53 protein-coding genes (2 of these 53 only partly in view) are annotated in these 56,674 nt (G+C 62.3%); 22 read left to right on the forward strand and 31 right to left on the reverse strand.

All coding sequences use genetic code 11. From position 1 onward, the window contains the following. From murJ to mutS, 4 genes are all read right to left on the reverse strand, one after another. A protein-coding gene (murJ, locus tag GTW25_RS11295) for a murein biosynthesis integral membrane protein MurJ (protein ID WP_252912212.1) crosses the window boundary here: on the reverse strand, positions 1-786 show its beginning. 813 nt of this gene lie to the left of the window's left edge; the window shows 786 of its 1,599 coding nt (coding positions 1-786); the start codon lies at positions 784-786; its stop codon lies beyond the left edge, outside the window. 1 nt (position 787) lies between these two features. Further along, entirely contained in the window at positions 788-3,559 is a 2,772-nt protein-coding gene (locus GTW25_RS11300; protein WP_252912213.1) for a [protein-PII] uridylyltransferase, read from the reverse strand. Between the two features lie 71 nt (positions 3,560-3,630). Further along, the gene (locus tag GTW25_RS11305) at positions 3,631-4,200 is read right to left on the reverse strand and encodes a hypothetical protein (protein WP_252912214.1); all 570 of its coding nucleotides are present in this window, start codon (positions 4,198-4,200) and stop codon (positions 3,631-3,633) included. Next, on the reverse strand, positions 4,197-6,911 hold the full coding sequence (gene mutS / locus GTW25_RS11310; protein ID WP_372493137.1) for a DNA mismatch repair protein MutS: 2,715 nt from the start codon (positions 6,909-6,911) through the stop codon (positions 4,197-4,199). Before mutS ends, GTW25_RS11305 begins: the two co-directional genes overlap by 4 nt. Positions 6,912-7,045: 134 nt before the next feature. Between mutS and GTW25_RS11315 the strand changes: the two genes are divergently transcribed. Beyond that, complete coding sequence (locus tag GTW25_RS11315) at positions 7,046-9,325, forward strand: NADP-dependent malic enzyme (RefSeq protein WP_252912215.1); 2,280 nt, start codon at positions 7,046-7,048, stop codon at positions 9,323-9,325. A gap of 64 nt (positions 9,326-9,389) precedes the next feature. Beyond that, entirely contained in the window at positions 9,390-10,469 is a 1,080-nt protein-coding gene (locus tag GTW25_RS11320; RefSeq protein ID WP_252912216.1) for an endonuclease/exonuclease/phosphatase family protein, read from the forward strand. Here GTW25_RS11320 and olsB read toward each other — a convergent pair whose 3' ends face one another. The 6 genes from olsB to GTW25_RS11350 form a co-directional block, all read right to left on the reverse strand. After that, the gene (gene olsB, locus GTW25_RS11325) at positions 10,470-11,297 is read right to left on the reverse strand and encodes a l-ornithine N(alpha)-acyltransferase (protein ID WP_252912338.1); all 828 of its coding nucleotides are present in this window, start codon (positions 11,295-11,297) and stop codon (positions 10,470-10,472) included. Between the two features lie 131 nt (positions 11,298-11,428). Then, complete coding sequence (locus GTW25_RS11330) at positions 11,429-13,195, reverse strand: response regulator (protein WP_252912217.1); 1,767 nt, start codon at positions 13,193-13,195, stop codon at positions 11,429-11,431. 73 nt (positions 13,196-13,268) lie between these two features. After that, entirely contained in the window at positions 13,269-14,258 is a 990-nt protein-coding gene (gene acuI, locus GTW25_RS11335) for an acrylyl-CoA reductase (NADPH) (protein ID WP_252912218.1), read from the reverse strand. A 173-nt stretch (positions 14,259-14,431) separates the two neighbouring features. Next, positions 14,432-14,923: a signal peptidase II gene (gene lspA, locus GTW25_RS11340; RefSeq protein ID WP_252912339.1), complete on the reverse strand. Its 492-nt coding sequence runs from the start codon at positions 14,921-14,923 to the stop codon at positions 14,432-14,434. Between the two features lie 2 nt (positions 14,924-14,925). Then, entirely contained in the window at positions 14,926-15,774 is an 849-nt protein-coding gene (locus GTW25_RS11345; protein ID WP_252912219.1) for a TrmH family RNA methyltransferase, read from the reverse strand. Next, positions 15,771-16,781 (reverse strand): RsmD family RNA methyltransferase, encoded by a 1,011-nt coding sequence (locus GTW25_RS11350; RefSeq protein WP_372493138.1) that lies wholly within the window; start codon positions 16,779-16,781, stop codon positions 15,771-15,773. The genes GTW25_RS11345 and GTW25_RS11350 overlap by 4 nt, the downstream gene beginning before the upstream one ends. Before the next feature lie 114 nt (positions 16,782-16,895). On the opposite strand from GTW25_RS11350, the gene GTW25_RS11355 reads away from it, so the two are divergent. Next, a complete protein-coding gene (locus GTW25_RS11355; RefSeq protein WP_252912220.1) occupies positions 16,896-17,600 on the forward strand; it encodes an HAD family hydrolase in 705 nt (234 codons plus the stop codon). Then, positions 17,597-18,556 (forward strand): alpha/beta hydrolase, encoded by a 960-nt coding sequence (locus tag GTW25_RS11360; RefSeq protein ID WP_252912221.1) that lies wholly within the window; start codon positions 17,597-17,599, stop codon positions 18,554-18,556. Before GTW25_RS11355 ends, GTW25_RS11360 begins: the two co-directional genes overlap by 4 nt. Before the next feature lie 62 nt (positions 18,557-18,618). Here the strand turns inward: GTW25_RS11360 and lhpI are convergent, their stop codons facing one another. Genes lhpI through sppA form a run of 4 tightly spaced genes read right to left on the reverse strand, consistent with a single transcriptional unit; the run spans position 18,619 to position 21,246 of the window. Then, on the reverse strand, positions 18,619-19,575 hold the full coding sequence (lhpI, locus tag GTW25_RS11365) for a bifunctional Delta(1)-pyrroline-2-carboxylate/Delta(1)-piperideine-2-carboxylate reductase (protein WP_252912222.1): 957 nt from the start codon (positions 19,573-19,575) through the stop codon (positions 18,619-18,621). A 19-nt stretch (positions 19,576-19,594) separates the two neighbouring features. After that, positions 19,595-19,900: a DUF1049 domain-containing protein gene (locus GTW25_RS11370; RefSeq protein ID WP_252912223.1), complete on the reverse strand. Its 306-nt coding sequence runs from the start codon at positions 19,898-19,900 to the stop codon at positions 19,595-19,597. A 31-nt stretch (positions 19,901-19,931) separates the two neighbouring features. After that, entirely contained in the window at positions 19,932-20,222 is a 291-nt protein-coding gene (locus GTW25_RS11375; RefSeq protein WP_252912224.1) for an integration host factor subunit beta, read from the reverse strand. A gap of 55 nt (positions 20,223-20,277) precedes the next feature. Continuing rightward, positions 20,278-21,246, reverse strand: a complete 969-nt coding sequence (gene sppA, locus GTW25_RS11380; RefSeq protein WP_252912225.1) for a signal peptide peptidase SppA — start codon at positions 21,244-21,246, stop codon at positions 20,278-20,280. Positions 21,247-21,526: 280 nt separating this feature from the next. Between sppA and lptC the strand changes: the two genes are divergently transcribed. The 6 genes from lptC (at position 21,527) to ptsN (ending at position 26,429) form a co-directional block, all read left to right on the forward strand. After that, complete coding sequence (lptC, locus tag GTW25_RS11385) at positions 21,527-22,180, forward strand: LPS export ABC transporter periplasmic protein LptC (RefSeq protein WP_252912226.1); 654 nt, start codon at positions 21,527-21,529, stop codon at positions 22,178-22,180. Then, positions 22,177-22,737, forward strand: a complete 561-nt coding sequence (locus GTW25_RS11390) for an LptA/OstA family protein (RefSeq protein WP_252912227.1) — start codon at positions 22,177-22,179, stop codon at positions 22,735-22,737. Before lptC ends, GTW25_RS11390 begins: the two co-directional genes overlap by 4 nt. Before the next feature lie 6 nt (positions 22,738-22,743). Next, entirely contained in the window at positions 22,744-23,529 is a 786-nt protein-coding gene (gene lptB, locus GTW25_RS11395) for an LPS export ABC transporter ATP-binding protein (RefSeq protein WP_252912228.1), read from the forward strand. A 105-nt stretch (positions 23,530-23,634) separates the two neighbouring features. Next, positions 23,635-25,128 (forward strand): RNA polymerase factor sigma-54, encoded by a 1,494-nt coding sequence (rpoN, locus tag GTW25_RS11400; protein ID WP_252912341.1) that lies wholly within the window; start codon positions 23,635-23,637, stop codon positions 25,126-25,128. Positions 25,129-25,343: 215 nt separating this feature from the next. Further along, positions 25,344-25,925, forward strand: coding sequence for a ribosome hibernation-promoting factor, HPF/YfiA family (hpf, locus tag GTW25_RS11405; RefSeq protein WP_252912229.1), 582 nt, complete (start codon positions 25,344-25,346; stop codon positions 25,923-25,925). A gap of 42 nt (positions 25,926-25,967) precedes the next feature. After that, positions 25,968-26,429, forward strand: a complete 462-nt coding sequence (gene ptsN / locus GTW25_RS11410; protein WP_252912230.1) for a PTS IIA-like nitrogen regulatory protein PtsN — start codon at positions 25,968-25,970, stop codon at positions 26,427-26,429. Positions 26,430-26,481: 52 nt separating this feature from the next. On the opposite strand, the gene GTW25_RS11415 is transcribed toward ptsN, so the two are convergent. Both GTW25_RS11415 and GTW25_RS11420 read right to left on the reverse strand, forming a co-directional pair. Continuing rightward, the gene (locus GTW25_RS11415) at positions 26,482-26,739 is read right to left on the reverse strand and encodes a BQ00720 family protein (protein ID WP_252912231.1); all 258 of its coding nucleotides are present in this window, start codon (positions 26,737-26,739) and stop codon (positions 26,482-26,484) included. Positions 26,740-26,815: 76 nt separating this feature from the next. Next, positions 26,816-27,241, reverse strand: coding sequence for an Hsp20 family protein (locus GTW25_RS11420; RefSeq protein ID WP_252912232.1), 426 nt, complete (start codon positions 27,239-27,241; stop codon positions 26,816-26,818). A gap of 116 nt (positions 27,242-27,357) precedes the next feature. Between GTW25_RS11420 and GTW25_RS11425 the strand changes: the two genes are divergently transcribed. Further along, entirely contained in the window at positions 27,358-28,290 is a 933-nt protein-coding gene (locus GTW25_RS11425) for a nucleoside hydrolase (protein WP_252912233.1), read from the forward strand. Here GTW25_RS11425 and GTW25_RS11430 read toward each other — a convergent pair whose 3' ends face one another. Further along, a complete protein-coding gene (locus tag GTW25_RS11430; RefSeq protein ID WP_252912234.1) occupies positions 28,291-29,010 on the reverse strand; it encodes a sulfate transporter family protein in 720 nt (239 codons plus the stop codon). A gap of 135 nt (positions 29,011-29,145) precedes the next feature. Between GTW25_RS11430 and GTW25_RS11435 the strand changes: the two genes are divergently transcribed. Beyond that, positions 29,146-30,138 (forward strand): adenosine kinase, encoded by a 993-nt coding sequence (locus GTW25_RS11435; RefSeq protein ID WP_252912235.1) that lies wholly within the window; start codon positions 29,146-29,148, stop codon positions 30,136-30,138. A gap of 18 nt (positions 30,139-30,156) precedes the next feature. Here GTW25_RS11435 and GTW25_RS11440 read toward each other — a convergent pair whose 3' ends face one another. The 4 genes from GTW25_RS11440 to gyrB all read right to left on the reverse strand — a co-directional run bounded on the left by GTW25_RS11440 (position 30,157) and on the right by gyrB (position 35,122). Beyond that, positions 30,157-30,789, reverse strand: a complete 633-nt coding sequence (locus tag GTW25_RS11440) for a trimeric intracellular cation channel family protein (RefSeq protein ID WP_252912236.1) — start codon at positions 30,787-30,789, stop codon at positions 30,157-30,159. A 105-nt stretch (positions 30,790-30,894) separates the two neighbouring features. Continuing rightward, entirely contained in the window at positions 30,895-31,755 is an 861-nt protein-coding gene (locus GTW25_RS11445; protein WP_252912237.1) for a transglutaminase-like domain-containing protein, read from the reverse strand. Positions 31,756-31,888: 133 nt separating this feature from the next. Then, the gene (gene grpE / locus GTW25_RS11450; protein WP_252912238.1) at positions 31,889-32,536 is read right to left on the reverse strand and encodes a nucleotide exchange factor GrpE; all 648 of its coding nucleotides are present in this window, start codon (positions 32,534-32,536) and stop codon (positions 31,889-31,891) included. A gap of 111 nt (positions 32,537-32,647) precedes the next feature. Then, entirely contained in the window at positions 32,648-35,122 is a 2,475-nt protein-coding gene (gyrB, locus tag GTW25_RS11455; RefSeq protein WP_252912239.1) for a DNA topoisomerase (ATP-hydrolyzing) subunit B, read from the reverse strand. A 279-nt stretch (positions 35,123-35,401) separates the two neighbouring features. Between gyrB and GTW25_RS11460 the strand changes: the two genes are divergently transcribed. Further along, positions 35,402-37,294 carry a PAS domain-containing HWE histidine kinase family protein gene (locus tag GTW25_RS11460; protein WP_252912240.1) on the forward strand — a complete coding sequence of 631 codons (1,893 nt, stop codon included), beginning with the start codon at positions 35,402-35,404 and terminating at the stop codon, positions 37,292-37,294. Between the two features lie 9 nt (positions 37,295-37,303). Here the strand turns inward: GTW25_RS11460 and GTW25_RS11465 are convergent, their stop codons facing one another. Continuing rightward, positions 37,304-37,723 carry a response regulator gene (locus GTW25_RS11465; RefSeq protein WP_252912241.1) on the reverse strand — a complete coding sequence of 140 codons (420 nt, stop codon included), beginning with the start codon at positions 37,721-37,723 and terminating at the stop codon, positions 37,304-37,306. A 283-nt stretch (positions 37,724-38,006) separates the two neighbouring features. Between GTW25_RS11465 and GTW25_RS11470 the strand changes: the two genes are divergently transcribed. After that, positions 38,007-39,374 carry a cytochrome P450 gene (locus GTW25_RS11470; RefSeq protein ID WP_252912242.1) on the forward strand — a complete coding sequence of 456 codons (1,368 nt, stop codon included), beginning with the start codon at positions 38,007-38,009 and terminating at the stop codon, positions 39,372-39,374. 1 nt (position 39,375) lies between these two features. Here the strand turns inward: GTW25_RS11470 and GTW25_RS11475 are convergent, their stop codons facing one another. The 7 genes from GTW25_RS11475 to rph all read right to left on the reverse strand — a co-directional run bounded on the left by GTW25_RS11475 (position 39,376) and on the right by rph (position 44,835). Beyond that, on the reverse strand, positions 39,376-40,200 hold the full coding sequence (locus GTW25_RS11475; RefSeq protein ID WP_252912243.1) for a cyclase family protein: 825 nt from the start codon (positions 40,198-40,200) through the stop codon (positions 39,376-39,378). Positions 40,201-40,275: 75 nt separating this feature from the next. After that, entirely contained in the window at positions 40,276-40,638 is a 363-nt protein-coding gene (locus GTW25_RS11480) for a YraN family protein (protein ID WP_252912244.1), read from the reverse strand. Continuing rightward, complete coding sequence (gene rsmI / locus GTW25_RS11485; protein ID WP_252912245.1) at positions 40,631-41,524, reverse strand: 16S rRNA (cytidine(1402)-2'-O)-methyltransferase; 894 nt, start codon at positions 41,522-41,524, stop codon at positions 40,631-40,633. The genes GTW25_RS11480 and rsmI overlap by 8 nt, the downstream gene beginning before the upstream one ends. Before the next feature lie 162 nt (positions 41,525-41,686). Then, entirely contained in the window at positions 41,687-42,838 is a 1,152-nt protein-coding gene (gene hemW, locus GTW25_RS11490; protein ID WP_252912246.1) for a radical SAM family heme chaperone HemW, read from the reverse strand. Beyond that, entirely contained in the window at positions 42,835-43,482 is a 648-nt protein-coding gene (rdgB, locus tag GTW25_RS11495; protein ID WP_252912247.1) for an RdgB/HAM1 family non-canonical purine NTP pyrophosphatase, read from the reverse strand. The genes hemW and rdgB overlap by 4 nt, the downstream gene beginning before the upstream one ends. Continuing rightward, positions 43,482-43,895: a VOC family protein gene (locus tag GTW25_RS11500; protein ID WP_252912248.1), complete on the reverse strand. Its 414-nt coding sequence runs from the start codon at positions 43,893-43,895 to the stop codon at positions 43,482-43,484. Before GTW25_RS11500 ends, rdgB begins: the two co-directional genes overlap by 1 nt. Positions 43,896-44,118: 223 nt before the next feature. Beyond that, positions 44,119-44,835: a ribonuclease PH gene (rph, locus tag GTW25_RS11505; protein ID WP_252912249.1), complete on the reverse strand. Its 717-nt coding sequence runs from the start codon at positions 44,833-44,835 to the stop codon at positions 44,119-44,121. A 137-nt stretch (positions 44,836-44,972) separates the two neighbouring features. Here rph and hrcA point away from each other — a divergent pair, with 137 nt between their 5' ends. Next, positions 44,973-46,040 carry a heat-inducible transcriptional repressor HrcA gene (hrcA, locus tag GTW25_RS11510; RefSeq protein WP_252912250.1) on the forward strand — a complete coding sequence of 356 codons (1,068 nt, stop codon included), beginning with the start codon at positions 44,973-44,975 and terminating at the stop codon, positions 46,038-46,040. Between the two features lie 410 nt (positions 46,041-46,450). Then, on the forward strand, positions 46,451-47,560 hold the full coding sequence (locus GTW25_RS11515) for a glycosyltransferase (protein ID WP_252912251.1): 1,110 nt from the start codon (positions 46,451-46,453) through the stop codon (positions 47,558-47,560). A 62-nt stretch (positions 47,561-47,622) separates the two neighbouring features. Here the strand turns inward: GTW25_RS11515 and GTW25_RS11520 are convergent, their stop codons facing one another. Together GTW25_RS11520 and GTW25_RS11525 are read right to left on the reverse strand one after the other, a co-directional pair. Then, entirely contained in the window at positions 47,623-49,074 is a 1,452-nt protein-coding gene (locus tag GTW25_RS11520) for a phosphohexomutase domain-containing protein (RefSeq protein ID WP_252912252.1), read from the reverse strand. Then, positions 49,061-50,482, reverse strand: coding sequence for a mannose-1-phosphate guanylyltransferase/mannose-6-phosphate isomerase (locus GTW25_RS11525; RefSeq protein WP_252912342.1), 1,422 nt, complete (start codon positions 50,480-50,482; stop codon positions 49,061-49,063). The genes GTW25_RS11520 and GTW25_RS11525 overlap by 14 nt, the downstream gene beginning before the upstream one ends. A 273-nt stretch (positions 50,483-50,755) precedes the next feature. Between GTW25_RS11525 and gmd the strand changes: the two genes are divergently transcribed. From gmd to tssI, 6 genes are all read left to right on the forward strand, one after another. Next, entirely contained in the window at positions 50,756-51,850 is a 1,095-nt protein-coding gene (gene gmd, locus GTW25_RS11530; RefSeq protein WP_252912253.1) for a GDP-mannose 4,6-dehydratase, read from the forward strand. A gap of 4 nt (positions 51,851-51,854) precedes the next feature. Continuing rightward, positions 51,855-52,937, forward strand: coding sequence for a DegT/DnrJ/EryC1/StrS family aminotransferase (locus GTW25_RS11535; protein ID WP_252912254.1), 1,083 nt, complete (start codon positions 51,855-51,857; stop codon positions 52,935-52,937). A 32-nt stretch (positions 52,938-52,969) separates the two neighbouring features. Continuing rightward, entirely contained in the window at positions 52,970-53,752 is a 783-nt protein-coding gene (locus GTW25_RS11540; RefSeq protein WP_252912255.1) for an ABC transporter permease, read from the forward strand. Next, on the forward strand, positions 53,749-54,504 hold the full coding sequence (locus GTW25_RS11545; protein WP_252912343.1) for an ABC transporter ATP-binding protein: 756 nt from the start codon (positions 53,749-53,751) through the stop codon (positions 54,502-54,504). The genes GTW25_RS11540 and GTW25_RS11545 overlap by 4 nt, the downstream gene beginning before the upstream one ends. A gap of 226 nt (positions 54,505-54,730) precedes the next feature. Next, positions 54,731-55,378 carry a NeuD/PglB/VioB family sugar acetyltransferase gene (locus GTW25_RS11550; RefSeq protein ID WP_252912256.1) on the forward strand — a complete coding sequence of 216 codons (648 nt, stop codon included), beginning with the start codon at positions 54,731-54,733 and terminating at the stop codon, positions 55,376-55,378. Positions 55,379-55,788: 410 nt separating this feature from the next. Next, positions 55,789-56,674: the 5' portion of a type VI secretion system tip protein TssI/VgrG gene (gene tssI, locus GTW25_RS11555; RefSeq protein WP_308206253.1), read on the forward strand. Its footprint extends 623 nt past the window's final position; the window shows 886 of its 1,509 coding nt (coding positions 1-886); it begins with the start codon at positions 55,789-55,791; its stop codon lies off the right edge, out of view.

Consider the following 56,674-nt stretch of genomic DNA (forward strand, 5'->3'; position numbering starts at 1 on the left):
GGCCTCGGTCGACGCGATCGCGGTGCCGACCAGCGTGTTGATCTGCGTGATGCCGCCGGTAACAGCGGCGGGAAAAGCGAGCCACAGCATGCGCTTCACGTTCGGGGTCAGGCGTGGGCGGCGAAATCCGATCCGAACGCCCAGCCTGCGCACGGCCAGCCACAACAGCCCCAGTTGGGCAACGCCCGAGACCAGCACGCCCCACGCAAGGCCGTAGCCGACTTCACGACCGTCATGGCCTTGCCACCATGCATAGGCGAGAACGCCGATAAGCACGATGTTGAGGATGATCGGAGCGAGCGCGGCGGCGAAATAATGCCGCAGCGAATTCAGCATCCCCGCCATCATTGCGCTCAGCGACATGCAGATGAGGTAGGGGAACATGATGAGCGCCAGACCGACCGTCAGTTCGAACTTGTCCGGATCGCTGGCAAAGCCCGGAGCGACGATGGTCGCGACAAGCAACGGCATCGACAGTTGCATGAGGATCGTTAGCACGATCAGCGCCGAGAAGAGGACGCCGAAGACCTCTTCGGAAAAGCGCCTTGCGCCCTCGATGCCGCCGGCTTCGACCTCCTTGGCGTAGAGCGGCACGAAGGCGGCGTTGAAGGCGCCTTCCGCGAACAGCCTGCGAAATGTGTTGGGAAACTGGAAGGCGGCATAGAAGGCATCGGCGACCGGGCCGATGCCGAGCGCCGCCGCCATCAGCATCTCGCGGGTGAAACCCAGCACGCGGCTTGCCATCGTGCCCGAGCCGACCGTGGCGAATTTGCGGATAAGGCTCATGCTACTCTGCGGCCTGTTTGCCATGTTCGGCGCTGCCGCCCAGCGTTTCGATCAGGCGCGACTGGATATTTGCAAGCCGCGTCGGATTGTCGATCTTCTGACCCGTCAGGTCGGTCACGTAGAAGGTATCGATCACCTTTTCGCCGAAGGTGGTGATGTGGGCGGAGGCGATGTCGAGCGAAAGATCGGACAGCGCGCCGGTGATTTCGGACAAAAGGCCAGGCCGGTCGAGACACTTCACCTCGACGACGGAAAACCGGTTGGACAACGCATTGCGCACATTGGCGCGCGGCTCGACGCGAAAGACCTTTGCGCCACGTTTGGGCTTCGCCCGCTTTTCCAGGATCTGCGGCAGGCGGCTCTTGCCTGAAAGCACTTCCTCGATCAGCGCCCCCACCCGTCGCGCGCGGCGCAATTCATCCTCGTCACGGTCGAACTCGCGGTTGATCAGGATCGTATCCAGCGCGCGGCCGTCGGTGGTGGTGAAAATTTGCGCGTCGACGATGTTCGCACCTGCCGCCGCGCACGCGCCGGCGATGATCGACAACAGGCGCGGATGGTCCGGCGACAGAACCGTGATTTCGGTCACCGCCTCGAATTCATGCGTGCGCACATCGGTCGCAAGCTTGCGGCCGGCAATGTCTGTCTCACGCAGGAACGCGGCGTGGCGCAACTGGTCGGCGAGATCGACGATCAGCAGATAATTGTCGTAGTGGAGGCCCACATAGCGCCGCGCTTCCTCGGGCGACCAGTCCGTCAGCGCGCCCAGCAATTGTTCGCGGGCGATCTCTGCGCGCCTTGCGCGCGACAATTCGGAGAAGCCTCCGGTCAAAAGCAGTTCCGTCTCGTAATAGAGCGTGCGCAGAAGCTGGCCCTTCCAGCCATTCCACACGCCCGGTCCGACGCCACGTATGTCGCAGACGGTGAGGATGAGCAGCAGTTTCAGCCGGTCGACCGACTGCACCAGATCGCCGAAATCCTGGATCGTCTTGCGGTCGTTCAAATCACGCGTCTGCGCCGTCATCGACATGGCCAGATGGTTCTCGATCAGCCAGGCGATGGTTTCGGTATCGGCGGGTGAAAACCCCATATGCGGGCACAGACGCTTGGCTATCCGCGCGCCGGCCGTCGAATGATCCTCCGGCCGCCCCTTGGCGATATCGTGAAGCAGGATCGCGACATACAGCACCTCGCGCCGGTCTTTCAGCGCGGGCATCAGCGAATGCGACAACGGATGGCTCTCGGCACCGTCACCGTGTTCGATCTCGGACAGGACGCCGATGCAGCGGATAAGATGCTCGTCCACCGTATAATGGTGGTACATGTTGAACTGCATCATCGCCACGATCTTGCGGAATTCGGGGATGAGCCTGCCGAGAACGCCCGCTTCGTTCATGCGCCGCAAATTGAGCTCGGGATTGCGGCTCGACGTCAGGATGTCCAAGAAGAGGCGGTTCGCCTCCTTGTCGCGGCGCAGATTCCGGTCGATCAGCTTGAGCGAGCGCGTGACGAGCTTCAGCGCCTCGGGATGGTATTCGAGACCGTGCCGGTCAGCGAGCCAGAAGAGCCGGATGAGGTTGACCGGATCGCGCTTGAAGACTCCATCGTCGATGACATTGATGCGGTGATTGTCGATAACGAAATCGCCGGTTCCCGCCAGCTTGCGGCGGCGGCGCGAGAAATTCAGGAAGATGCGGTTGAAGCCGGGAACATGCTTGGCCTGTTCCTCCTCCAGCGCCGCGCAGAAGATGCGCGTCAGGTCTCCGACTGTCTTGGCCATCAGGAAGTAGTGCTTCATGAAGCGCTCGACGGCGGACAGGCCCGGATGGCTCTGGTAGCCGAGGCGTTCGGCGATCTCGCGCTGGATGTCGAAATGAAGCCGTTCCTCCGCGCGTCCCGTCAAAAAGTGCATGTGGCAGCGCACGGCCCACAGGAAATCCTCGGCCTTTCGGAATTCCAGATATTCGCGCCGTGTGAACACGCCCTTGCCGACGAGCTCTTCGGCGGTGCGCACCCGGTAGAAATACTTGCCGATCCAGAACAGCGTATGCAGGTCGCGCAACCCGCCCTTGCCTTCCTTGATATTGGGTTCGACCAGATAACGCGTGTCGCCGATCTTGGCGTGGCGCTGGTCGCGCTCGGCAAGCTTCGCCTGCACATATTCAGCGCCGGTGTCCTTGACAACCTCCTCGTCGAAACGGGCGATCAATTCGTCGAACAGGGGCTCGTCGCCCCATACATAGCGCGCTTCGAGGATGGCGGTGCGGATCGTCACGTCGGTGCGCGACAGGCGCATGCACTCGTCGAGATTGCGGGTCGAGTGCCCGACCTTCAGCCCCAGATCCCAGAGCATGTAGAGCATGTACTCGGCGACCTTCTCGGCCCAGGGGGTCTGCTTCTTCGGCAGCAGGAAAAGAAGGTCGATGTCGGAGCCGGGGGCGAGCGTGCCGCGACCGTAGCCGCCGACCGCAATGACCGACATGCGTTCGTTGGACTTGATGCCCTTGATGGAATGGATGTGCGTAACGGTGAAATCGTAAAGCGCGCGGATGATCTCGTCCATCAAATGGGACAGCCGCTCGGCGCAGGCCGTTCCCCCGCCGTCGTCCATCAGCAGGGCCTCGGCCCGTGCGCTCCCGTCGGCCATGGCTTGCTTCAGCGTCTCGACCACTGTCTGGCGGTCGGCGCCAGTTGCGGGTGCGAGCGCGTCGAGACGCGCACGCAAGGCGCGCACATCCACGATCTCATCGAGTTTCAGGGGAATCGTCGCCATCGTCGCCGGATATTCCTTTGCGCCGTCCTCTACAACATCTCGGGCTCAAGTGGAATCATTTGCGCCGTTTGTCAGGACCCGAAATACCCGATGACGAGACCGATGAACGCTCCGCTCGAAAGCGCCGAGGTGACACTGGGAAAATAGCGGTAGCGCGCATTCCTGCAGATCGTAACGACCTGATCGCCCGCCCACAGACATGCAAACGCGATAACCATGCCGAGCAGAACCTGAAACGGTGCGACAGCCAGCAAGACGATCGCTCCGATAAGGCCGAGACATATCAGCAAGACCTTTACCGTCCTGGCGAATTCCTCTTCGGTCCGGTCGCCCTGCCACCGTGCGCGCATCGCCGCCCAAAGGCCGGAACCGGGCAAGGGCGCACGCGCCCACAAGCGCGCAACAATAAGATCAACGGCCACGGCAATGGCTACGAAAGCGATCGAAGCCATCGCGGTGTAACCCGCGGACGCTGCCTCGAAAGTCATTCCGGCGACCTGACCACGGAAGAGCGCCACCAGCAGGATGCCCAGCCAGAGTCCGAGAAGGACTGCAACGGCGGCCATCGCGACCACGGGCAGCCGGCGTCGGACCGGGATGGTATTCGGCCCGGCGTCGTGTTCGGGCGCCGTGGTTGTCATTTTCTCTCGACAGTTTTGAGCCGATAAAGCGCGTCCAGCGCCTCACGCGGGGTCATCTCGTCGGGATTGAGCGCGGCCAGCGCATCGCCGAGCCGGTCTTCGGCAACCGGTTTCGGCTCGGCGCGCTTCGCGGCGACCGAAAACAGCGGCAAATCGTCGACGAGCCGTTCGGCTTTGCCGCTCGTCTCGCCCGCCTCCAACTGGCCGAGCACGGCACGGGCGCGGGCGACGACCGCATCAGGAAGGCCGGCGAGGCGCGCGACCTGCACGCCGTAGGAGCGATCCGCCGCACCCTTGCCGACCTCATGCAGGAAGACCACGTCGCCCTCCCATTCCTTCACCTTCATGGTGACATTGGCGAGGCGGGGAAGCTTTTCCGACAGCGCGGTCATTTCGTGGAAATGGGTGGCGAAGATGGCGCGGCAGCGGTTCTTCTCGTGGAGATACTCCACCGCTGCCCAGGCGATCGACAGACCGTCGAAGGTGGAGGTGCCGCGCCCGATCTCGTCGAGGATGACGAGCGCGCGCGCGCCTGCCTGATTGAGGATCGCCGCCGTCTCGACCATCTCGACCATGAAGGTGGAGCGCCCCCGCGCCAGATCGTCCGATGCACCGACACGGCTGAACAGGCGATCCACGACGCCGATATGCGCCATGCGCGCGGGCACGAAAGCGCCCATCTGGGCAAGGATCGCGATCAGCGCGTTCTGGCGGAGGAACGTCGATTTACCGCCCATGTTCGGGCCGGTCAGAAGCCAGATCGCGCCGTTCTTTTCGCCACCCGTGGGAGACAGGTCGCAATCATTGGCCACGAACGGGTCCGCCACCTGCCGACGCAGCGCCTGTTCCACAACCGGATGCCGGCCGCCCTCGATCTCGAAGTCGAGACCGTCATCGACCAGCGGGCGCGCGTAGTTTTCCTGTTCGGCGAGCACGGCCAGCGAGGCGGCGACGTCGATGGCGGCGAGCGCGGCGGCACCCTTGCGCAACACGTCCGCGTGGCCGACGATCTCACCCAGCAGCCGGTCGAAGACGCCAAGCTCGATCTGGAGCGCGCGGTCCGCCGCGTTGGCGATCTTGGTTTCGAGTTCGGCAAGCTCCGTCGTGGTGAAGCGCATCGCGTTCGCCATGGTCTGGCGATGGATGAACCGCGACTTCGCCGCGTCGCCCTCCGTCAGCGCACCGCTGTTTTGCGCCGTCACCTCGATATAATAGCCGAGCACGTTGTTGTGCCGGATCTTGAGCGAGCGGATGCCGGTTTCCTCGACGAGGTCGCGCTCCATCCCGGCGATCACGCGGCGCGTGTCGTCGCGCAGGGCGCGCATCTGGTCGAGTTCGCCGTCATAGGTTTTCGCGACGAAACCGCCGTCGCGCTTCAATAGCGGCAGTTCGTCCGCCAGGGCCGCGCCCAGATGCGAATGGAGCGAGGCCGGCAGACTGGCAATCGCCTCGCATGCGCCGACGAGTTCGGCCGGCAGCATCGCCGCCTTCAACAGATCGGCAAGCTGGCGCGCGGCGTCGAGACCGGCGAGGATCGCACCCATGTCTCGCGGCCCACCCCTGTTAAGGGCAAGCCGCGACAGGGCGCGCGGCATGTCCGGTGCGCCTTTCAGGACGGAGCGCAGGCTTTCGCACAGGCGCGGCTCCGCGATCAGGAAGGAAATGGCGTCGAGCCGCGCATTGATCGCAGCCGGATCGGTCAGTGGCGACATCAGCCGGTCGGCGAGCAACCGCGCGCCGCCACCCGTCACCGTGCGGTCGATGGCTTTCAGCAGCGAACCGTCTCGCGAGCCGGACAGCGTGCGCAAAAGTTCGAGGTTGGCGCGGGTCGCGGCATCGATGAAGAGGCTCGTGCCTTCTTCCTCGCGCTCGGGAAAGGCGAGCGGCGGGCGTTCGGCCTTCTGCGTCTTTTCGACATAAGCGATCACGCCGGCAATCGCGGACAGTTCGGCGCGCGAGAACTCGCCGAAGCTGTCGGGTGTGGCGACTTCGTAAAAGCGTGCGATTCGGCTCGAGGCGGCCGACGAATCGAAAAGGGTCGCCGGCTGCGGGTTGGCGAGCCGGCCGATCACGTCGAAGGTCGCGCGCAGTTCGGGGTCGTGAAAAACGGTGTCGGCCATCACGACCTCGCGCGGATCGACACGCAAAATGTCCGTCAGAAGGCGTTCCGCGTTCGTGCGGCAGACCTTGAAGGCGCCGGTCGAAATGTCGATCCACGCCAGCGCCAGCTCATCGGAGCCCTTGGTTCTTCCCAGCGCCATCAGATAGTTGGCCTCGGCGGGGGCGAGCAGCTTTTCCTCGGTGATCGTGCCGGGCGTGACGAGCCGCACGACGTCGCGTTTGACGACCGATTTCGAGCCGCGCTTCTTCGCCTCGGCGGGGTCTTCCACCTGTTCGCACACGGCGACGCGATAGCCCTGCCCGATCAGCTTTTGCAGATAGTCGTCGGCGGCATGGACCGGTACGCCGCACATCGGAATGTCCTCGCCCTGATGTTTGCCGCGCTTCGTCAGCGTGATGCCGAGCGCCCGCGCCGCGATTTCCGCATCGTGGAAGAACAGTTCGTAGAAATCGCCCATGCGATAGAAGAGCAGCGCATCGGGATTCGCCGCTTTGATCTCGATGAACTGCTCGATCATCGGCGTGCCGCCGCCCGCCTGCGGGATCGGCGAGGCGGCAAGGTCGTGCGGAACTGGCATGTGCTGGTTCATTTCGCCCTTGGCTTCCGGCAACAAAAAACATGTCCTTCCTGCTTGGCGATTTACAGCGGCGAAGTGTAGCCTTATTCGCGAATGCCCGGCAAAACTCCACAAGAACGCAGCCGGGGCAGGAGGAAAAGACGACCATGCCAGCAAAGACCGAACCGTCCACGCCGTCCGTCAGCCCGGCGGAAGCGCTCGATTTCCACGCGCAGGGGCGACCCGGCAAGCTGGAGATCAACCCGACCAAGCCGATGGCGACGCAGCGCGACCTGTCGCTCGCCTATTCGCCGGGCGTGGCGGTGCCGGTCATGGCGATCGCGGAAGACCCCTCCCGCGCCTTCGACTATACGACGCGCGGTAACATGGTCGCCGTCATCTCCAACGGCACGGCGATCCTCGGGCTCGGCAATCTGGGCGCGCTGGCCTCCAAGCCGGTGATGGAAGGCAAGGCGGTGCTCTTCAAGCGCTTCGCCGACGTCGATTCCATCGACCTCGAGGTCGACACCGAAGACGCGGACGAATTCGTCAATTGCGTGCGTCTTCTGGGACCGTCCTTCGGCGGCATCAACCTCGAGGACATCAAGGCGCCCGAATGCTTCATCATCGAGCAGCGCCTGCGCGAGGTGATGGACATTCCCGTCTTCCATGACGACCAGCACGGCACCGCCATCATCGCCGTCGCGGGCCTCATCAACGCGCTGCACCTGACCGGCCGCGACATGGCCAACACCAGGCTCGTGTGCAACGGCGCGGGCGCGGCTGGCATCGCCTGCATCGAACTCGTCAAATCGCTCGGCTTCGCGCCACACAACGTCATCCTTTGCGACACGAAGGGCGTCGTCTATCAGGGCCGCGAAGAAGGCATGAACCAGTGGAAGTCGGCCCATGCCGCTCCGACGAAGGCGCGCACGCTGGCCGATGCGCTCGAGGGCGCCGACGTATTTTTCGGCCTTTCGGCCAAGGGCGCACTGACGCCGGCCATGGTCCAGTCGATGGCGAAGAACCCCATCATCTTCGCCATGGCCAATCCCGACCCGGAGATCACGCCGGAGGAAGTCTCCGAAATCCGCACCGACGCGATCATGGCGACCGGCCGGTCGGACTATCCGAACCAGGTCAACAACGTGCTGGGCTTCCCCTACATCTTCCGCGGCGCGCTCGACGTGCGCGCGACGACCATCAATGACGAGATGAAGGTGGCGGCGGCGCAGGCGCTGGCCGATCTCGCCCGTCAGGACGTGCCGGACGACGTGGCCGCCGCCTATCAGGGCAACCGGCCGAAATTCGGCCCGAACTACATCATCCCCGTGCCGTTCGATCCGCGCCTGATCTCGGCCATTCCGGCCGCCGTCGCGCGCGCGGCGATGGATAGCGGCGTTGCGCGCAAGCCGATCCTCAACCTTGAAAAATACCAGCAGGAACTGTCGGCACGGCGCGATCCGATCGCCTCGACGCTCCAGCGCATCTACGACCGCGTGCGCCGTCAGCCCAAGCGCATCGTCTTCGCCGAGGGCGAGGAGGAGCAGGTCATGCGCGCCGCCGTTTCCTATGCCAGTCAGAAGCTCGGCACGGCGATCCTGCTCGGCCGCGACGACGTGATCGCGGAAAACGCGCGCAATGCCGGCGTCGATCTCGACAGGCCGGGCATCGAAGTCATCAATGCGCGCCTGTCGCGCCGCAACGGCATCTATGCGGATTATCTTTACGAGCGGCTGCAACGGAAGGGCTACCTCTTCCGCGACGCACAGCGTCTCATCAACAACGACCGCAACCATTTCGCTTCCGCGATGGTGGCGCTCGGCGATGCCGACGGCATGGTGACGGGCGTCACGCGCAATTATTCGACGGTTCTCGACGACGTGCGCCGCACGATCGACGCGCGGCCCGGCCACCGCGTCATCGGCGTGTCCATCGCTTTATGCCGTGGCCGCACCGTCATCGTCGCCGACACGGCCGTCCACGACATGCCGAACGCAGTGGAACTGGCCGACATCGCCGAGGAAGCCGCCGGCTTCGCGCGGCGCATGGGTTATGAACCCCGCGTTGCCATGCTCGCCTATTCGACCTTCGGCCATCCGGCAGGCGAGCGCTCCGAGCGCGTGCAGGAGGCGGTCAAGATTCTCGACAAGCGCCGCGTCGATTTCGAGTATGACGGCGAGATGGCGGCCGATGTCGCACTCAATCCGAAGCTGATGGCGCAGTATCCGTTCTGCCGACTGTCCGGCCCGGCCAACGTGCTCGTCATGCCGGCCTTCCATTCGGCGTCCATCGCCACCAAGATGTTGCAGGAGCTGGGCGGCTGCACCGTCATCGGGCCGCTGCTCGTCGGGCTGAACAAGCCGGTGCAGATCGTGTCGCTCAACGCCAAGGACAGCGACATCGTCAACATGGCGGCCATCGCCGCCTACAGTTCGGTGAGCTGATCGCGGAACGCGGGGCGGGGATAATCATTATGATGAACCCGCCTGCCATTCCGGAGATATGTGCGTGTTCCTGATCCTCGCAGCGCTCACGCTCTTTCTGGTGATCGTGACGCTCCTGCCCTTCCTTCCGTTCTCGCACGGCATCGTCAGGGTGGGGGATTTTCCGCGCCAGCAATTCTTCTGGCTGGCGCTGGTCCTGCTTGTCCTGTCCGTGGCTCTCGGCGACGATGCGACGGGCTGGCGTGTCATGCAGATGGCGCTTGCCGGCGTCATCGTCATCCATGCAAGGCACATCTTGCGCTACACGCCCCTGTGGCGAAAGCAGACCGTCGATGTCGGGCCGGCCGAAAACGGCGTTCCGTTGAGGCTCGTCTCGGCCAATGTGAAGATGGGCAACGATCGCTATGACGAGATGCGCGCGGAGATCGCCCGCGCCGATCCCGACATCGTCGTCTTCATGGAGGTTGACGCGAAGTGGCGAAACGGCCTGTCGGCACTTCTCGACAGCTACGATCATGTGATCGACCAGACGCGCGACAATTCCTACGGCATGATCGTGGCCTCGAAATTCCCGCTGGGCGACCTTCAGGTCGAAGAGCTTCTAACCGATGGCGTGCCGTCGGCCATCGCCTCGGTGACGGTTGCCGACGGCAAAGTCTTCCGGCTTTATTGCATCCATCCCGAACCGCCCGTCATCCATCGCGGCACCGAGGGGCGTGACGGCGAAACGGCGCTGGTCGCGCTCAAGGTGAAGGAGGAGGCGCTGCCCGTCATCGTGACCGGCGACCTCAACGACGTCGCATGGTCGATGACGACGGAGCGGTTCCGAACGGTGAGCGGCCTGCTCGATCCGCGCATCGGCAGGCGAATCTTCTCCACATTCGACGCGCGCCTGCCCTTCCTGCGCTGGCCGCTCGACCATCTGTTCCATTCGCCGGAGTTTCGACTGGTGCGCATGGAGCGGCTGAAACCCTGCGGCTCAGATCACTTTCCGGTGCTGTTCGAACTCATGTTCTGCGATGACGAAAAAGCGCATTCGGAACCGGACGAGCCGAACGGCGACGATATCAGGCAAGCACGCGAAGTGGTGAGCGACGCGCGCGCACGGACCGAAGACGCGATCGGGACGGACTGGGAGAAGTGATTACGCCGCGAAACGCTCGGCGTCAGCCCCGTAATAATTGATATAGCGCGCGGAGATTTTCTCGACCGGCATCACGACGAAGATGTCGGTCGTACCGAACGGCTCGTCGATCACGCAGCCCTCGCCGACCATCGCGCCGAGCCGCAGATAGCCCTTGATCAGCGGCGGCATCGCGGCCAGGGCCTGACGCGCATTCACAGCTTCCACCGGCATCAAATCCATCGTGTGAAAGCGGCTCTCGACGGCACGGACGGACCAATCGCCGTCAGCACGGCAATGGTGATGGAGGAACGAGAGCGCCTCGGCGTGACGCGCGGGCACGATACCGTCGAAGGACGCGCAGCCTGCCATCACGTTGATGCCGTGCCGGCGCGTATAGGCCCAGATGCCCTGCCACAACAGTTCGACCGTTCGCTTCGAACGGTAAGGTGGAAGGACACAGGAGCGCCCAAGTTCAAGAATGTTCAGACCGGCTCTGCGCGCCGACAGGGCGCATATGTCGAATTCGGCGTTCGAATAGAAGCTGCCGGACGCCCTGGCCTGCGGCAGGAGCCGGTAGGTTCCCACGATCCGTTCGCGATCGGGTCCGGGGAGCGACGCGTCGATGACGAGAAGATGGTCGCAGACCGCATCGAACAGATCCGCATCACGCGCTGCGGCAGCGTCTCCGGCAATCCCGCGTTCCTCGAAGAAGACCCGGTAGCGCAGCCGCTGCGCGGCCTCCACCTCGGCATCGTCCCGGGCAAGGCGCACTTCAAGCGGGCCGATGCGGCCGAGCAAACCGTCGATCAGGCCGCTGATGCTCCTGGGCAAGGTCTCATCGCTCATGACAAGGCCGGGCGTCTCGTGGTGCGCAAGAAGGGTCGGGTTCATCAGCCTGTCTCCACCTCGTAAGGAAACGCTACAGACCGATCGCAACACTAGCATGACAGGGCGAAATAGTCATGCGGAACGGCCCGTCAGCTTTGGGCTTCATCGAGGACGGCGATCAGCCTTTCGGGATCGACCGGCTTGGCAAGGACGCCGTTCGCGCCACCGGCCAGCATGCCGTCCCGGATCTCGGCGCGCTCGTCCGCCGTCAGGACGATGATCGGCACGCGCGGCAACCCGTTCGCGATCTCATGGGCGCGGATGGCCTCGATCGCCTCCAACCCGTTCATCACCGGCATCTGGAAATCCATCAGGACGGCGTCGTACCGCATTCCCGGCCGGGAGGTGGCTGCTTCCAGCGCCTGGCGTCCGTTCGACACGATATCGACGCGGTGGCCCGCACGCGTCAGCGCCGCGCGCGCCAGAAGGGCGTTGATCTCGTTGTCCTCCGCGACCAGCACGGAAAGCGCATTGTGCGAAGGCGGCCGCGCGGTGCGCATCGGCGGCTTTTCGTCGCCGATCCGCGCCAGCAACACCTTCAAAAGCGTATCGCGGCGCAGCGGGCGCGGCAGGAAGTGGCTGTAGCCATGGGCGCGGAAATGCCCCACCCGCCCCCGCGCCTTCGGATCGATGAAGATGATCGCGGTGGCCGCGCCGCCCATCGTCGCGCGCAGCCGGTCCAGCGTCGTGCCTTCGTCGTCTTCCAGTTCGGCATCGACGATCACGATGTCCAGGACGGTTTCGGCCGCCGCCTCGTCGATGTCGCGCGCAACCGTCGCAGCCCCGCCATTGTCCGCGATGGTCAGGGCCATCGCCTCGCTTTCCATTCGGTTCTGCGACAGGATCAGAACGCGTTTTCCGGCGAGCGTTTCGCCAGTCATGCTCTCGCCCAGCACACCGACCGGGATTTCTGCCGCGAAGATCGATCCTTGGGACGGGCGGCTCGCAGCCGACAATCTACCGCCCATCGCCTCGGCGATGCGCCGCGAGATCGCAAGCCCGAGCCCGGCTCCCGCCTGGCGCAGGGAGGGGTCGTCGCCTGCCTGTTCGAACTCGTTGAAGATGCGCGCCAGATCATCGGGTTCGAGCCCCGGTCCCGTGTCGCGTACGGCAAAGCGCAGCAGCGTGCGGCCGTTCATCTGACGGCGCGAGATCGTGACGAGAACGCCGCCTCTGTCGGTGAACTTGATCGCGTTGCCGACGAGATTGAGCAGGATCTGACGTGTCTTGCCGCCGTCGATAAGAACGCGGTCGGGCACGCCGCGCGCAACATGAAGCCCCAGACCGATGCCCTTGGCATGGGCGCGTGCGGCCAGAAGCTCGACGACGTTTTCGGCCAGTTCGCGCGGGCATGTCGACCGCGGATCGAGGTTCAGCCTGCCATGTTCCAAGGTGGCGTGATCGAGCAGGTCCTCGACGAGCGCCAGAAGCGCGTTCGACGAGGTCGAGATCGCGGAAACATAGGTCGCCTGCTCGGGTGTCAGTTCCGTCTGGCCGAGAAGTCTGGCCATTCCCATGATGCCGTTCATGGGCGTTCGGATTTCATGGCTGACGGTTGCGACGAAACGCGATTTCGCCGCGCTCGCCGCTTCCGCCTCGCGCGCCCTGCGCGCAGCGTCTTCGAGTGCACCGCCGCGCCGGCGATAAAAGGCGGCGACGGCCGCCGCAAGGCCGCCTGCCGCGAAAGCAAGGACGATGAAAGGGTGCGAGCCGACCAGCAGAGCGAGCACCGCCATAATCAGCATAAGGATTGCCAGAATCGCCGCAAGCGCTCGCAACGGGACGGTGTACCTGGCGCGGGGCGTTGCGGGCTCACCGACAAGGGACGGCACGGGATTGGGCGACATGAGACGCATGGCCTACCCTGTCACGAACGCGTTAGGGAACAGGCGGTGCGACCGTTCGCATTTTAACGGTCGCTCCGGGACTTCACATCTCCACGACGACACGGCCGCGAATCTTGCCCTCGACGATGTCGCGCGCGGCCTCCTGGATGCCGGAAAACGAGATCGTCGTCGACAATTCCGCCAGCTTTCCCGTATCGAGGTCGGTGCTTATGCGCCGCCATGCCTCTTCGCGAATCTCGCGCGGAGCCATGACCGAATCGATGCCGAGCAGCGACACGCCGCGCAGGATGAAGGGTGCGACGCTGGTCGGAAGATCCATGCCGCCGGCAAGGCCGCACGCGGAAACCGCACCGCCATAGGAGGTCATCGACAAGACGTTCGCCAGCGTGTGGCTGCCGACCGAATCGATCCCGCCCGCCCAGCGCTCCTTGTTCAGCGCCTTCGCCGGCTGCGACAGTTCCTCGCGGTCGATGATGTCGCTCGCGCCCAGCGATTTCAGATAGGCGCTTTCCGAGGTCCGGCCGGTCGAGGCGACGATCTGGTAGCCGAGCTTGGCGAGGATGGCGATCGCGACCGAGCCGACGCCGCCCGCCGCACCCGTGACCACGACAGGCCCGCGCGCCGGCACGATGCCATGCCGCTCCAGCGCCATGACGCACAGCATCGCCGTATAGCCGGCCGTTCCGACCGCCATGGCGTTGCGGGCGCTGATGCCGTCCGGCTGCTTCACCAGCCAGTCACCGTTGACGCGGGCGCGGCCCGCATAGGCGCCATGGTGGGTTTCGCCGACGCCCCAGCCATTGAGAATGACCTTGTCGCCTTCCTTCCAGTCCGGATGGCTGGATGAGGTGACCGTGCCGGCGAAGTCGATGCCGGGAATGAGCGGCCATTTGCGCACGACGGGCGCCTTGCCGGTGATGGCGAGGCCGTCCTTGTAGTTGACCGTCGTCGCTTCGACGGCGACCGTCACGTCGCCTTCCATCAGGTCGGAATCGGTGAGCTCCACCTCCTCCACCTTTTGAACCTTGTTCTCGTCGCGTGAGACGAGGATGGCCTTGAAGCTTTCCGACATTTCAACTCCCTGAGCGCGTCTTTTGGCTAGACCATGATGCCGAAAAGTGGGAACCGGTTTTCGGGCGACATCATGGTCCAACTCTATATTTGCCGCATGTCTGCGACGCCAAGTGCGTTCACCCTGGCTGCATCATGCTCCAGCCGCGACTTTGGGGGGTTGCCCGGTCGGCGTCAATCTTTGGCTTCGGCGCGCCGGCTTTTGCGCCAGGCGATCAGTTCCTCGATGATCACCAGAAACGCCCCAACCGTGATGAAGGCATCGGCCAGATTGAAGACCGCGAACGACCAGTTCGGCAGGTGGAAGAGCAGATAGTCGACCACATAGCCGAGGAACACGCGGTCGATGAGGTTGCCGATCGCGCCGCCGATGATGAGCGCGAAGCCGATCCGCGCCCAGCGCTGATGCGGCGTCGTCTGGCCTGCCAAATAGAGCACGAATGCCGTTACCGCCGCGGTCAGCACCACGAGGCCGACGGACCCGAAATCCGAAAGCAGCGAGAAGGCGATGCCGGTATTGTGGGTGCGAAACAGCGAGAAGAAGGGCACGATCTCGATGCGCTCATGCATCGCCATGCCGGTCTCGACGGCATATTTGATCCACTGGTCGAGCGCGACGGCGAGGATCACGGCCAGACCGTAGCCGATCAGCGTTTTGCGGTTCACGGTCAAAGTCTTTCTCCGATCGCGAGCGCGGCCCGGCGCGCCTCGTAGAGCATGATGCCGGTGGCGACGCTCAGATTGAGCGAATCCGCGCGTCCGGCCTGGGGAATGCGCACCAGTTCGTCGCAGGCAGAGCTGAGATTTTCAGGCAGGCCCTGCTGCTCGTTGCCCATCAAAAGCACGACGGGACGGCCGGCATAGGACGGCGTGCGGTAGTCGACCGAGCCTTTCAGATGCGTACCGATCAACGCCGCCTTCGTCTTCGTCTTCCATTGAAGGAAGACGTCGGGCGTTGCGCGCGCGACCGGCACCGAGAACACCGAGCCCATCGTGGCCCGCACCGTTTCCAGCGAAAACGGATCGGTCGTCTCGCCGAGGAGGATGACGCCCTTCGCGCCGACCGCATCGACGGTGCGGATGATGGTGCCCAGATTGCCCGGATCGCGGACCCGATCGAGCGCGACCCACACATCGTCACCCTTGGGCGCGATGTCGGAGAGCTTCATCAGCTTCTGCTCGAAAACGCCGACGACCATTTGCGGATTGTCTCTGCGCGTAATCGCGCCGAGCACCTTTTCGGAGACTTCGAGCACCAGCCCGCCGGATGCCACCGTGCGCGCCGCGACTTTTTCGACGGCCGCATTGCCGCGCCCGGCCTTGGAATAGATCAGCGTCTTGATCGTCCAGCCGCTATCGAGCGCGTCGATGACGAGTTTCAGCCCCTCGGCCATGAACGCGTTCTGCTCGTCGCGATACTTCTTCAGCGCGAGCGCCTTGATATCCTTGACGATGGGGTTCGAAAGGCTGGTGATTTCCTTCACCTGACCGACGCGGGGCGTTCTCGTCTCGGTCATTCGGCCACCCAGCGTGAAAAGAGCGAGGTCGACAGCGCGCGGCCGGCCGACTTCTCGCGGATGATGAGTTCGCCTGACTCCACGCGCCCGCCATATCCGGCGAAAATATCGCGCATCAGCGCATGGATTGCGAAGAAGGACGAACGGATCGAATAGGCCGTCAGCACGACACCGATGGGTTTATCGCTCATGATCGCGCGGCAGATGTCGGCCATTGCGGGCAGATCCTCGAAGAGTTGCCAGACCTCTCCCTTGGGACCGCGCCCATAGGCGGGTGGATCGAAGAGGATGATATCGTAGCGGCTCTTGCGGCGCTCCTCGCGCTCGACGAACTTCATCGCGTCCTCGCAGATCCAGCGGATCGGCTTGTCGGCGAGCCCGGCCATATCCTGATTCTCGCGCGCCCAGCCGATCGCCTTTTTCGAGGCGTCGACATGGGTGACTTCCGCGCCCGCGCGCGCGGCGACCAGCGAGGCGAGGCCGGTATAGCCGAAGAGGTTCAGTACCTTTACCGGGCGTTTGGCCGCCTTGATCCACTCTTCCATCTGGCGCCAGTGCGAAGCCTGTTCGGGAAAGACGCCGACATGGCGAAACGAGGTGAACCGGCCCAGATAGTCGATCCCGTCATGCTTCATCGGCCAGGTCTCGCCAAGCGGCGATTTCGGGAAGCGCCAGCGGCCCATGCCTTCCTCGTCGGTATCGCCGGTGAAGATTGCGTCGACATTTTCCCAATCGCGTGCCGGCAATGCCGGTTGCCAGATGGCCTGTCCCTCGGGACGCACGATGCGGTAGGGGCCGTATTGCTCGAGCTTCCGGCCCGCGCCCGAATCGATCAGCGCGTAGTCGTCGTTCGGCTCGACTTCGAGAATCAGCGGAAGTTTTTCGCCCGGCAGCGTGCCGGCGCGGCGCGACAGATCCCGCGCAGGCTTTAAGACCGGCGCGGCCACCGCTTCGCGCGGTGCACGCTCTGACCTGTCGCGGCGCTTTTGGCGCTCCTTCGGCTTCAACTTCGCATATCTCCCGGAAATGGTGGCGCGCTTCTGACATAGAGGCGCGGCAATCGCAAGGAAAGCGCCGATCAGGCACTTTTCCCGAGCCACGTCAGCGGATAGAACGCCGCGATGGCGCAACACCTTCATACGATCGGCTTCGACGCCGACGACACGCTCTGGCAGAACGAGCAGTTCTTTCGCATGACGGAGGCGCATTTCGCCGAGCTTCTGGCCGATCACGCCGAGACGGACCGACTGACGGAACGCCTGCTCGAAGCGGAAAAACGGAATCTCGGCCATTACGGGTTCGGCATCAAGGGTTTCACGCTCTCGATGATCGAGACGGCCATCGAGGTGACGGACGGCAAGGTGGACGCGCAAACCATCGCGAAAATCCTCGCAGCCGGGCGCGAGATGCTGCGCCATCCGGTGGAGACGCTGCCGTATGTCGGCGATACGCTGGAGGCGCTGGCGGGGCGGCATCGGCTGGTGCTGATCACCAAGGGCGATTTGTTCGATCAGGAGCGCAAGCTTGCCGCTTCCGGGCTCGGCGACCATTTCGACGCGGTCGAGATCGTTTCCGACAAGTCGGCGGCGACCTATCGGCGCGTCTTCGCTGATCACTGCGCCGACGCGATGATGATCGGCAATTCACTCAAGTCCGACATCCTGCCGGCACTGGAGGTCGGAAGCTGGGGCGTCTACGTTCCGCACGCACTGACATGGACCTACGAACACGCCGACAAGCCGGAAATGAATCCGCGTTATCGCGAAATGACCGATCTGTCCGGGCTCGGCCCGCTCATCCAGGAAATCGAAGGAACCAAGCGTTGAAGAAAGCCGCCCTCCTCGCCGCCACGCTTCTGGCCGCTCCCGCGATCGCCGATGAACGCGAAATCCTTGCCGAGGTCGAGAACGGACCTTTGGCCGGCACGCTGACGCCCCCCGTCGGCCCGGCCACCACCGTGCCGGTCGTCATCCTCCCCGGATCGGGCCTGACCGACCGCGACGGCAACAGCCCGCTCGGCATCGCCGCCGCCTCCTACCGGCTGCTGGCCGAAGGACTGGCGGCTCAGGGCGTGCCGACGATCCGCATCGACAAGCGCGGTCTTTTCGGCAGCGCGGCCGAGTTCGGCGATCCGAACGCCGTCACCTTCGACGATTACGCCGCCGACGCGCTGGCATGGGTCGACAAAGCCGTCGAAGAAACCGGCGCGCATTGCGCGTTTCTCCTCGGCCACAGCGAAGGCGGGCTGACGGCGCTTGTCGCGGCCCAGCAGGTAAACGAGAATCTGTGCGGCCTGATCCTCGTCGCGACGCCTTCGCGGCCGTTCGGCCAGACGATTTTGAGCCAGTTGCGCGCCGATCCGGCGAACGCACCGCTCATCGAGGATGCCGAGCGTGCGGTCGCGGCGCTGGAAGCCGGCGAAACGATCGACGTATCCACGCTGCATCCGGCGCTTGCCGGTCTCTTTTCGCCGGCGATCCAGCCCTTCCTGATCGATGCGGTCGCGCGCGATCCGGCAAGCCTCATCGGCAACGTCCATGTGCCGGTGAAGATCGTGCAGGGCGGGCGAGACATTCAGATCGGCGAGGATGACGCGGCACGCCTCGCCGCGGCCTATCCGTCGGCCGAGTTTCTCATCATCCCCGAGATGAACCACGTCCTCAAGGCCGCACCGGCCGGCGACCGGGCCGGCAACATCGCGACCTATGTGGACCCGGACCTGCCGCTGGCGACGGGCGTGGTGGAAGCAATCGCGGAATTCGTGCGCATCCATGAGCGTTGAGTTCGGCGATTCCTCGACCACTTCAACGTCAATCGTAATTCCACATCCGGCGCAAGGCGCGTTCAGCCGGACACGGCTCGATAGACGGCGATGCCGGCAGCAAGATCTTCAAGCGCCGCACCGACCGACTTGAACAGCGTGATCTCGTCGTCGCTCTCGCGTCCGTCCTTCAGGCCGCGGGCGAGATCGAAGAGGTCGGCAATTATGGCGTCTTCTGTCAGCGCGCCCGACGTCAGCGCCTGAACGATATCGCCCGCCTCCTTGGTCGCTCCCGCCCGCGTATCCACGAAAACGCGCGCGCGGCGGATCGCGGCGTCGTCGCTCTCGCGCATCGTGGGCGAGAACGCGCCGACGAGGTCGACATGGGTGCCGGGCGACAAGAGCTCGCCCTTGACCAGCGGCACCGTCGATAAGGTCGCGCAGGAGATGATGTCGGCCCAGCCGAGCGAAGCGTCGAGATCGTCGATCGCCTCGACTTCGAAACCCTCGGCCTTGAGCGCGTCCGCGGTCTTCTGCGCATTGGCGCGCGTGCGGTTCCAGACCCGCACCTGGCGGATCGGACGCACGGCGGCATGGGCGTGAACCAGATGCGTGGACAGCGCGCCTGCGCCCACCATCAGCAGTTTCGAGGAATCCTCTCGCGCCAGATAGGAGGCGGCGAGCGACGAGGCACAGGACGTGCGCCACAAGGTCAGGCGCTGCCCGTCGATCAGGGCCTGCGGCTCGCCCGTCTCGCCATCCATGAGCAGGTAGACGCCCATGACGGCCGGCTTGCCCCTGGCATTGTTATCCGGAGAAACGGTCACGATCTTGACGCCGATATGACCGTGCGCGTTCTTCGAAAAATCGGTCCAGGCCGGCATCAGGAGGAGCGTCGACGCCGTACCCTCGGGTCGTTCGACGCCGTGATGATGACGCACCGGTTGCACCGCGCCTTCGCGAAAGGCGACGCGCAGCGTTTCGGTCAGGCCCGCATAAGTGAGCGAGCGGTCGACGTCGTCGGCCGTGATGAACTGCATGAATCCCCCCTGCTGATGCTCAGGCGCGCGGACGCGCGACGGCCTTGCCTGTGGCGTCCACCGGCGCGACATGATCCGACCGGTATTGACGTGCCATCTTGCGATAGGGCGCCTGGCGCAGCCAGGTCGCGATCGAGCCGAGAAACATGCCGATGATCAAAGTCAGGAACAGGAGGACGAACAAGGGCGCCTCCACCGTCAGCGACGGGTTCTGGGCGTTGAAGGGATCGATCGACAAAGGCACCCAGCCGCGATTGGCCACCGCGATGGCGATCAGGACGATCGCGACGGGAATATAGATGGCGAGGCCGAGGAATTTGCGCATGCATGCTCCGTATGTCCCTGATAAAGGCCGATCAGGATGCCGTGTCCGTGTTCAAACGTTCGCGCAACTCCTTGCCGGTCTTGAAGAAGGGGACCCATTTTTCCTCCACTTCAACGGCCTCGCCGGTGCGCGGGTTCCGGCCGACACGGGCCGGCCTGTTCTTGACCGAAAATGCGCCGAAGCCGCGCAATTCGACGCGATTGCCCTGCGCCAGTGCGTCGGCGATCTCGTCGAAGATCGCATTGACGATGTTTTCCACGTCCCGCAGGAAAAGATGCGGATTGCGGTTGGCAATCGTCTGAACCAGTTCGGATTTGATCATCGCCTTTTCCCTCTCTCAAGGCCGCCGCATCTAGCCGGATGATTTCATTCAATTTTTAGTCGGCCTTCAAGGAGGCGCGAGGTTGCCAGACCGCTACGAGCCCGTCAAGAAACAACGGCTCCAGACCGGCGCGCGTCAGAAGATCGTCGACGAGCCGGTCGACGCCCAGAAGCCCGGCGATCGAAGCCTGCGATCCGAAGGAAAACCAGCCGCCCTGGTTGGTCGGCTTCCACTCCACCACGCTCAGTTCGCCATCGACGCCGCGCGTGGCAAGCCATGCCACGGCCTCGTCCTCACCGCCGAGCGTGTCGATCAACCGGCTTTCGAGCGCCTGCCGACCGGTAAAGATCGAACCGTCGGACAGCGCCAAAGCCTCCTGCCGCGACATCGCCCGGCGATCCTCGACGAGGCCGACGAACCAGTCGTAGCTGTCCATGACCATCGCGCGGATCATGGCGCGCTCGTCTTCCGTCGTCGGCGTGAAGGGCGAAGGCTCGCCCTTCAGCGGCGAGGATTTCACGCCGTCGACGCCGATCCCCAGATTCTCCATCAGTCCCGTCACGTCGGGATATTGAAGCAGGACGCCGATCGAGCCGACGATGGAGGACTGGCGCGCGACGATATGATCGGCCGCGCTTGCGACCATGTAGCCGGCCGAGGCCGCGAGCGTCCCGACCTGCGCGACGACCGGCTTTTCAGCCGCCAGCTTGCGGATTTCCTCGAATATCGCTTCGCCGCCCGCCGCCGTTCCGCCGGGGGAATTGACATGGATGACCACGCCCCGGACCAGTGGGGATTCGCGAACGCGCTCCAGCCGGTCGAGCAGTTCCTGATCGTCGGTGATCGTTCCGTGGACGTTGATGCGGGCGATGTGGCCGACCGCCGTGCCGGTGGCGCCACGCCAGAAATAGCTCGTCGCGCCCACGACGATCGCGGCGACGAGCAGGATCGCCGCGACCCGCCAGAAAGAAAGCTTGCGCCGCAGTCGCCTGCGGTCGATCAGATCGTCGGCTCGTCCGGCCATGCCGCCTCGTCCTTCCGTCAAAAAGATAGTGTCTTACTGCAAGGCGCGTCGCGATAGAAGAGGGTGCGCATCGACCGCTCGCTCCCGTGATAGGCGATGCCCTGTTCATCGGCCGGAAAAACACCATATTGGCCCCGTAGCGATGATTGTGGAGATTCCCGTTCATCGAAATTTCAGGTAAGGCGGGCGATAGGCTTTCGTGATCGAGCCTTGCTCGCCCGGACATCGTTTTTTTTAACACAGACCTCGGGCGATCGATGATCTGGCAAAGGTATTCGTCATGAAACGCATTCAGACATCGGACGATTTGTTCGAAACGGCGCGCCGCCATTCGCGCCGGGTGCGGTTCCTGAAGCGCGTCCTGCCGATCGGCGCGATCGCTTTCGTCGCCGTCTTCATCGGCGCCGTCTATTTCTCATCGCCCGGTTCGCTCGGCTTCCAGCTCGGCTCGACCTCCGTCGAGAACGGGCGTCTGGTCATGCAAAATCCCAAGCTCGACGGCTTCACGTCGGACAACCGCGCCTATTCGATGAGCGCGTCGCGCGCATCCCAGATCATCGGTCAGGGCAATCTGATCGATCTGGAGGGGATCGATGCGCGATTGCCTCTCGATGCGGACGACTGGGTCACCGTCACCGCCGAAACCGGCACCTTCGACCGTGCGGCAAACCGCCTCGACGTGACCAGCCCGTTGCGGGCGCGAACGGAAAAGGGAATCGACGCCCGGCTTCAGTCGGCGCACGTCGATATCGCGTCCGGCAGCCTGGAAACGTCCGATCCCGTCGAAATCGATCTTGACGGCGCGCGCGTTAGCGCCGACTCCATGAAGATCATGGACGACGGTGCGGTCATGATCTTCGAAAACCGGGTGCGCATGCGCATCGAAGGCGACAAGCTGCAATCGGCAGCCAATACGAGCGGAGCGACGCAATGATGAGGGGGATCGGCGGCTTGTCCGCATTGGGAGCGATGGGGATCGCGTTGATGCTTGCAACGGCGGCGCACGCGCAGCAGACCGGACGAATGGCGGGCCTGCAACTGGAAGGCGACCAGCCGATCGAGATCGAGAGCGATCGTCTGGAGGTCCGCGACAACGAGGGAACCGCGATCTTCACCGGCAACGTGCAGGTTGTGCAGGGGGAAACGACGCTTCGCGCCGGGCGCATGGTCGTCCACTACGTCAATGACGGCTCGGGCGGCTCCACCCCGTCCAGCGGCTCCTCCGACATCGAGCGGCTCGAAGTCGAGGGCACCGTCCATATCGCGACCGCGACGCAGGTGGCGACCGGCGATCGCGGCACGTTCGACATGCGCACCGACCAGTTGACGCTGACGGGCAGCGAAGTGGTCCTGACGGAAGGCGACAACGTCATCGTCGGCTGCGCGCTGACCGTTCAGATGAGTTCCGGCGTCGCCGAACTCGACGGCTGTGGCGATCAGGGCGGCGGGCGCGTTCGCATGCTGCTTCAACCGGGCTCGCGAGGCCAGTAACCCGGCATGCTGAACCAGACCGAGATCGCGGGCGAGCCGCGGCCGACGACGGACGACCGCAGCCGCTTCAAGGGCACGCTCATCGCGCGCGGTCTGACGAAGAGCTACAAGGGCCGTCAGGTCGTTTCCGGCGTTTCGATCGGCGTGCGGGCCGGCGAGGCTGTCGGGCTTCTGGGGCCGAACGGCGCGGGCAAGACCACTTGTTTCTATATGGTCACGGGGCTGGTTCCCGTCGACGCAGGCACGATCGAGATCGACGGCCACGACGTAACGTCGCTGCCTATGTACCGGCGCGCGCGGCTCGGCATCGGCTATCTGCCGCAGGAAGCCTCGATCTTTCGCGGGCTTTCTGTCGAACAGAACATTCGCGGCATCCTTGAAATCACCGAGAAGAACCGGCAGCGCCGCGAGGAGCGGCTCGACGAGCTTCTCGAGGAATTCCACATTTCGCATCTGCGCAAGGCGGCCTCGATCTCGCTGTCAGGCGGTGAGCGCCGTCGTCTCGAAATCGCACGCGCTCTCGCCAGCAATCCGAACTTCATGCTTCTGGACGAACCCTTCGCCGGCGTCGATCCGATCGCGGTTTCGGACATCCAGCATCTGGTGCGGCAGTTGACCTCGCGCGGCATCGGCGTGCTGGTAACCGACCACAATGTGCGCGAGACGCTGGGCCTCATCGACCGCGCCTACATCATCCATGCCGGACAGGTGCTGACCCACGGACGGCCATCCGAAATCGTCGCCAATCCTGACGTTCGCCGTCTTTATCTGGGCGAAGGCTTCACGCTTTAGGCGAATCCCGACGCGAAAACGCCCAATCGGCTTGACAAGCAAGTCCTGGGCCAGTTTGTTGCGCCTGACAAGAGATCGATCGCGATCTTGACGGACAGGGGTGACATGGGGCTCGGCGCGAGACTGCAACTGCGGCAATCGCAATCGCTGGTGATGACACCGCAATTGCTGCAGTCGATCCGTCTGTTGCAGTTCACCCAGCTCGAACTCGACGCATTCATCGACGCCGAAATCGAGCGCAATCCGCTTCTGGAACGGGCGGAAAGCGAAGAGCCCGTCAACACCGAGCCGGCCCGCGACGAACCGTCGTCGGAGGACCGCGTCGATCAGTGGTTCGATGCCAGCGACCGGTCGAGTTCGGAACGCATGGCCGAACAACTCGACACGTCGCTCGAAAACGTCTTTCCCGACGAGCCGGGGCTTGGTGCGCTTTCCACCTCCAGCCGCTCATCGGCCGGCACGGCCGACGGCGATTTCGACTTCATGGAACTTGCCGCCGCGCGGCCCGACCTTCGTCAGCATGTGCGCGAACAGATCGCGCTCACCTTGCGCGACCCAAAGGACCGCCTGATCGCCGGGGAACTGACCGATGCGCTCGACGATGACGGCTATATGCGCGCCGATTTCAGCGAGATCGCCGACCGGCTCGGCGCGCTGGAGACCGATGTCGAGCGTGTTCTCATCCTTTGCCAGACATTCGATCCGGCCGGTTTGTTCGCCCGCGATCTTTCCGAATGCCTCGCCCTTCAGCTTCGCGCCCGCGACCGGCTCGATCCGGCGATGGCGGCCATGGTCGCCAATCTCGAACTGGTCGCCCGGCGCGATTTCGCGAGCCTGAAGCGCCTGTGCGGCGTCGACGAGGCCGACCTTCTCGACATGCTGGCCGAGTTGCGCGGCCTCGACCCCAAGCCGGGCCTCGCCTTCATCGTCGACACCGCCGAGATCATCAGGCCCGACGTGGTCGTACGCGCCGCGCCCGACGGCTCGTGGGCGATCGACCTCAATGCGGACGCGCTGCCGCGCGTTCTGGTCAACCAGACCTATGCCGCGATCGTGTCGGGCGGCTCGCGCGACCGGCAGGACCGCGAGTTCATCTCCGAGTGCCTGCAAAGCGCCAACTGGCTGGCACGCTCGCTCGACCAGCGCGCCAAGACGATCCTCAAAGTGGCATCCGAGATCGTGCGCCAGCAGGACGCGTTTCTCGCCTATGGCGTGCGCCATTTGCGCCCGCTCAATCTGAAACAGGTCGCCGACGCGATCGGCATGCATGAATCGACCGTCAGCCGCGTGACGACGAACAAGTTCATGATGACGCCTCGCGGCGTCTTCGAATTCCGCTATTTCTTCACCGTGGCGATCCAGGCGGCAGGCGGCGGCGACGCGCATTCGTCGGAAGCCGTGCGCGACCGTATCCGCACGATGATCGAGGCCGAGCATCCGGACCGCGTCCTGTCCGACGACGCGATCGTGACCATTTTAGGCAAGGACGGCGTCGAGATCGCCCGGCGCACCGTCGCGAAATATCGCGAGGGCATGAATATCGCTTCGTCGGTGCAGCGCCGTCGCGAAAAACGGGCGCGGGCCGCGCTCAGCGCCTGACCGGACGGGCCCTTCGTTGACAAGATTGCGTTAACGGACTAGAAGCCGCGCCGCATGGAGCCGGGCATTTTCGTTGCGCGGCGGTTGCATGCTTCTGCCCGTCAATTCGACGAAGGTCGGCGAAAGACGCGACGGGAAAACCTTGTGCAGGCTGGTCACGGGTATAAACTCGACTAGGTACCTAAAGTCAGCATGAACAGAAGGTCACATATCTCATGAGCCTGCGAATTTCGGGAAAGCACATGGAGATCGGCGATGCGTTCCGCACGCGGATCGAAAGCCGGATCGGCGATGCCGTCGACAAATATTTCGATGGCGGATTCTCCGGCCGCGTCACCGTCGAGAAGTCAGGTTCACGCTTTACAGCCGATTGCACCATTCACATCGATACCGGAATGATCCTTCAGGCCACCGGCCAGGCGCAGGACCCGCAACTTGCATTCGACGGTGCGGCAGAGCGCATCGAAAAGCGTCTGCGCCGTTACAAGCGCCGCCTCAAATCGCACAATACCGGCTCGAACGGCGTCGACCCGATCGATATGGCCTATCGCGTCATGGCGCCGGTCGGCGAAGAGGACGAAGAGGTCCCGGACGACTACGCACCTGCCGTGGTCGCCGAATCCACGGTCGCCCTCAAGACCATGTCGGTCGCCGGAGCCGTCATCGAACTCGACACCCAGGACACGCCGGTCGTCGTCTTCCGCAACGCGGGAACCGACCTGGTCAACATCGTCTATCGTCGCCCCGACGGGAATATCGGCTGGATCGACCCGTCCTCGGCCCTGGGCACGAACTAAGCGCCGGCGGCACGCTGCCGGCTCAATCCAAGAGGATTTTCAATGGATCTCAGTGATCTGATCGAGGTTTCGGCAGTGATGCCGGCCTTGAAGGCCAATTCCAAGAAGCAGGTTCTTCAGCTTCTGGCCGAAAAGGCGGCGTCGATCACCGGCCTGCCCGAGCGGGAAATCTTCGACACCATCCTGCAGCGTGAACGCCTCGGTTCGACCGGCGTGGGCAACGGCATAGCCATTCCCCACGGCAAGCTTGCCGGCATCGACCAGATCACAGGCGTTTTCGCGCGCCTTGCCAATCCGATCGATTTCGAGGCTCTCGACGACGAACCCGTCGACCTCGTCTTCCTGCTTCTGGCGCCCGAAGGTGCCGGAGCCGATCACCTCAAGGCTTTGTCGCGCACCGCGCGCCTGCTTCGCGACAGCGACATCGTCGCCAAGATCAGAGGGACGACGGACGCGTCGGCAATTCACAGCTTCCTTTCCGAAAGCGCGATCGGCGCTTCGTAGAAGCGGCCTCGCCGACATACGAAAAAGGCGGCCCGAAGCCGCCTTTTTGCGTTTAGTGGATGCTGACCGGTGTCAGGTCGTTCTGCATCGCGCCGGCGAGCGCGGTTTCGCGCTGGTCGGTCAACAGGATCGGCCTTCCGTCGGCGGCAAACACGGCCCAGAGCTTCAGGCCGGACGCGATCTCCGGCATCTCGGGGAACTTGCCGCGCAGATCGTCCGAATCCATCTGCCGCAGATAGGCGACCACGCCCTCGCCCAGATGAGCCAGTTCGTCGTTCGTCAGCGGATTGTCTTGATAATTCTCAGTCATTTCAGCCTCCTGAGCATGGCGGGCCGTTCACAGAACCAACCCACAGCCGAGCTAACGGTTCCAGACGATCCATCGATCAGTCTGTCACCGAAATGTTGATTTTCTTTACCAGTCGTTCGGGCTCCGGTCGGTCGAGATCGATCGCCAAAAGGCCGTTACGCAGGGCCGCATTGGTCACGCGCATGCCGTCCGCAAGCACGAAGATGCGTTGGAACTGCCGTGCGGCAATGCCGCGATGCAGGAAATCCCGCGCGCAGTCGTCTGCCTGCTTGCCGCGCACGACGAGCTGGTTTTCCTCGATGGAAACGTCGAGATCGGCCTCGTCGAAACCAGCGACCGCAAGCGTGATGCGCAGGCGATGCTTGCCGCCCTCGTCCGAGGGAAGACGTTCGATATTGTAGGGCGGGTAGCTGTCACCAGCTTTGGCGACGCGCTCCAGCGTCTTTTCCATCGTGTCGAACCCGAGCAGAAGCGGATTCGAAAAAGGTGTCATTCGCGTCATATGCGTGTCCTCAACGAGCGACGATGCCGGCCCGACCCCGAAGGCGTCATGGCCGTTGACCCTGATATGGATTGCCGCCATACGCAGTTCAAGTCGAAGGAAGGGATAGCAAGACCATGACGCAGCCAGCCAAGATCATCATCGACACAGACCCCGGCCAGGACGACGCCGTGGCCATCCTCCTGGCGCTGGCGAGCCCCGAACTCGAAGTCGTGGGCATCACGGCGGTTGCCGGAAACGTGCCGCTGGCGCTCACGGAAAAGAACGCGCTCAAGATCTGCGAATTGGCGGGCAGGCGTGACATCAAGGTCTTTTCCGGTGCGATCCGGCCGCTGATGCGCGCGCTGGTCACGGCCGAGGAAGTGCATGGCAAGACCGGGCTCAACGGTCCTGATCTGCCCGAACCGACAATGACGTTGCAGGACGAATACGCGGTCGATTTCATCGTCAGGACGCTGATGAACGAAGCGCCCGGCACCGTGACGCTGTGCCCGCTCGGGCCGCTGACGAACATCGCGCTGGCGCTCATCAGGGAGCCGAAGATCGCCGAACGCATCAAGCAGATCGTGCTGATGGGCGGCGGTTATTTCGAGCAGGGCAACGTCACGCCGTCTGCCGAGTTCAACATCTATGTCGATCCCCATGCGGCCGACATCGTGTTCAGGTCGGGCGTACCGATCGTGATGATGCCGCTCGACGTGACGCACAAGGCGCTGACGACGCGCGCGCGCGTCGAAGGCATCCGCGCCATCAACACGCCCGTCGGCAAGGCCACTGCCGAGCTTCTGGACTTCTTCGAACGCTATGACGAGCGCAAATACGGCACCGACGGCGGGCCGCTGCACGATCCGTGCGTCATCGCGTATCTCTTGAAGCCAGGGCTTTTTTCAGGCCGAGATTGCAACGTCGCCATCGAAACGGCGTCCGAACTTACCATGGGCGCGACCGTCGTCGACTGGTGGGGCGTCACCGGGCGGCCGGCGAACGCGAAAGTGATGCGCGACATCGACGCCGACGGCTTCTTCGCGCTTTTGACGGAGCGGCTCTGATCAGCCACGCGTCTCGCGCGCCGACACCGCCTTGTGCAGATGCACCATCAGCGCGGCCGCGAACAGTGGCGTTGCAAGGTTGAGGATCGGCACGGCAAGCAGGCCGGCAATGATGAGCCCTGCAAAAAGCACCGTGCCGGAATGGCGGCGGCGTAGCGCCTTCGCCTCGTCCTCGGACCGGAAACGCATTGCGGCGAATTCGAAGAACTCGCGGCCGAGCAAATAGCCGTTGATGACGAAGAAGGCGATGAGGTTCACCCCCGGCACGAGAAGCAGCATCAGCGCCAGAAGATTGCCGAGGATGACGATGCCGAAGAATTTGAGCGCGAGGACCGCAGCGCGCACCAGCGGAAGGGCCTTGCCCGGCGGGTCTTGCGGATACTGACGTGTTTCGACCACTTCGGCGACATCGTCGAGGAAAAGACCGGCGATGATGGCCGTGACCGGGGCGATCAAAAGCGCCAGACCGGCGGCAAGACCGATACCTGCGGCAATGCCGGCGAAAACGCCGAGCCAGTCGGCCCAGCCTTCCGTCCAGCCGGGCAGATCCGGTGCGATCACCGCCATCCAGGGCAGAAGCAGCCATTCGAACAGATAGCGAAGCGCGAACCACAGGCCGATCAGAACGACCAATGTCAGGCCGATCGACTTCCAGAAGGTCGCGCGGAACTCAGGCTCGGTCAGGTTGGCGGCGGCGCGGCGCGCGGACGTCAGGATCATGCGGTCTGCTTCCCGGTGTTTTCCGTGAGATAGGCAGCGCGGCGTATCGCGGCAAGGCGAAGCCGTTTGCACTTGATCCGACATGACGCTAAACCCGCATCGTTCCCCCGACATGACGACCGGAGACCTTTCCTGATGAGCGACTATGATGTGCTGTGCATCGGCAACGCGATCGTGGATATCATCGCACGCTGCGACGAATCCTTCCTCGCCGAGAACGGCATCATCAAGGGCGCGATGAACCTGATCGACGCCGAGCGTGCCGAGCTTCTTTATTCGCGCATGGGACCGGCGATCGAGGCATCGGGCGGCAGCGCGGGAAACACGGCCGCCGGCATCGCCAGCTTCGGCGGGAGGGCCGCCTATTTCGGCAAGGTCTGCGACGACCATCTCGGCGGCGTCTATGCGCATGACATCCGCGCTCAGGGCGTCGCCTTCGACACGCGCCCGCTCGACGGCACGCCGCCGACCGCGCGCTCGATGATCTTCGTGACGCCGGACGGCGAGCGCTCGATGAACACCTATCTCGGCGCCTGCGTCGAGCTTGGCCCCGAGGATGTCGAGGCCGAAAAGGCCAAGGGCGCCAAGGTCACCTATTTCGAAGGCTATCTGTGGGACCCGCCGCTCGCCAAGGATGCCATCCGGCTGACGGCGCGCCATGCCCATGAAGCCGGTCGCGAGGTCGCAATGACGCTCTCGGATTCCTTTTGCGTCGACCGCTACCGCGGCGAGTTTCTCGACCTGATGCGCTCGGGCACCGTCGACATCATCTTTTCCAACGAAAGCGAACTCAAGGCGCTCTACCAGACTTCGTCCTTCGAAGCCGGGCTCGACGCCATCGCGAAGGATTGCAGGCTTGCCGTCGTCACGCGCTCCGAGCGCGGGTCCGTTGTCATCAGGGGCGCGGAACGCGAGATCGTGCAGGCGATCGAGATCGACGCACTGGTCGACACGACAGGCGCGGGCGACCTCTACGCGGCCGGGTTCCTCTACGGATATACGAGCGGCCGTTCGCTGGCCGATTGCGGCAGGCTGGGCTCGCTCGCCGCCGGCCTCGTCATCCAGCAGCTCGGCCCGCGGCCAATGCTCAGCCTGAAGGAGGCTGCCGAGGCGCGCGGGCTCGCCTGAGTCTTACGTCCCGGTATTTCACGGAATGTCCTCGGGACGCCGTCCCGGACGGGACCTGTAGGGTGGAAACGCCCAGCCGAACCACAGCGCGCCGCCGCGCACGAAAAGCGCGATGGTGAAGGCGATGAGCGCGGCAAGCGCGGTCGGCGCGCCTGCAAGGTCGGCCACCACGTAGGCGAGCGACCCGCCAAGCGCCGCGCTGACATAGATTTCGGGGCGAAGCAGGACCGACGGCTCACCCGCCAGAAGATCGCGCAATATGCCGCCGAAGGTCGCCGTCAGGACGCCGGTGACGGTCGCGACGACCGGTGATCCCGTTATGAGCAGGCCCTTATAGGCACCGAACACCGAATAGGCGGCCAGCCCCACGGCATCGAGCCACAAAAGCAGGCGGTAACGCGATTCGACCAGATGCGCGCCGAAAAAGACGGCAAGCGCGATGACGGCGCAGACCAGCAGATAATTGTGATGCGCAACCCAGAAGACCGGCACGTCGAGGATCAGGTCGCGAAACGTGCCCCCACCGATCGCCGTCACGCTGGCCAGAAAGAGAAACCCGATGACGTCGAGCTGCTTGCGCGAAGCGGCCAGCGCGCCCGTGGCAGCAAAGACCGCGATGCCGGCATAGTCGAAGAAGAGAATCGGGTTCATGGCTGTCCTAATGTTGTGATCGAGATGGACGATCGGGATACTGCGGCATCGATATGCGGCACGACGCGGGCTGATTTTCCGCGGGTAGCCGATCTGGCGCAGGTTTCAGGAGTTACGCAACACGACAGCCACAGGCTTGCCTTGCGGGAAGCTGATAACCTGCTTTGGTAAATGCCAGTCCGCTATAGCTTCTGGCTCGCCGTCCCCTTCAATATCGGCGCTCTTGAGCCGTGAGGCGAGTTCGTTGAGCGTTGCCCACGCTTGTTGAGACCACTCGGTTGAAACACAGGGAAGGTCCTGTGACAGACCCCAATAATCCCAAGATTTCAGTTCCAGCCTGCGCAGCGCTGCGACTTCTCGAAACAGACTTCCCGCAACGAACCAGTCCCCTTGAAGATCAAGGCTCGACACGCCAAATCGCGAGGCGGTTTCCGGCTCGCTTTTGATCCGAAACCATGCGTCGCTTGCTGTTAGAAACCGCACGCGCGGCACGTTCAGGGCGTCGAAAGAAACGCCCTCGATAGCCGCAAACTCCACATCGAGCCGTTTCCAACGCCTGCCGTCATGCCATTCGCAAAGCCAATGATCTTCCCAATGGCCAGGCACCAAATAGTCGGCAAAACCGACACGAAGTCGAGCCGGGGTGCCGCGCTCGCGAAATCCACTAACTGCCAGTATAGCGAAATCCCGGCATACGCCGCCGACCTTGGGCTGTGTGGCATCGCCTTCAAGCAAACCGCGCTCTACAGCGACAGACAGGATCTCGGCCACAGAACGAAGCTCCAGATCGGCGGACTGTTCAGGTGTGAAGCCCCGTTCTTCGGAACCGACCCCGCGAGGATGCTGCATGAAGGAAGCAATCCACCGTGCAATTACCTCAGGCTCGATGCCACCGCGCAGCAATGTTTTGCGATACGGCCCAGGTTCCGAATAGATGCTTTGGGAAGCATAGAGGGATCTGCGCATTGCTGTCTCTTTCCAGTTGAGGAGTGAGACACGACAAGGAGGGCAAATTTTCTAAAATTGTCAATCGGGCGCTTGTCGCTCCAAATCCCAAAAACCCGCGACACATGAAAAGGGCGCCCAAAGGCGCCCCTGTTCACGCATCCCTTTCGGCCTGCGCGTTCGGCGGCCCCGGCTCGGCGGGAGCATCAGCGACGGGTGCGGCCTTCGGGCCGCCTTTCGAGACGCCGACCATGGCCGGGCGCAGCACGCGCTCGCCGATGACGTAGCCGGTCTGCACCACCTGCATGACGGTGTTGTTCGGCACGTCGGTATTTGGGATTTCGAACATGGCCTGATGGAAATTCGGGTCGAAGCGCTCGCCCTCGGGCGCGAGCTTCCTGACGCCGTGGCGTTCCAGCGCGGCCAGCATGTCGCGCTCGGTCATCTCGACGCCCTCGATCAGCGCCTTGAAGCCGGCATCGTCCGACCCCTTGGCCTCGGCCGGGATGGCGTCCAGCGCGCGGCGCATATTGTCGGAGACCGACAGCATGTCGCGCGCGAAATTGGCGACCGCGTAGGACTTGGCGTCGGCAACCTCGCGCTGCGTGCGGCGGCGCAGGTTTTCCATGTCGGCCGCGATCCGCAAGGCGCGGTCTTTCAGTTCCTCATTCTCCTTGGCGAGGCGCATGAAGGCTTCAAAATCGGCTTCCGTGCCCTGCCCCTCGGCAATGTCCGCTTCCGTCTCGACATTGATGTCGGCGGTCTGGTCAGTCGCGCGTTCGTTTTCCGGACGATCGTTCATGGCTGATCCCGTCTTTCAGATTGTCGTGATTTGAGGCCGATATCGAGTTTTACGGCGATGAAATCAAGAGGCGGCGGCGTCTGCGACGCCGCCTCTTCATCTGCAAACCGGTCAGATGTCGAGATTGGCGACCGAGAGCGCGTTGTCCTGGATGAACTCGCGGCGCGGCTCGACCTCGTCGCCCATCAGGCGGGAGAAGAGCGAATCGGCATCCGTCGCGTCGTTGACCCGCACCTGCAGGAGCGAACGCGCGTTCGGGTCCAGCGTCGTCTCCCAAAGCTGCTCGGCGTTCATTTCGCCAAGACCCTTGTAGCGCTGCATGGACAGGCCCTTGCGGCCCGTCGCGAAGATCGCGTCGAGCAGGGCCATCGGGCCGGAGACGATCTCCGATTTGTCGTTCCGCTTCAGCGTCGGCTGCTTCATGTAGACGTCCTGAAGCCGCGCCGTGTAGCGGTCGATCGCGCGCGCATCGGCCGAACCGATCAGCCCGGCATCGAGCACCACCACCTCGCGCACGCCGCGCACGGTGCGTTCGAAGACGAAGCCGCCCGCGCCTTCGTTGGACGGGTTGATGCGCCCTTCCCAGCCACGCTCGGTCTCTTCCGAGATCATGTCGAGCCGCTCGGCGACCTTCGCGACGATATCGGCGGCATCAGCCGCATTCGCCATGCGCTCGGCATTGAGCGCGCCGGCGATCGCGGCCTGCTCGACGACGGCGCGCGAATAGCGCGTGTGAAGCCCCTGGATCAACGTGCGCACGCCGAGCGCGTCGGAGATCACGCTGCGCAGATCCTGCCCGGCGCGCACCTCGCCCGTCGATAGTTGGAGCGAGGCTTCCTCAAGCCCCTGCCCGATCAGATATTCTTCGAAGGACGGCTCGTCCTTGATGTACTGGACCGACTTGCCGCGCGTGACCTTATAAAGCGGCGGTTGCGCGATATAGAGGTGCCCGCGCTCGATCAGTTCCGGCATCTGGCGGAAGAAGAAGGTGAGCAGGAGCGTGCGGATATGGGCGCCGTCGACGTCGGCATCCGTCATGATGATGATCTTGTGGTAGCGCAGCTTGTCGGCGTTGAACTCGTCTTTGCCGATGCCCGTGCCGAGCGCCGTGATCATCGTGCCGATCATGTCGGACGAGAGCATCCGGTCGAAGCGCGCGCGCTCGACGTTCAGGATCTTACCGCGCAGCGGCAGGATGGCCTGGTTCTGGCGCGAGCGCCCGCCTTTTGCCGAGCCGCCGGCCGAGTCACCCTCAACGATGAAGATTTCGGACTTGGCAGGATCGCGCTCCTGACAGTCGGCGAGCTTGCCGGGGAGCGAGCTGATCTCGAGCGCGCCCTTGCGCCGGGTCAGTTCGCGCGCCTTTCGCGCAGCCTCGCGCGCCGCTGCCGCTTCGATCACCTTGCCGATCAGCACTTTGGCTTCAGCCGGGTGTTCCTCGAACCAGGTGCCGAGCGCGTCGTTGACGAGGTTCTCGACCACAGGACGAACCTCGGACGAGACCAGCTTGTCCTTGGTTTGCGAGGAGAATTTCGGATCGGGCACCTTGACCGAAAGCACGGCCGTTAGGCCCTCGCGGGAATCGTCGCCCGTGATCGAGACCTTTTCCTTCTTGGTCAGGCCCGATACATCGGCATAGCTCGTTACCTGACGCGTCAGCGCGCCACGGAAACCGGCCAGATGGGTGCCGCCATCGCGCTGCGGAATATTGTTGGTGAAGCACAGCACGTTCTCGTGGTAGGAATCGTTCCACCACATCGCGACTTCCACGGTGATGCCGTCGCGCTCGGCCTTGATGGCGATCGGTGCGCCGATCAGCGGCTTCTTGGCCCGGTCGAGATATTTGACGAATTCCTCCAGCCCGCCCTCATAGAGCAGTTCCTGCACCTTGATGTCGGCATGGCGCTTGTCGGTCAGGACGATCCGCACGCCCGAATTCAGGAAGGCGAGTTCGCGCAGGCGATGTTCCAGCGTGCCGTAATCGAACTCGATCATCGTGAAGGTTTCGGCGGACGGGAAAAACGTGATCTCGGTGCCCGAGCGTCCCTCGTTGGTGCCGGGCTGCTTGTCCTCGACATAGGTGCCGGTGACCGTCAGCGGACCATCGGCATTGCCGTGGGTGAAGCTCATTTCGTGGAACTTGCCGTTCCGGCGGATCTTCATCTTCAGCCATGACGACAGGGCATTGACGACCGAGACGCCGACGCCATGCAGGCCGCCCGAGACCTTGTAGGAATTCTGGTCGAACTTACCGCCGGCGTGAAGCTGGGTCATGATGACCTCGGCCGCCGAAACGCCTTCGCCCGCATGGATATCGGTCGGGATGCCGCGACCGTTGTCGGTCACGGTGACAGAGCCGTCGGGATTGAGCGTGACCGAAACGAGATCGGCGTGGCCGGCGAGCGACTCGTCGATCGCGTTGTCGACGACCTCGTAGACCATGTGGTGCAGGCCCGAGCCGTCGTCAGTATCGCCGATATACATGCCCGGCCGCTTGCGGACGGCGTCCAATCCCTTCAAAACCTTGATGGATTCGGCGCCATATTCTGCCGGTGCGCCGGGAATGCTTTCTGGCGTATCGCTCATGAAATTCCGATCTTCGTAGACAATGGCCGTCCGACATGAAACGAACGGTCGAATCAAGGGTTCTTGATGGTCCGAATATAGGGATTTGAACCGCCCGCTCCAAGCTCGCGATGCGAGCAATGCACGGATAATAGGCCAGAATCGGGCGTTTTTGCAGTCTATTGCGGCTCGATCGGCAGATCATAGCGATCAAGGGCTGTCATTGGGTCTTGCACTTCCCCGCGGCGCTCGTTCAGATGAGGCCGCTAGCGGCACGAAAACGAGGCGCGATCGCTCCCGATGACCGACCATTTCCCCGCGACTGTCGACGACCGGACCGATTTTTCGGCCCGGCAGCTTTTCGAGAGAATCGACTGGTCCGCGACCGAAATGGGAGCGGTGGCAAACTGGCCGCGCGAGCTTCTCGGTGTCGCCGGCGCGGTCTTCGCCTCGCCGCTGCCCATGTGCCTGTTCGTCGGGACACAGGCGCGCATGCTCTACAACGACGCCTACCGCATCATCGCCGGCGATCGGCATCCGCACTGCTTCGGCGAGCCGCTTTTGACGGGCTGGCCGGAAGTGGCGGATTTCAACCGCGCGATGCTGGCTGAAATCGGGAACGGCGGCACGCTCTCCTTTCAGAACCAGCAACTCGAACTTTTCCGCAACGGTGCGCCCGAAACGGTTTTTCTGGACCTCCATTATAGCGGCGTACCCGACGCCGAGGGCCGCATCATCGGCGTGCTCGCCGTGGTGCAGGAGACGACCGGGCGGGTGAACGCGCAAAAGGCGCTTTTGACCAACGCGGCGCAACTGGAACTGGCGACGCAGGGCGCCGGGCTGGTCGGACATTGGGACTGGAACGTCGATGCCGACATCGTCACCGCCGATGCCAGCTTCGCCGATCTCTACAACGTCCCGGTCGCCGAGGCCGCGCGCGGCGTTCCGATCGGCCGCTTCCTCGAGGCGATCCACCCCGACGATCGCGACATGCTCGGCGAGCAGATCGATGCGGCTCTTCGCGAACGCGTCGAACTGCGTGCTCGCTATCGCGTCCGAAGGCCGAACGGCGATATCGTCTGGGTGCTGGCGCTCGGACGCGTTTCAGGCGGCGACGGTACCGGACCGCTGCGCCTGCCTGGCATATCGATCGACGTGACCGACCAGCACCGCGCACAGGAGGCGCTGGCCGAATCGGAAGCCAAATTCCGCGCCATCGCCGACGCCATGCCGCAAATGGTCTGGTCTGCGACGCCCGACGGGCTGCATGATTACTACAATGCGCGCTGGTACGAGTTCACGGGCGCTCCCGAAGGCACGACCGACGGCGAGGGCTGGAACGACATGTTCCACCCCGACGATCAGGCTCGCGCCTGGGGCCGCTGGCGGCACTCGCTGGAAACCGGCGAGCTCTATCAGATCGAATACAGGCTGCGGCATCGTTCGGGCGAATATCGCTGGACGCTCGGCCGCGCGCTTCCGATCCGCGACGAGGCGGGCCGCATCATTCGCTGGTTCGGCACATGCACCGACATCCATGAAACCAAGATCGCGGCAGAGGAGCGCGAGGTCGTCGCGCAGGAATTGTCGCACCGCATCAAGAACATCTTCTCGGTTCTGGGGTCCATCGTCAGCCTGACAGCGCGCTCGCGCCCCGAGGCGCAAGGCTTTGCGGAGGAATTACGCGCGCGCATCCTGGCGCTTGGAACGGCGCATGAATTCGTGCGCCCGCGGGCGCTGGAAACGGGTCCCGGCTCGCATGCCTCGTTCCATGGCCTCGTCACCGCTCTCCTGTCCGCCTACGATCAGGGCGGGCGCATTTCGATCGGTGGAGCGGATGTGCCTGTGAGCGAGGCGGCGGCCACCCCGCTCGCGCTGATCTTCCACGAACTGGCGACCAATGCGGCCAAATACGGTTCGCTTGCCGAAGACGGCGGCCTGCTGGACATCACCACCAGAATCGAGGACGGACATTGCGTGATCGTGTGGAAGGAGCGGCTCGCTAAGGCGGCCCCGCAGCGCTTCGCCGAACCCGCCAAGGCCGGTTTCGGCACTCGCCTGATCGAGCTCAGCGTGCGAGGCCAGATGGGCGGCACGATCGAACGTCATTTCGACACGGACGGATTGCGCGTGGAGATCGATCTGCCCGAATGGGCGCTGCGGCGCTCGGCGCGGCTTGCACCACGCAGTTAGAGCCGAACGTCACCCTGCCTTGGAAACCCCATCCGTGCCGGCAGCGAGCATGAACAAATGCAGCCGCGACGGTGGCTCGGCATCCTGATGACGATGATAGGCGGCGACGGCATAGCGGATACTGGCGCGCAATTCGTCATCGGCGACGGGCTTTCCGATCACGCCGAGCGTTCCGGGGACGCCATCGCCGAGCTGCGTCGGGTTGGCCGTCATGAACACGACGGTCACGTCGTGTCGGCTGGCGAGTTCGCGGCCGATCTCGATGCCGGTGGCGCCGTCGCGCAGGTTGATGTCGACGAGCGCGATGTCGGCTTGCGCGCCGTATGACAGGGCCGCCTCGCGATCGGCGGCTATGCCGATGCACTCATGGCCCAGTTCCTGAATGACATGCTCGATCTCGATTGCGACGAAGATTTCGTCTTCAACCACCAGAAATCTGCAATTCTCGTTCACTTCAAAACGTCCCATATGAAGTCACGCGGCAGTCTAACCCGATCAAGGGCCGTTTGTTGCACGACTAACATCAAATTCCTGATTTTCTGTTCAGGGGTGATCATTTTGCCACCTTCACAGAATGTGCGAAGTCCGAGAATGCTTATAGGCGCACCAGGTTCCCAACGATGCTTCGTCAAAATGTCGCGGCCGATCCGTCTGTTGTGGTTGGGGGCGCCGACACTACGTTGTTAGGACGGAACAGCATAGGAGCCGATCCATGACGGTTACCCAGTCGCCCTTCGTGCCGCCGGCCCCGCGCCCGCGTCAAAGCCCGCCCTCCACGCTCGGCATGATGCGGATCGTCTACAACAATCCGCTCGAATTGTGGGGTGAGCCTTCCTACAACGAAAAGTGGATATCGATCCGCCCCCGGATCGGCGGGCCGATGGTGATTGCCAACGATCCCGGCCTCATCCGCTATGTGCTCGTCGAGAACGCGAAGAATTACAGGATGGCGAAGGTTCGCCAGAAAATCCTGCGGCCGATACTGCGCGACGGGCTTTTGACGGCCGAGGGCGAGGTTTGGAAGCGCTCGCGCAAGGCGATGGCGCCTGTGTTCACGCCGCGCAACATCGACGGCTTCGCCGAGGCCATGCACAAACGCTCCGTCGAATTCGCCGACCGATACTCGGTGCTCGAGCGCAGCGACATTTCGCGCGACATGACGATGCTGACTTACGATATCCTCGCCGAGACGCTTTTTTCAGGCGAGATCTCAGGCGAGCCCGGATCGTTCGCGCATCAGGTCGACCGGCTGTTCGAGACGATGGGGCGCGTCGATCCGATGGATTTGCTCGGCGCGCCCGACTGGCTGCCGCGCTTCACCCGCATAAGGGGGAAAAAGTCGCTGGAGTTCTTCCGCAAGATCGTCGCCGACACGATCGAGTTGCGCAAAGGGCGCATCGCGCGCGGCGACGACGTGCCGAACGATTTCCTGACGCTGCTTCTCAAGGCGGAAGGGCCGGACGGGCTGTCGCGCGCGGAGATCGAGGACAACATCATCACCTTCATCGGCGCGGGCCACGAGACGACGGCGCGCGCGCTCGGCTGGACGCTCTATTGCCTTGCCGAAGCGCCGTGGGAACGCGAGAAGATCGAGGCTGAGATCGACGCGGCGATGGCGCGGAGCCTTCCGCCACAGGATTGGCTTGCCGCCATGCCGCTCACCCGCGCGGCGTTCGAAGAGACAATGCGGCTCTATCCGCCTGCTCCCTCGATCAACCGCGAGGCGATTGCGGCCGATCGCTATGAGGACCTCGAGATCGTCAAGGGCGCACAGGTGCTCGTCATGCCGTGGACGGTGCATCGCCACCGCGCGATCTGGGACAATCCCGAGGCTTTCATGCCCTCGCGCTTCCACCCGGAAAACCGCGAGGCAATCGACCGCTACCAATACCTGCCGTTCGGCGCGGGGCCACGCATCTGCATCGGTGCCGCCTTCGCCATGCAGGAGGCGGTCATCGCGCTCGCCGTGTTGATGGCGCGCTACCGCTTCGACACCTTGCCCGAGACGAAGCCGTGGCCGGTGCAGAAACTGACGACGCAGCCACAGGGCGGCCTGCCGATGAAGGTCACGCGCAGGTAGGTCAGACCATCGCAAAGATGCGCGCCGGGCCGCCCGTTCCACCACGCACCTTCGGCGCACCGACGATCAGTGTCGCGCCCGAGGCCGGCAACGCGCCCAGATTGGCGATACCCTCGATGCCGTAACGCCCGGACGGCAGCCATTCATTGTGGACCGCGAAATCCGGCGACATGCCATAGTCCAACGAGAGCGTATCGACCGCGATCGCCTTCACATTGCCCGCCTCGATCAGCATCTGCGCAGCTTCGATATGAAAACCGGGGAAATGCATCGTGCCGTCCGCATCCGCATTGCGGAACTTGTCGTCGTGCAGATGTTCACCCCAGCCCGACAGCATCGCCACGCAGGCACCGTCGGGCAATTCGCCATTGGCGGACACCCATGCCTCGATGTCGTCGGGCGTGACCTGTACGTCCGCATCGGCCTCAGCCTTTTCGCGGATGTCGATGACGGCCAGAGGACAGATCAGATCCTCGACCGGGATTTCGGCGACCGAGCGCCCATCGGCCGAAAAGTGCAGCGGCGCGTCGATATGCGTGCCGGTGTGCTCATTGATGCGCCATTCGTTGAGGTTGAACGTGTCCTTCGCGAAGGAAAATTTCTGCTCGATGAAAAGCTGCTGGTCGCCGAAGAAGGTCGGAAACTCCTCATAGAGTTCATGCGTCAGATCTTCGGCACGCATTGCCGCTTGAGCAAGCGCGGGACGGGCGGAAAAACCGGTCGACGCAAGAGCGGCGCCAGCCGCCGCGGCTCCCGTTCCGCGAAAGAATGCGCGGCGCGACAGCATGCTGGATTTGACGTTCTCGATGACGCAGACATGGCACATGGGGCTCTCCGGGCTTGAGTAAGGCGAGAGCGTGAACCCGATTTGACGTCGCGGCAAGCGCGATTTTTCGCCCGTCTAATCCCGCCCCTGAAAGATGTTTTCGACATGCACCGGCCAGCGGCGTGGCAGCACCGCCACCATGTCGAAGCGGATGGACAGCCGCGCATGGTCAAGCTGGCGCGCCCGCCATTGATCGGCCGCCGCCTCGATGCGCCTCTGCGACGAGTTGCCGATCGCATCCATCGCCGCGACCAGCGATGCGCGCGCCTTCACCTCCACGATGGCGACGAGATCGCCGCGCCGCGCGACGATGTCGATTTCGCCGGATCTGGTGCGGAAATTGCGCGCGAGGATGCGATAGCCTTTCAGCCGCAATGCCATGCAGGCGAGCCATTCCGCCCGGTTGCCCTTGCGATATGCCGCCAGCCTGTCAGCCATCGCCGCGTTCGCGCAGCTCAACCAGCCGGCGAAAAAGCTCCTGCTTGGGCTGGCCGGTCATCTTCGCCGCCTCGCCGGCCGCCTTGGCGGCGGGCATGTCGCGGGCAAGGTCCAGCAACAGCCGGTCGACGTCCTGCGCTTCCGGCGCGGGCACGTCCAGCGGCGGGCCGACGCAGACGACGATTTCACCCTTCGGCGTGTCGGCTTCGGCGTAGTGACGCGCCAGTTCGCCGAGGGTGGCGCGGCGCGTCTCCTCGAAAGTCTTGGTGAGTTCGCGCGCGACCGTTGCAGGCCGGTCGCCGAGCATTTGGGCCATGGCCTTCAAACTATCCGCCAGACGGCGCGGAGATTCGAAGAAGATCAGCGTTGCGGGAATGCGGGCGACCTCTTCCAGCCGCGTCCGCCGCTGCCCGTCTCGCGCAGGCAGGAACCCGGCGAAGAAAAACGCATCGGACGGCAATCCCGCAATCGACAAAGCCGCCAGCGTCGATGACGCGCCGGGGATCGGCACGACGCGGTGACCCGCCTCCACCGCCTGCCCGACCAGCCGAAATCCGGGATCGGAAACGAGCGGCGTGCCGGCATCCGAGCAGAGCGCGACGGACTTGCCGGCATCGAGCGCGGCGATGAGCTTCGGCCCGGCCTCAGCGGCATTGTGTTCGTGATAGGCGACCATCCTTCGGCGGATGCCATAGCGCTCCAACAGGATGCGCGTGACGCGGGTGTCCTCGCAGGCGACGATGTCGGCGGCCGTCAGTGTTTCGAGCGCACGGATGGTGATGTCGCCGAGATTGCCGATCGGCGTCGCGACCAGATAGAGCGCGGCAGGCAGCGGGTTCGCGCGCATCTGCGCCTGCCCGATCATGAATGTGCGGTCGTCCGTCATGCCGCCTTCATGGCATGACCTGCCGCCCATTCAAAGCGCCTGAATGGAACCAAGAGCCGCACAGCCAGTTCGAAGGCAAGATGCGGAGCGCAAACCAATGCCGTTGATCCTTCAGGACAGTTTCGAGCCCTATTACGCCGGCAAGACCGCGCGCAACGACAATCAGCGTGCCAGATCGGCCACCACGGCATCAAGCACGATCATGCCCTCCGACGTCGCCCGCAAACGCGAATTGCCGACCGGCGCGACGAGGCGTTCGTCCTGGAGCACGGCGATCCGCTTCGAGGACAGCGAGCGGCCTGACAACGATTCGTAGCGCGACAAGTCGATCCCTTCTGCCAACCGCAGCCCCATCAGCAGAAACTCGTCGGCTTCCTCCTCGCGCGTCAAAACCTCCCCGCCGATGACGCCGTGGCCTTTATCCTCCACATGAGCCAGCCATGTTTCGGGATGTTTTTCGGTGAAGGTCACGATGCGCCGGCCGTTTTCCACGAAGCGGCCATGCGCGCCGGGGCCGAACCCGACATATTCGCCGTAGCGCCAGTAAATAAGATTGTGCCGGCTCTCCGCGCCGGGTCGCGCGTGGTTCGAAATCTCGTAGGCCGGAAGGCCGCGCGCGGCGGTCACTTCCTGCGTCAGCGCATAAAGATCGGCCGAATGGTCGGCGTCCGGCATCTCGAACTTGCCCGCCTCATGCAGAAGCTGAAAGCGGGTGCCGTCCTCGATGGTCAGTTGATAGAGCGACAGATGATCGGCCGCATAGCCAATCGCGCGGTCGAGTTCGGCCGCCCATTGGTCGAGCGTCTGATGCGGGCGCGCATAGATCAGGTCGAAGGACAGGCGCGGGAAGATTTCGCGCGCAAGACCGATCGCGTGCAGCGCGCCCTCGACATCGTGCAGGCGGCCGAGAAACCTCAAATCGGAATCGTTCAGAGCCTGAACGCCGAGCGAGACGCGGTTGACACCCGCTGCCCGGTAGCCGCGAAAGCGTGCGGCTTCCACCGATGACGGGTTGGCCTCGAGCGTGATCTCGATGCCGTCCGCCACATGCCAGTGACGCGCGACGCTTTCCAGCACCGCACCGACCGTTTCCGGCTGCATCAGCGACGGCGTGCCGCCGCCCAGAAAGATCGACGACACGTCTCGCGGGCCGGTACGGGCGCGCATCGTCGCCATTTCGCGCTCGAAAGCGGCGGCAAAACGCGGCTGATCCACCGGCTGGTGGCGGACATGGGAATTGAAGTCGCAATACGGGCATTTGGCCGCACAGAACGGCCAGTGGATGTAGATTCCGAAGCCCGGATCGTCGCTCATGCGGCTCCCAGCATGTCGCGCGCGAAAAGCTGGAACGCGCGGGCGCGGTGCGACAGCGCGTTTTCTTGCCCCGGCGTCCATCCGTGCTTCTCCGCCGCTTCCATCTCGCCGAAGGTGCGCTCGTGCCCTTGGGGCTGGAACATCGGATCGTAGCCGAAGCCGCGGTCCCCGCGCGGCGGCCAGACCAGCGTACCTTCCACCTCGCCGCGGAAATATTCGGCATGCCCGTCCGGCCAGGCGACGCAGATCACCGAGACGAAGCGCCCGGCGCGCTGCGACGGCGCGGTCGCGCCCTTCTTGCCCATCAGGAGGTTGGTGCGCTCCATCGCAATCTTGAAGTCGCGCGTGCCGTCGGCCAGTTCGGCCCAGTTGGCCGTATAGACGCCGGGGTCGCCGCCGAGCGCATCTACCATCAGGCCCGAATCGTCCGAAAGCGCCGGCAGGCCCGTCGCGATCGCCGCCGAATGCGCCTTGATATAGGCGTTTTCCTCGAAGGTCGTGCCGGTTTCCTCAGGCTCGGGCAGGCCGTATTCGGCAGCCGATTTCGCCTCGAAGCCGAAGGGCGCGATCAAATCCGCGATCTCGGCCAGCTTGCCCGCATTGTGGCTCGCCACAACGATCTTCTTTTCGTCCAGTGTGCGCATCAAAGCCCCCAGATTCTTGGTTCGGCGATCTCGAGCGAATTGCCCGCCGGATCGCGAAAATAGATGGATCGTGCGTCCGAGGACGGCCAACGGAAATCCGCCTCTATCGCGATGCCGTTTTCTTTCAGATGCGCCTTCCAGCGCTCGATTTCGTCGCCTGTGCCGGCAAAGCACAGATGTCCGGCGCCCGAAGTCCCATGCGGCGGAACGGGAAGCCGCGCATCGGGAGACGGCGGCTGGACGGTCGCCTCGGGATTGAAAAGCAAGAGAACGCCTGAGCCACAGCGGAAGAAGACGTGCCGGCCCTCGACTTTCGCGATCCGCTCCAGCCCCATGATTTCGGCATAGAACGTCTCGGCAGCGTCGAGGTCATCCACGTAGAGTGCGGATTCGAGGATGGCGGATGGGGTCATGACGCGACTTGCCGTGCCGAATCTTCATGCGGTAAAGGCGCGGCATGGACCCCTGTGACGAGCACAGGGGTGACGGCGGCGAGGATATTGGAAATCACAACCGCCGACGACTGGCACATTCCTTCGATCCCGTCATTCCTGTGCTCGTCACAGGAATCCATGCCTGAACCTCTCCACGAGAAAGGGTGCATTTCACCTGAATGAAGAACTGCCAGCACCAGACTTACCCGATCGCCATCTTCTGCAAATCGACCAGCCGCGCGATGCCCTTTTTCGCCAGACCCATCAATTGCGCGAATTCTTCTTCGGAAAACGGCTTGCCCTCGGCCGTGCCCTGGATTTCCACGATGCCGCCTTTGCCGGTCATGACGAAATTGGCGTCGGTGCCGGCGGATGAATCCTCCAGATAGTCGAGATCGATGACCGGGTTGCCCTCATGAATGCCGCAGGAGATGGCCGCGACATGGTCCTTCAGTACTTTCGAAACCTGAACCATCTGGCGTGCTTCCATCCAGCGCAGGCACTCGTGCAGCGCGACGAATCCGCCGGTGATCGCGGCCGTGCGCGTGCCGCCATCGGCCTGGATCACGTCGCAATCGACCGTGATCTGCACTTCGCCCAGCGCCTGCAAATCCACCACCGCGCGCAAGGAACGGCCGATCAGGCGCTGGATTTCCAGCGTGCGGCCGCCCTGCTTGCCGCTCGACGCCTCACGGCGCATGCGATCGCCCGTCGCGCGCGGCAGCATGCCGTATTCGGCGGTCACCCAGCCCTTGCCGGAATTGCGCAGCCAGCCGGGAACGCGCTCCTCAAGGCTTGCAGTGCACAGGACATGCGTGTCGCCGAACTTGACGAGGCAGGAGCCCTCGGCATGTTTGGAAATACCGCATTCGAAGGAGATCGCCCGCATTTCGTCGGGCTGGCGCTTGGATGGCCGCATGGGTTTCAGCTTTTCTCGTCGTTTCAGGTTTGCCCGGCTTCTAACCTTGTCGGTAGAGTGAGGCAAAGGAAAAGCGGCACATGGTTCCACCAGCGGCGCAAAGTTCCTATATCCGGGGCTCCACAGATGCTGATCCGATGCACATGATAACCGATCCGACGCTGCCAAATCTCGATTCGCGCTCGCGCGACATCTTCCGGCTGATCGTCGACAATTACATGCGCGAGGGTGAGCCGCTGGGCTCGCGCAGCCTGTCGCGGCTCCTGCCCGGCTCGCTGTCGTCCGCGACGATCCGAAACGTGATGTCGGACCTCGAACATCTGGGGCTGATCTACGCGCCTCACGTTTCGGCCGGCCGCCTGCCGACGCAGGCCGGGCTTCGCTTCTTCGTCGACGCCTTCATGGAACTGGGAGACCTCACCAGCGACGAACGGCACCGGATCGAAAGCCAGGTGCGCGCGTCGGGCTCGGGCCAGACGCTCGAACATATCCTGACCGACGCCAGCCAGATGCTGTCGGGCCTGTCGCGCGGCGCGGGCCTCGTCCTGACGTCCAAGAGCGAGGCGGCGCTCAAGCATATCGAATTCATCCGGCTCGAACCTACGAAGGCGCTGGCCGTCATGGTCAGCCATAGCGGCGATGTCGAGAACCGCATCGTCGACCTGCCGGCCGGCGTCACATCATCCCAACTCGTCGAGGCGTCGAACTTCCTCAACGCGCATATTCGCGGCCGCACGCTCGTCGAGGCCAAGGCGGAAATCGGCCGCCTCAAGGAAGAGACGCGCACCGCGCTCGACACGTTGTCGCAGGATCTGGTGGAGCGCGGCCTTGCGATCTGGGCCGGCGAAGGGTCGGGGCTTCAAACGCGGCTCATTGTGCGCGGCCATGCTAATCTTCTCGAAAACGTCACCGCGCAGGCCGATATCGAGCTTTTGCGTCACCTGTTCGAGGATCTGGAGACCAAGGACGGGATGCTGCAGCTTCTCGACCTCGCCGAGGCAGGCCCCGGCGTGCGCATCTTCATCGGCTCGGAGAACAAGCTCTTTTCGCTGTCGGGCTCTTCGCTCGTCGTCGCGCCCTATCGCGACAAAGACGCCCGCGTAATCGGCGCACTCGGCGTCATCGGGCCGACACGGCTCAACTATGCCCGCATCGTTCCCATGGTCGATTACACCGCCCAGATCGTCAGCCGCCTGCTCGGCTAAGGCGCATGGGGATCCATTTTGAATTGATGACGGCTGCTGCGAGACAGATCAATACGGAGAAGCTCTGGTCAATTTTGTCCGCTCTCATGGCGATTCGCTTGAAGTCCTCAAGCGTGCAGAATACGTTTCCGATCAGATGTCCGCTTGCTTCTGGATATCGCGGTCGAGCGGAAGCGCTTTGCGCCTATGGGATGCCGGGAGATGACGATCCTGGCGCCGCCGCGGTATAGAGGCCGGCCTGGTCATCGAACTTTTCACCGCAGTCGAGTGCGAAAACGACTTCGTGGCGGCCGTATATGAGCCGGTTTAAACAGGATGCGCTATAGACGCCGGCTCAGGGAATATGATGCCTTGTGCAATATAAGAGAAAAAGAGCGGCAGGGTTGCTTGTCGAGAAGGACATTTAGGAATTGAAGGTTCTCCATTTATTCAAAACATATTTTCCAGATAGTTTTACTGGAGTTGAGAGAGTAATATGGAACCTCTCTGAGGGAACTTCTCCAATGGGAGTAGACAGCAGCGTCTTGACGCTAAGTTCGGATCCAAAAGCAATTCTTCAAGTCGAGAATCATAAAGTTCACCAGGCGAATTTAGATTTTTATTTGGCATCTACCGGTTTTTCGGTATCTCTTTTTAAGAAATTCTCTAAAATTAGTGAACAGGCAGATGTCATTCACTACCATTTCCCTTGGCCTATGATCGATTTGGTGCATCTATTATGCCGGCCATCGAAGCCGACCATCGTTACCTATCATTCCGATATCGTTAAGCAGAGATTTTTGGGAAAATTGTATGCTCCTCTCATGCATCTATTCCTTGGAAGCGTCGACAAGATAGTCGCAACCTCCCCCAACTATCTCGAGACAAGCAAAGTGTTGCAACGATGGGAAGCGAAGACGACTGTCGTGCCTATCGGTATTGACGAACGCATCCCTCCGGATGAAACGATTTTAAATCGCTGGCGTGGACGTGTAGGCGATAATTTCTTCCTCTTCGTGGGTGCTTTACGCTACTATAAGGGCCTCAGCTATCTTCTCGAAGCCGCTCGCGCCACGGGGTTGCCAGTCGTCATTGCCGGGAAGGGAGAAAGCGACTTTCACATCGGCGACGCATTGCCGAATGTTCATTTTGTCGGCGAAATTACGGATTCCGACAAAGAGGCTCTTCTCAGTCTTTGCCGAGCCTTTGTATTTCCTTCGCATTTGCGCTCAGAGGCTTTCGGTGTAGCGTTGCTGGAAGCGGCACGAGCGGGAAAGCCAATGATTAGCTGCGAGATCGGCACCGGCACGAGCTACGTGAACAAGGACGGCGAAACGGGTATTGTTGTTCCTCCCGCAAGCAGCGAGGCTCTCGCAGATGCCATGAAAACATTGGCTGGCGAACATGACCTTGTGGAACGGTTCGGTGTGGCAGCTCGTCAACGCTATGAGACGCTTTTTCGGGCTGAAGATATGTGTGCCGGCTACTACGACATCTATGCCCAACTGATCGCCGACCACCGTCAGAAGAAGACCTCTTGAGATTCAAATCTCGATCAAGTTCCGGACGAAGTCCTGGACGTCAAGAGGCTTCCGCTCAAATATTACCGATCACTCACTCCTGCCTGCGCCAGGGCCCGACCAGCAGCCCGAAGGCCCCAATCGAGCAATTCCTCGGCGCGCTCGCGGTTGAGCGATTCGACATAACAGCGAAGTTCCGGGGCATTGCCTGACGCACGAAAGTGCACCACCGATCCGTCGTCGAGTATGAAACGTAGCCCGTCTGTATCGTCGGTCGCTGCAATCTCGCCAGCGTCCGCCATAACGCTTTTTGCGTAAGCGGAATCGTGTGCCAATCTGGTGAGGAAAGCCAGACTTCGCCTAGAGGAAACATCCTTCAGCCGATCGGCGAGCGCATGGCCGGCCCCAAGTCCATCGACCATATCCCTGAGCGCGCGGCCGCTCGAACGGATCGCGCTGAGCACGCACAGGATGGGCAGAACAGCATCGCGAGTGGGCAGGGCATGAAGCATTCCATTCGCGAGCTTAACGTCGCTCCCCAGCAGCGCACCGCCATTGGCCTCGAAACCCAAGACGTCTCCTCGGCCGCTCGCATAGGCTCGTTCCATTCCTTCGATCACGAACGGCGAACCCACTTTGGTACGGATCACTTCGTCAGCGACGTTGGATGTTTCCATCGCCGCCGAAGACGTAACCGGCGTCACTATGGTTCGAAGACCGAGGGTGGATGCAGTGAGCAAGCCGAGAAGATCGCCTCGCACTATCTCACCCATAGCGTCCGCAACGAGAGGACGATCCGCGTCGCCATCCGTGGACACAATCGCGTCGAAGCGGTTCGCACCCGCCCACTCGCGCAAGAGCGCGACGTCTTCGGGTCGATGCGCCTCGGTGTCTACAGGAATAAAGCTCTCCGAGCGCGCCAGCCGGACGGTATCTGCGCCGAGACTTTGCAAAAGTTCGACAAGCAGGTCTCGCGCGACCGAACTGTGCTGGTAGATGCCGACGGTCAAGCCAGCGAGCGCATCGGGGGAGAAAGCATCGAGATATCGGCGCCGGTATGCGTCAAGCACCTGGGCGGAAACGTCACCAACTACCGCTTCACCTGCCGTGCCTTCGAGGCCGTTTTCGAAGAGAGCACGAATTGCGACCTCGTCATCTTTGTTGATCTCGCTCGGCGCATAGAATTTCAGACCGTTGCGATCATCCGGAATGTGGCTTCCCGTCACCATGATCGCCGCCGATTTGCGGGCGAGAGCAGCCAGCGCCAGCGCGGGCGTCGGCAGCGCGCCACAATCTGCGACCTCCCATCCCATAGCGGCGGCGGCCGAAAGACAGTCGCTGGATATCTGCGGGCTGGAAGCCCTCAGGTCGCGTCCGACCAAAAGAAGCCGCGGGAAATCTGCCCGCCGCTCCAGATGCATGAGAAAAGCCTCGGTCCATTGGCGGGTTGGCTGACCGACAAGGTCTACGACGAGCCCCCGAAGGCCGCTTGTACCGAACTTCAGGCTGCTATCCCCCGTCTCAGACTCTGGCATAGATGTCCTCGATGCGCACAATATCGTCTTCGCCCGTATAAGAGCCGACTTGGACCTCAATGATCTTGAGATCGATCTTGCCGGGATTGCGCATTCGGTGCACGCAGCCGATCGGCAAGTAAGCCGCTTCATTTTCATGGTAGTGCTTGACCACCCCGTCGATAGTCACCTCGGCGGTACCGTGTACCACAACCCAGTGCTCGGCACGATGATGGTGCTTCTGCAGCGAGAGTGTCCCACCCGGCCGAACGCAAATATGTTTGACCTGGAACCGGTCGCCAAGATCGACGCGCTGATACCAGCCCCAGGGACGATGAATGCGCAGATGTTGCGTCGCCTCGTCGCGCCCGTCGGCGACCAGACTGCTCACGAGATCTTTCACGCGTGGAGCTTCGTCTTTCGACGCGACGAGAACTGCATCAAGCGTCGATACGACCATCACGTCTTCCAACCCGATCACGGTGGTGAGCGGGCCTTGTGAGAGAACTAGACTGTTTCGGGTGTTCAGCACCGAAACCGCTCCCTCCAGCACGTTGCCGTTATCGTCAGCGGTCTTAATGTCGTAAACCGAGTCCCAGGAGCCGACATCCGACCAAGAAAAGCTAGCCTTCACGACCCCGGCTCGCTGTGTTTTCTCCATGACCGCATAATCGATGGAAATCTTGGGGGACCGCTGAAAGGCTTCAGCATCCAGCCGCAAGAAATCGAGATCATGCTTGGCGCATGCCACTGCCTCGCGAACCGCAAAAAGCACATCGGGCGCGTGCATCTCGAGTTCATCGATCATTGTGTCGACGGCGAAAAGGAAGTTGCCGGAGTTCCACAAAAAGCCGCTTTCCAGATAGGTATTCGCGCGGGCCTTATCCGGTTTCTCCACGAAACCTTTCAACACGAAAGCTGCATCGAAGGGCAGCGGCTCGCCAATATCGATATAGCCATAGGCTGTCGACGGATGCGTCGGCTCAATGCCGAGCGTCATGATGCGACCACTGCCTGCCGCGACCGCCGCCTTCATGCAATCGCTGACAAAGGATTGATCATCCTGGATGAAGTGGTCGGCCGCCATCACGAGGCAAATTGCCTCTGGATCACGCTGTGCAGCATAAAGGGCGCCAGCGGCCACGGCAGCCGCCGAGTCGCGCGGGGCGGGTTCGAGTAAAATTTCGCCCTCAACGCCCGCTGCCTGCATTTGCACGGCAGCCAGAAAACGGAAATCCTCTCCGGTCACGACGATTGGAGGTGCAAATTCGGGTCCACTGACGCGGCGCAGGGCCGTCTGAAAAGTCGAGAACCCTTCGTCAAGAATTTCAATAAACTGCTTTGGCATCGTGTTGCGTGAGACAGGCCACAATCTCGTGCCGGAACCGCCTGCCATAATGACGGGGATTATCAAACCGTGATCTTGCATGCTCTTCATCGGCGGGTGTCTCCAGTGGTACTTGCGTACGCTCTCCTACGGCATTGCTGAACGAAACTCACTATCCTTTCGACGGTCACGCACATACGGCGTCTCCCGCCCCCTTCGTCCTCATGCGTCAAGCCCGCTGATTTCACCGGATTTCAAAATGATCGATATATTGATTGTTGAACGAACCAGGTGTACGCGTGACCGCAAAATGCCCTATGCGGTGATTAGTCCGCTGACTTTCCCGCACGATCAACCTCCCTTTTGAAGAGTTTCATGGTGGCAAAGAAAATAGCCTTAGTAACCGGTATCACCGGCCAGGATGGAGCATATCTTGCCGAATTGCTGCTTCAGAAAGGGTATGAGGTCCACGGCGTAAAGCGCCGGACATCTCTCTTCAATACGGCGCGGATCGATCATCTCTACCACGATCCGCATGAGAGAGGAGTCGACCTGACATTGCATCACGGTGATCTCACCGACTCGTCAAGTCTTCTGCGCATCATTCAATCCGTTCAGCCGGATGAGATATACAATCTCGGCGCACAGAGCCACGTCGCGGTGTCCTTTGAGGAGCCTGAATATACGGCTAACTCCGACGCCATGGGCGCCCTGCGCATTCTCGAGGCAATCCGCATTCTTGGCTTGCAAAACAACACGCGCTTCTATCAGGCGTCGACGTCCGAACTCTATGGACTTGTTCAAGAAACCCCACAGAGAGAAACGACCCCCTTTTATCCCCGCTCTCCGTACGCAGTCGCCAAACTTTACGCTTATTGGATAACGGTGAACTACCGCGAATCCTACGGCATATATGCCTGCAACGGCATCTTATTTAATCACGAATCACCCTTGCGCGGCGAGACATTCGTAACACGCAAGATCACTCGGGCTTTAGCGCGTATCAAGCTTGGGATGCAGCATCAGTTGTTTCTCGGCAACCTGGATTCGCTGCGCGACTGGGGGCACGCGAAGGATTACGTCGAAATGCAATGGCTGATGCTCCAGCAGGAGACGCCCGAGGATTTCGTGATTGCGACTGGCAAGCAGTATTCGGTGCGCGAGTTCGTCACTCGTGCTGCTGCCGAGATCGGTATCGATGTTCGCTGGGAAGGTGAAGGCGAGGGCGAGAAGGGTTACGACCAAAAGACAGGTCGCTGCATCGTCGCCGTCGATCCGCGCTACTTCCGTCCGGCAGAGGTCGAAACGCTTCTTGGCGATGCATCCAAAGCTCGCGAAAAGCTTGGTTGGGAACCGAAAATCTCCTTCGAGAGCCTGGTGGCCGAGATGATGCGCGAAGACCTTCGGGGCGCCGAGCGCGAGGCATTGCTCAACCAGCACGGTCATATCTCTTTTGCTCCCAAAGAGTAGCGATATGAGTATTCCCATCTATCGCCCTCACCTTGCGGGAAATCTCTCGCGCTACGTCGAGGAATGCATCTCGACCGGTTGGATCTCCTCCCGAGGCGACTTTATAGGGCGTTTCGAGGAAGCATTTGCGTCATATACCGGCGTCAAAGAGGCCACGAGCGTCTCCAACGGTACCGTGGCGATCCACTTGATCCTGGAAGCTCTCGGCATCGGGCCCGGCGACGAGGTAATTGTTCCGACCTTCACCTATATTGCGTCCGTGAATACCATTCTCCAAACGGGCGCGAAGCCGGTCTACGTCGATTCGCTCGAGGAGACTTTGCAAATCGACCCCAACGCTGTCAGGGCCGCGATAGGACCGCGGACCAAGGCCGTGATGGCAGTTCATCTGTATGGCCACCCGTGCGATATGGATGCGATAGTCGCGATCTGCGATGAGCACTCCCTTCTCCTCATAGAGGACTGCGCCGAAGCATTCGGCACCTTTTGGAAGGGGCGCCACGTTGGCAGCTTTGGCGACGGCGCGACATTCAGCTTTTTTGGCAATAAAACCATCACGACCGGTGAAGGTGGTATGGTTCTGGCTCGTGATCCGAACATTTTGGCGAGATGCAGACACCTAAAAAGCCAGGGTGTTTCCCCCACCCGCGAATACTGGCATGACGTCCTCGCCTACAATTACCGAATGACGAACATTCAAGCTGCGATTGGTCTGTCGCAAATTGAACTCGCAGACGAAATCCTAAGGAAAAAAAGGGAGCTGGCGAAGACATATCGCGAAAGCCTTTCCGGCTTGCCGCTTCGCACCCACGATTCCGTCGGAGAAGTCGTTCATTCCAATTGGATGTGTTCGGTGATCCTCGACAATGCCGAATATCGTGACGACCTGCGTCAAAAGCTGAAAGCCGAAGGCATCGATACCCGTCCATTCTTCCCGCCTGCTCATAGAATGCCGCACAGCGCGGCCGAAGGCGATTTTCCGGTAGCGGATGGTCTTTCTGCGCGCGGCATCAATCTGCCCAGCTTCCCGGATATCACCGAGCGTGAAGTCCATTCTGTCTGCTCGACGATCCGTGAATTTTTCTGAAACGAGCCCGGCAACCAAAATCCGGAAGTCCTATGAACCAATATCTGAGCGACGTCTGGAAGGTGCGCTATTTCTGGTGGCACCTCTCCATGTCCGATCTGCGCTCGCGTTTTCGACGCTCTTATTTCGGCATGCTCTGGGCTGTTATGCAGCCGCTGGGGCTGACCGTCCTGATATCGTTGGTATTTTCGCGCCTGTTCAATCAACCCATCGCGGAGTATGCGCCATACATTCTCTCCGGCATCATCGTGTGGGAGTACATCACCGCAACCACGGTGGGAGGCGCGCTCGCATTCGTCCAGGCGGATGCGTACATTAAGCAGACGCGCCATCCTTTGGCGATCTACACATTACGCAACGTGGTAACCGGCCTCATCGTGATGTCGGTGGCCAGCCTCGCGCTCGTCGCATGGGTCGTGCTCTTTTTCCCAGGCAACATCGGATGGAGCTGGCTGGCGGCGCCCACCATCTTTCCTCTCATCGCAATGATCGCCTGGCCCCTGGCGACGATTATGGCGTATATTGGCGTACGCTTTCGCGATTTGCCAAACGCGCTTGCCCTGATCCTCCAGGCTGCCTGGTTTGTCTCGCCCGTTTATTTCATGGACACGATGTTCCGTAATGGCGGGCTCGGTTTTCTTCTGGACTATAACCCCATATACCATCTTCTCCAGATTGTTCGCGCACCCGTGCTACAAGGGGAATGGCCGACGGCCACGAATTACGCATGGTGCCTGGCGACGGCGGCGGCTCTCGCTATGGTCGCGGCATTGCTGGGAAAGCGATCAGAGAAAAATGTGATCTTCTACCTATGAGCAAGACAGGCATCAGACTGGAGGACGTCCACCTTCACTACTCGTCCATCGCCTTTAAGGAGCGATCCGTCAAATCGCTGCTCGGTTCACTGCTGCGCTCGAACCGGCCTCGTATGCGGGTCGAAGACATCCATGCGCTGAAGGGCGTTAGCGCCTCGATCGAGCAGGGCGAGCGCGTCGGATTGATCGGGCATAATGGCGCGGGCAAGAGCACCTTCCTGAAGATGGTGGCCGGACTTTACCCTATTTCTGCAGGCAACAGCGAAATCCGTGGCACGGTGCGTGCGCTTTTCGATATCAGCCTCGGCTTCGAGCCCGATGCAACGGGGCGCGAAAACATTCTCTACCGGGGCCTGTTGCTGGGGTTCACCCCGCGTCAGATGCGTTCCATCGAGGAGGAGATCGTCGATTTCGCCGATCTGGGCGATTTTATCGACTATCCGATAAAGACCTATTCGGCGGGCATGCAGGTACGGCTTGCCTTCGCGATCTCCACGTCCGTTGGTGGCGACATCCTGCTTCTCGACGAAGTGATCGGGGCGGGCGACGCATCCTTCATAGCCAAAGCCAAGCGGCGCATAATGAAGCTGGTCGATGAGGCCGAGATCATGATGCTCGCAAGCCACGATTTCTCTACCCTAAAATCCATTTGCACGCGTTCGCTCGTCTTCGATCATGGTCGCATCGTTTTTGACGGCCCGACAGACGAGGCAACCGACTATTATCTGGAAACGATTGGACTTCCCGCGTGAACGCCAGCATTTAAGGAATGTTCGATCTGCACGGCTGACGCGCCATTGACGACAAGATCGAATGGCCCATCAGAATCGTACATGTCACACGGCGCGAATTGCGCGACGGGATCAACTGGGATGGCGTGGTTTACTGGCGCATTGGGCGCGGACCGGATGGCCGAACCGTGCTGATATTGAAAACGGAGGGTGCCGTGTGGCCCCAGCGCTTTAAAGATGGATCCCGATGAGTGTCCGAGGACCGCTTCTCATCCTCGGCTTCGGCGGGCATGCCCGCAGTGTAGGCGACGTTGCACTGGCGGCGGGCTTCAAAAGGCTGCTTTTTATCGACGAACATGCGCGCGACGGAGAGGCATTCGAAGGTCATCGCGTCCTAAGCACCCTGCCGAAACCGGACGGCGATTATTGGCAGGCGTTCCCTGCGGCAGGGCAGAATTTCCGCCGCGAGCATCAATGCCAGGAAGCTCCCCATCCGCTTGCCACCCTCGTCGCGCCGAGCGCCACGATCGGCATCGGCGCGTCTGTCGGCGAGGGTACGCTCCTGGCAAGAAACAGCCATGTCGGCCCTCTGGCGCAGATCGGCAGAGGCGTGATCTTGAACACGGGCTGCGTTGTCGATCATGAATGTATGGTCGGTGACTTCTCGCACATCTCGGTGAACGCAACGGTCGCAGGCCGAGTGAAAATCGGCCGCCGGGTGATGCTGGGAGCGGGGGCGGTAGTGATCGACAATTTATCCATCTGCGACGATGTAGTCATCGGAGCGGGAGCGGTGGTTGTCGACGATATCACCATGGCCGGCACATATGTCGGCGTCCCCGCACGCCCGGTGGACCGGCGAAAGCCTCTAACCGACGATGCCGTTGACTTGTAATTTTCGCAGCTTGATGGCTTTTCCCTTGGACGACCGGCTGGTGCAGGCTCGTCCACGATTATGAAAAGCGTCTCAACGTGTCGGGAAGCGATGGTCCACTTGTCGTGGCCAGCAACCTGCTTCGAAGAGAATGAGGAAGCGTCGTACCAGTGACTCGAAACGCGTATTCTCAAATGGCTTCGAAGCAACCAATGCGGACCTGTTCAAAATAACTAAAAACCGGATATCTTCGGCCATCCTGGATCACCGAATGATCTTCCAATCGACTGTCACGAATGTACCGTTTCTGAGTTATGCCAGGGATAGTCGGCTCCCAACCTTAAGGCGCAACAGTTTGATCAATGGCACTGTTGCAAGTTGCAGCCCAAATCCTTAACGTCGCGGCATGTCTTGGGAGAGAGGGCCCGCGCATGAATGAACTGCCGAGTTTTACCAGCGAGGTCGTTCAGGCAAGCCGGATTTTGCGGGTCGTATCGCCCTTGGGCGAGGATGTACTTCTTCCCGAACGCGCGCGGATTTCAGAAGGCGTGAACCGGCTCTTCGAAATCGAAGTGACTGTGCGCTCCAAGAAGGACATCGTACCGGCTGATCTGATCGGCAAGACTGTCGATCTGGAAGTCGAGGTCGGCTGGGCCGATGACGAGGATGAAGTCACCTATCGTCCCTTTAACGGCATTGTAACCGAACTGCATGAAGGACCGGCGGTCACGCGGGAACTTCGCTCATACAGTCTCGTGTTGCGGCCTGGTTTGTGGCTGCTTTCGCAGACTCGGAATTCGCGCATCTGGATGGATCAGACCACGCTCGACGTGCTCGACACGCTTTTGAGTGAACATGGCATCGCAGCGGCGGAAATATCCGGTGCTGTAGATCCGGACCAGCCCGTTCATTATTCGACGCAGTTCAACGAGAGCGACCTTCGCTATCTGCTCAGGCGCTTCGAGCAGAGCGGTATGTTCTGGTGGTTCTCGCATGAAAAGGGCAGCCACAGGCTGCATGTCGCCAATCACGCCTCGGGCTGGCTTGGTGCATCGGAGGCGGCTGCGGACGAAGGTAATGTGAGGCTGGCCCGAGGGAGTTCGGATCGCAATCATATCAATGAATGGATGCGCCGCTTTGCCTATGTGCCGGGAAAGCGAACGGGTGCCGACTGGAACTATGAAACCTTCGGTACCATCCCGCTGAACACCACGCCGTCGCTGGTCGATCTGCCGGGCAACGAGAAACGCGAAATATTCGAATGGCCGGCACGGGCGATGACCCATGAGGAGGCGGAGCGGGAAGAGAAGTTGCGGT

This window comes from Aliihoeflea aestuarii, from assembly GCF_024105665.1.
GTDB classification, from domain to species: Bacteria; Pseudomonadota; Alphaproteobacteria; order Rhizobiales; family Rhizobiaceae; genus Aliihoeflea; species Aliihoeflea aestuarii.

What these genes read in the sequence shown, in the direction of transcription:
- mutS (WP_372493137.1), bottom strand. Translation starts at nt 6,911, where the DNA reads ATGAACCAGCACATGCCAGTTCCGCACGACCTTGCCGCCTCGCCGATC.
- gyrB (WP_252912239.1), bottom strand. Translation starts at nt 35,122, where the DNA reads ATGAGCGATACGCCAGAAAGCATTCCCGGCGCACCGGCAGAATATGGC.
- GTW25_RS11425 (WP_252912233.1), top strand. Translation starts at nt 27,358, where the DNA reads ATGACGCAGCCAGCCAAGATCATCATCGACACAGACCCCGGCCAGGAC.
- GTW25_RS11445 (WP_252912237.1), bottom strand. Translation starts at nt 31,755, where the DNA reads ATGCGCAGATCCCTCTATGCTTCCCAAAGCATCTATTCGGAACCTGGG.
- GTW25_RS11460 (WP_252912240.1), top strand. Translation starts at nt 35,402, where the DNA reads ATGACCGACCATTTCCCCGCGACTGTCGACGACCGGACCGATTTTTCG.
- rdgB (WP_252912247.1), bottom strand. Translation starts at nt 43,482, where the DNA reads ATGCGCACACTGGACGAAAAGAAGATCGTTGTGGCGAGCCACAATGCG.
- GTW25_RS11430 (WP_252912234.1), bottom strand. Translation starts at nt 29,010, where the DNA reads ATGATCCTGACGTCCGCGCGCCGCGCCGCCGCCAACCTGACCGAGCCT.
- rsmI (WP_252912245.1), bottom strand. Translation starts at nt 41,524, where the DNA reads ATGACGGACGACCGCACATTCATGATCGGGCAGGCGCAGATGCGCGCG.
- GTW25_RS11520 (WP_252912252.1), bottom strand. Translation starts at nt 49,074, where the DNA reads ATGCCAGAGTCTGAGACGGGGGATAGCAGCCTGAAGTTCGGTACAAGC.
- olsB (WP_252912338.1), bottom strand. Translation starts at nt 11,297, where the DNA reads ATGAGCGATGAGACCTTGCCCAGGAGCATCAGCGGCCTGATCGACGGT.
- rph (WP_252912249.1), bottom strand. Translation starts at nt 44,835, where the DNA reads ATGCGGCCATCCAAGCGCCAGCCCGACGAAATGCGGGCGATCTCCTTC.
- GTW25_RS11305 (WP_252912214.1), bottom strand. Translation starts at nt 4,200, where the DNA reads ATGACAACCACGGCGCCCGAACACGACGCCGGGCCGAATACCATCCCG.
- GTW25_RS11500 (WP_252912248.1), bottom strand. Translation starts at nt 43,895, where the DNA reads ATGACCCCATCCGCCATCCTCGAATCCGCACTCTACGTGGATGACCTC.
- lptB (WP_252912228.1), top strand. Translation starts at nt 22,744, where the DNA reads ATGCTGAACCAGACCGAGATCGCGGGCGAGCCGCGGCCGACGACGGAC.
- GTW25_RS11475 (WP_252912243.1), bottom strand. Translation starts at nt 40,200, where the DNA reads ATGTGCCATGTCTGCGTCATCGAGAACGTCAAATCCAGCATGCTGTCG.
- GTW25_RS11300 (WP_252912213.1), bottom strand. Translation starts at nt 3,559, where the DNA reads ATGGCGACGATTCCCCTGAAACTCGATGAGATCGTGGATGTGCGCGCC.
- GTW25_RS11390 (WP_252912227.1), top strand. Translation starts at nt 22,177, where the DNA reads ATGATGAGGGGGATCGGCGGCTTGTCCGCATTGGGAGCGATGGGGATC.
- hpf (WP_252912229.1), top strand. Translation starts at nt 25,344, where the DNA reads ATGAGCCTGCGAATTTCGGGAAAGCACATGGAGATCGGCGATGCGTTC.
- GTW25_RS11525 (WP_252912342.1), bottom strand. Translation starts at nt 50,482, where the DNA reads ATGCAAGATCACGGTTTGATAATCCCCGTCATTATGGCAGGCGGTTCC.
- GTW25_RS11480 (WP_252912244.1), bottom strand. Translation starts at nt 40,638, where the DNA reads ATGGCTGACAGGCTGGCGGCATATCGCAAGGGCAACCGGGCGGAATGG.
- GTW25_RS11330 (WP_252912217.1), bottom strand. Translation starts at nt 13,195, where the DNA reads ATGCGTCTCATGTCGCCCAATCCCGTGCCGTCCCTTGTCGGTGAGCCC.
- GTW25_RS11535 (WP_252912254.1), top strand. Translation starts at nt 51,855, where the DNA reads ATGAGTATTCCCATCTATCGCCCTCACCTTGCGGGAAATCTCTCGCGC.
- GTW25_RS11440 (WP_252912236.1), bottom strand. Translation starts at nt 30,789, where the DNA reads ATGAACCCGATTCTCTTCTTCGACTATGCCGGCATCGCGGTCTTTGCT.
- hrcA (WP_252912250.1), top strand. Translation starts at nt 44,973, where the DNA reads ATGCACATGATAACCGATCCGACGCTGCCAAATCTCGATTCGCGCTCG.
- GTW25_RS11415 (WP_252912231.1), bottom strand. Translation starts at nt 26,739, where the DNA reads ATGACTGAGAATTATCAAGACAATCCGCTGACGAACGACGAACTGGCT.
- hemW (WP_252912246.1), bottom strand. Translation starts at nt 42,838, where the DNA reads ATGAGCGACGATCCGGGCTTCGGAATCTACATCCACTGGCCGTTCTGT.
- GTW25_RS11420 (WP_252912232.1), bottom strand. Translation starts at nt 27,241, where the DNA reads ATGACGCGAATGACACCTTTTTCGAATCCGCTTCTGCTCGGGTTCGAC.
- GTW25_RS11315 (WP_252912215.1), top strand. Translation starts at nt 7,046, where the DNA reads ATGCCAGCAAAGACCGAACCGTCCACGCCGTCCGTCAGCCCGGCGGAA.
- rpoN (WP_252912341.1), top strand. Translation starts at nt 23,635, where the DNA reads ATGGGGCTCGGCGCGAGACTGCAACTGCGGCAATCGCAATCGCTGGTG.
- gmd (WP_252912253.1), top strand. Translation starts at nt 50,756, where the DNA reads ATGGTGGCAAAGAAAATAGCCTTAGTAACCGGTATCACCGGCCAGGAT.
- ptsN (WP_252912230.1), top strand. Translation starts at nt 25,968, where the DNA reads ATGGATCTCAGTGATCTGATCGAGGTTTCGGCAGTGATGCCGGCCTTG.
- acuI (WP_252912218.1), bottom strand. Translation starts at nt 14,258, where the DNA reads ATGTCGGAAAGCTTCAAGGCCATCCTCGTCTCACGCGACGAGAACAAG.
- GTW25_RS11355 (WP_252912220.1), top strand. Translation starts at nt 16,896, where the DNA reads ATGGCGCAACACCTTCATACGATCGGCTTCGACGCCGACGACACGCTC.
- GTW25_RS11375 (WP_252912224.1), bottom strand. Translation starts at nt 20,222, where the DNA reads ATGATCAAATCCGAACTGGTTCAGACGATTGCCAACCGCAATCCGCAT.
- GTW25_RS11550 (WP_252912256.1), top strand. Translation starts at nt 54,731, where the DNA reads ATGAGTGTCCGAGGACCGCTTCTCATCCTCGGCTTCGGCGGGCATGCC.
- GTW25_RS11345 (WP_252912219.1), bottom strand. Translation starts at nt 15,774, where the DNA reads ATGACCGAGACGAGAACGCCCCGCGTCGGTCAGGTGAAGGAAATCACC.
- GTW25_RS11545 (WP_252912343.1), top strand. Translation starts at nt 53,749, where the DNA reads ATGAGCAAGACAGGCATCAGACTGGAGGACGTCCACCTTCACTACTCG.
- lptC (WP_252912226.1), top strand. Translation starts at nt 21,527, where the DNA reads ATGAAACGCATTCAGACATCGGACGATTTGTTCGAAACGGCGCGCCGC.
- GTW25_RS11370 (WP_252912223.1), bottom strand. Translation starts at nt 19,900, where the DNA reads ATGCGCAAATTCCTCGGCCTCGCCATCTATATTCCCGTCGCGATCGTC.
- GTW25_RS11540 (WP_252912255.1), top strand. Translation starts at nt 52,970, where the DNA reads ATGAACCAATATCTGAGCGACGTCTGGAAGGTGCGCTATTTCTGGTGG.
- sppA (WP_252912225.1), bottom strand. Translation starts at nt 21,246, where the DNA reads ATGGCCGGACGAGCCGACGATCTGATCGACCGCAGGCGACTGCGGCGC.
- grpE (WP_252912238.1), bottom strand. Translation starts at nt 32,536, where the DNA reads ATGAACGATCGTCCGGAAAACGAACGCGCGACTGACCAGACCGCCGAC.
- GTW25_RS11435 (WP_252912235.1), top strand. Translation starts at nt 29,146, where the DNA reads ATGAGCGACTATGATGTGCTGTGCATCGGCAACGCGATCGTGGATATC.
- GTW25_RS11470 (WP_252912242.1), top strand. Translation starts at nt 38,007, where the DNA reads ATGACGGTTACCCAGTCGCCCTTCGTGCCGCCGGCCCCGCGCCCGCGT.
- lhpI (WP_252912222.1), bottom strand. Translation starts at nt 19,575, where the DNA reads ATGCAGTTCATCACGGCCGACGACGTCGACCGCTCGCTCACTTATGCG.